Raw genomic sequence first — 56,040 nt, forward strand, 5'->3', positions numbered from 1 at the left:
CGCCAAGTTCCTTGGCTTCCGACTCGACCATCAGCACGGCGTCGGCGGTGCCGGCGACAACGAGGTCGAGCTTGGATTCCTGCATCTCATCGACATGCGGGTTCAGCACATATTCGCCGTTGATGTAACCGACGCGGGCGCCGCCGACCGGGCCCATGAACGGAACGCCGGAGAGCGTCAGGGCCGCCGAGGTGGCGACGATCGACAGGATGTCCGGATCATTTTCGAGATCGTGCTGCACGACGGTGACGACGATCTGCGTGTCGTTCTTGTAGCCGTCGGCGAAGAGCGGGCGGATCGGGCGGTCGATGAGGCGGGAAACCAGCGTTTCCTTTTCGCTCGGACGGCCTTCACGCTTGAAATAGCCGCCCGGGATCTTGCCGGCGGCATAGGTCTTTTCCTGGTAGTTGACGGTCAGCGGAAAGAAATCGAGGCCGGGCTTCGGCTCCTTCATCGAAACGACGGTGGCCAGCACCTTGGTCTCGCCATAAGTGGCGAGCACAGCGCCATCGGCCTGGCGCGCGATCTTGCCGGTTTCCAGGATGAGCGGACGGCCGCCCCATTCGATTTCCACTTTGTGGTGATTGAACATGTCTTGTCCTTAATAAGCGGAAAGGGGCGCGCCGTTTCACGGTGCGCGGATGCCCTTTCCCTGGCTTCCTTTCTCGGGCAGCCACGGGCAAGACAACGGGAAGCTCGGATGATTTAGGCGCGACGAGCGCGCACGAGCGTCCTGCAATCCTGCCCCATGACCGTCCATGGGCGGTTTCGAGTGGCCCTCTGCATGCTCGAAACCGGGTCTGGCCAGCCGATACGGCTGGCAGAATGCGTGACCGGCGGACTTTCCGAAGAAAGTCCGCCGGTCAATTCGTCAACGGCGCAGACCGAGCTTCTCGATCAGTGTCTGATAGCGCGTGTCATCCTTGCGCTTGAGATAATCAAGCAGGCTGCGGCGCTGGGACACGAGAGCGAGCAGACCACGGCGGGAATGGTTATCCTTCTTGTGGTCCTTGAAATGGTCGGTCAGGTTCTTGATGCGCTCGGAAAGGATGGCCACCTGGACTTCCGGAGACCCGGTATCGCCCTTGGCGGTTGCGAATTCACCCATCAATTCCTGTTTGCGCTCGGCAGTAATCGACATCGTGTTTTTCCTTATCTGTTTGAGGAAACGGGTCGCCCACAGCCGGGATGTCGTCCAGCAGGGGCCGTGCATGCAAAGCGTCAAGGCGCTATGCTGCGGCGCATATAGTGCAATTCCCCGAAAAACACCAGCCCAATTCACAAGCCGGCTTTGTCGCGGCTTTTGCGGCATGAAAGAAGCCTTTCGCCGTGGCTAAAGCCACTTCTTCCATCTGAAGAAGGCGATCAGCCCGACCGCGACGAGCAGCATGAAGACGAGTGCCGCCGGATAACCATAGTAGGATCGCAGCTCCGGCATGTTCCATGGCGAGGCGTCGGGACTGAAGTTCATGCCCCAGACGCCGACGAGGAAGGTGAGCGGCATGAAGATGACCGAGACGATGGTGAGGTAAGAGATGACGTCGTTGGTGCGCGCCTGGCTCAGCGACAGGTGCATCTCGATCAGCCCGGTCAGCATGTCGCGCTGGGTCTCGACCAGCTCGATCAGCCTGAGCGAATGGTCGAGCGTGTCGTTGAGGAAGACCTTGGTTTCAGCCCTGACATAGGACACGTCGTTGCGGATCAGCGTCGCCAGCGCATCGCGCATCGGCCACAGCACGCCTTTCAGGACATTGGCATCGCGCCGCAATTCGTGCAGCTGCCGCATCTGGTGCTTGTGCGTCGAATGCAGCATCTGGTCCTCGATGCTGTCGACCAGGTCGCCGGCAGCCTCGATCGGCGGGAAATAGCTGTCGACGATGGCGTCGATCAGCGCATAGGCGAGATAATCGGCGCCGCGAGTGCGCAAGCGGTTGGGCGCCGAACTCTCGATACGCTTGCGCACGGGATCGAAGGGATCGCCCTCGCGCTCCTGGAAGGTGACGACGAAGTTCTCGCCGAGGAAGAGAGCGATCTGCTCGTAACGATGCGACGTGACATCGTCGATCATGCGCACGACGACGAAGGCGTGATCCTCGAAGAAGTCGACTTTCGGCCGCTGGCCGGTGTTGACAACATCCTCCAGCGCCAGCGGATGCAGGCTGAAGATGCGGCCGATCTCCTCGATCAATTGGATGTTGGCGAGGCCGGTGCAGTCGAGCCAGATGACGGGCCATTTCCGGCAATTGGCCTTGACATCGTCGATGCTGGCATTCTCGATGGTCTTGAATTTCTGCGGCGAGATCAAGGTCAGCCGCAATTCGGAGCGCCGCGCCGCCGGATCGGCGATCAGCGTACCGGGCGAGGCGCCGACAGGCGGCCGCCTCGTCTTCACCGGCGCGCGCTTCTTGACCGTGTCAGCCTTTGCCATGGAGCCCCTCTGCCGCGATGTCGCACCGACATTAGATGAGTGGCATCACCCGGCAAAGACCCGCTTGGGCTTGAACATGCCTTGCTCGATCGCGCCGATGGCGACCAGCTTGCCGCGTGACGTCGCGCAGGCCTCTTCGGCCTCCACCGGTGCGTCACGGCCACGAATGATGACAGGATTGCCGAGGCGGATCTTTGTCGCCGCGTCATCGCTGATGGCGATCTGCGGCAGGCAGTCGAGAGCAGCCGAGGTGTCGACCAGAAGCGTGTCGATGGCGCCGAAGTCGACCGGCTTGGCCACTGCGTCTGCCGGTTCGGCGTCGTCGGCCGCTTCCGAATTCTCATCGCCCTTGGCGCCGAAGCGGGCGGCCTCGAGTTCGGCAATGGTGACGAAGTCCTCTGGCGTGAACGGCTCGACCTCGACCCGGCGCAGCTCGCTGATATGGCCGAAGCAGCCGAGGTCGCGGCCCATGTCGCGGGCCAGCGAACGCACATAGGTGCCCTTACCGCATGCGACTTCGAAAATCGTCTGGTCCGGCTTGTGCTCGACAATATCGAGCCGGCCGATCTCGATCTCACGGGGCGGTATGTCGACCATCTCGCCTTCGCGGGCGAGGTCGTAGGCGCGCTCGCCCGCAATCTTGATCGCCGAAAACTGCGGCGGCGTCTGCATGATGACGCCGGTGTATTTCGGCAGCAGCGCCCGCACCTCGGCTTCCGCCGGACGCAGGTCGGAGCTCTTCGTCACCGGCCCTTCAAGATCGTCGGTGGAGCGCTCATCGCCCCAGGCAACGGTGAAGCGGTAGGTCTTGGCGCCGTCCTGCACGTAGGGCACGGTCTTGGTGGCTTCGCCGAGCGCGATCGGCAGCATGCCGGAGGCAAGAGGGTCTAGCGTGCCGGCATGGCCGGCCTTTTCGGCCTGGAACAGCCATTTGATCTTGGAGACGGCTTCGGTCGAGCCCATGCCGACCGGCTTGTCCAGCACCACCCAACCGGAGACCGGCCGGCCCTTCTTCTTGCCGCGACGCGCCATCATTCTTCTTCCTTGTTGTCGTCGGTATCCAGATCGCGCGCCACTTCGGGCGATTTCAGCAGGTCGTTGATCCTGGCGAAATTGTCGAAGGAGGTATCGAGCCGGAAGCGGAATTCCGGCATGTATTTCATCTGCCTGAGCGCGCCGGAGACGCGGCCACGCACGAACTTGGCATGCTTGTTCAGCGCCTCGATCACCGCGTTGGCATCCTTGGCGCCGAGCGGAGAAACAAAGGCGGTGGCGATCTTGAGATCGGGCGACATGCGCACTTCCGAGACCGAAACGACCGAATTTTCAATCAACGGGTCGATGATTTCGCCGCGCTGCAAGGTTTCGGAGAGTGCATGGCGCACCTGCTCGCCGACGCGCAGCATGCGCTGGGATGGGCTTGATGTTGTGGAACGGGGCATTTTTCTCAATCCTGAAAGCGTGAGGCGCGGGATAGGACCGTGCCGCATGTCTCAAACGGTCATTCTCAATAGCACTGAGGCGGCGGTCTTTCGACCACCGCCCAATATCGACAAGCCACTCGAACTCAGAGTGTGCGGGTCACCATCTCGACGCGGAAGCACTCGATGATGTCGCCGACCCGCATGTCTTCGTAGTTCTGGAAGGCCATGCCGCATTCCTGGCCGCCCGGGACTTCCGAAACCTCGTCCTTGAAGCGCTTCAGGGTCTTCAGCGTGCCTTCGTGGATGACCACGTTGTCGCGGATCAGGCGCACGCCCGCGCCACGCTCGACCTTGCCCTCGGTGACACGGCAGCCGGCGATCTTGCCGACCTTGGTGATGTCGAAGATCTCGAGGATCTCGGCATTGCCGATGAAGGTCTCGCGACGCTCCGGCGACAGCAGGCCTGACAGAGCCGCCTTCACATCATCCACCAGGTTGTAGATGATCGAGTAGTAGCGGATCTCGATGCCCGCGGCCGCGGCCGCGGCACGCGCCTGCACATTGGCGCGCACGTTGAAGCCGATGATCGCCGCGCCGGACGTTTCCGCCAGCGAGACGTCGCTTTCGGTGATGGCGCCGGCGCCGGAATGAACGATGCGCGCACGCACTTCGTCGGTGCCGAGCTTGTCCAGGGCAGCATTGATCGCTTCGATCGAACCCTGCACGTCGCCCTTGATCACCAGCGGGAATTCCTTCAGCCCGCTCGTCTGCAACTGCGACATCATCTGTTCGAGCGAGCCACGCTGGCCGGCATGCCTGGCCACCGCCTTCTCGCGTGCCAGACGCTGGCGATATTCGGTGATCTCGCGGGCGCGGGCCTCGTTGTTGACCACCGCGAAGCGGTCGCCGGCCTGCGGGGTTCCCTGAAGGCCGAGCACCTCGACCGGCATCGCCGGCGGCGCTTCCTTGATCTGCTCGCCGCGATCGTTGACGAGCGCGCGCACACGGCCCCATTCGTTGCCGGCGACGAGGATGTCGCCCGGCATCAACGTGCCGGTCTGCACCAGCACGGTGGCGACGGGACCACGGCCCTTGTCGAGCTGCGCCTCGATGACGACGCCTTCGGCGGTGCGGTCGGGGTTGGCCTTGAGGTCGAGGATTTCGGCCTGCAGCAGGATCGCTTCGAGCAACTTGTCGAGATTGGTGCCCTTGGTCGCCGACACTTCGACGTCCAGCACCTCACCGCCCATCGATTCGACGAAGACCTCGTGGCGCAAGAGTTCCGAGCGCACTTTCTGCGGATCGGCGTCATGCTTGTCGATCTTGTTGATCGCCACGATGATCGGAACGCCGGCCGCCTTGGCATGGCTGATCGATTCGATCGTCTGCGGCATGACGCTGTCGTCGGCCGCAACCACCAGGATGGCGATGTCGGTCGCCTGGGCGCCACGGGCGCGCATGGCCGTGAAGGCGGCGTGGCCGGGCGTGTCGATGAAGGTGATCTTCTGACCGTTCTTCTCGACCTGATAGGCGCCGATATGCTGGGTGATGCCGCCGGCCTCGCCGGAAACGACATTGGCGTTGCGGATGGCATCGAGCAGCGACGTCTTGCCGTGGTCGACGTGGCCCATGATGGTGACGACCGGCGGACGCGACACGAGGTCTTCCGGGCGGTCGGCGATGTTGAACAGGCCTTCCTCGATGTCGGACTCGGCGACGCGGCGAACCGTGTGGCCGAATTCGGTGGCCACCAGCTCGGCCGTGTCGGCGTCGATGACGTCGCCCGGCTTCAGGATCTGGCCCTGCTTCATGAAGTACTTGACCAGGTCGACAGCACGCTCGGACATGCGCTGCGCCAGTTCCTGGATGGTGATGGTCTCGGGCAGGATCACTTCGCGCATGACCTTTTCGCGCGGCTCATTGTGCATCGCGCGCTTGAATTTTTCCTGGCGGCGACGCATCGACGACAGCGAACGGGCCCGCGCATCCTCGTCGGACAACGCGGAATTCAGTGTCAGCTTGCCACGGCGGCGGTCTTCCTCGCTCTTGGTCGGCTTGGCCGGGCGCGCCACTTCGGGCGTGACCAGGCGGCGCACCGGCGCACCAGCGATCGCCCGCTTCGGCTTGACCTCTTCCTCCTCGTCGGCGGTCGCCAACTCAGCGGCTTGCGGTGCGCGGCGGCGAGCCTCTTCCTCGGCGCGACGGCGCGATTCGGCCTCGGTCTGCAGCCGTGCCTCTTCCTCGGCCTGGCGGCGCGCGGAGTCCTCGCGTTCGCGCTTGCGGCGCTCTTCGTCCTCGGCGCGGCGCTTGGCCTCTTCGGCCGCGCGCTGACGGTCTTCGACCTCGCGGACCTTCGAGCCCTCGAGCGCCCTGCGGCGCGCGTCCATTTCGCTGCGCGACAATTCGTTCAGCACCATGCCGCTGCGCTCGACCGGAGGCCGCGGCGGGGGCGGCGCCTTGGGCGCTTCCTGCACGACAGGTGCCGCCACGACCGCCGGCTTCGGCGTGAAGACGGGCGCAGCCGGAGCGGCAACCGGCTCCGGCTTATCGCCGGGCAGCGAGAACTTGCGCTTCTTGGTCTCGACCACGACCGACTTGGTACGGCCGTGCGAGAAGTTCTGGCGCACAGTGCCTTGTTCCATGCCGGGGCGCTTCAGCGTCAAGGTCTTCTTCGGTGTAACACTCAACGTCTTGTCGTCGCCCGATTTCGTATCGTTCATTCCATATCCTCTGCAGCATCATCTTCGTCAGCAACGGCCGCAAGCATTGCAAGATCGTCCGGGGTTCCGCCCCGATATCGGTCGAGCGCAACCATGCGCTTCTGGACCGCCTTACCCGCGTCTCCCGCGAGGACGGCAGCATGTATCACATTTGTACCCCCCAATGCCAAGCTCAACTCGGCCTCGGAGAAAAGTTTGTAGGCAAGGATGGAAGGGCCGCCAATATGGACGGTCGCCCGCCGCGCCTGGCTGATCTTGCGTACGCCGTCGTCGGATGCCTCGGTCGCGTGGAGCACGAAAAGCGCCAGCCCGCCGCGCACCGCGCTCTCCACCTTGGTGGCACCCAGCGAAATCGCGCCTGCCTTGCGGGCAAGGCCCAGCATGCCTAGAGCGGATCTGGAGAGCAACCCGTCGACCATGCCGCCGAGATCGGGCGGTACGACCACCTGTGCCTTGAAGGCGCGGGCAAAAAGGTTCTTGGCCGCCGCCTTCTCGATATGTAGGCGGTCGGCACTCACCCAGCAACCACGGCCGGGCAGATTTCGCTTGAGATCGGGAACGACGGCCGAATCCGGACCGACGACGAACCGGATCAGTTCATCCGGTTCGGCCTGTTTTCGGGTGACGATGCAGGTGCGATCGTTCATCTCGTCCAAGGGCGGGTTGTGTGCGATGCGGTTTCACCTCACGCACCAACGGCTTCGTCAGCCGTTTCTTCTTCGGCCGCAAGCTCGTCCTCGGTGATCCAGCCGGCCTTGAGGCGAGCGGCCAGAACCATCTGCTCGGCATCGGCGCGCGAAACGCCGTGGTTGGCCAGCACGCCGGGATAGACCTTGGTCTCGCCGTCCTTGCGTTCCTTCCAGCCCGTGAGGTCGTCGGCGGCATAGCCGGCGAAATCCTCGATCGTCTTCACGCCGTCCTCGCCGAGCGTCACCATCATGGCGGTGGTGACGCCTGGAATTTCGCGCAGATCATCCGAAACGCCCAGCGCCTTGCGCTTCTCGTCGTGCTCGGCTTCGATCTTCTCCAGATATTCGCGGGCGCGGGTCTGGATTTCAGAGGCGGTATCCTCATCGAAGCCGTCGATGGAGGCGATTTCGCCGGCATCGACATAGGCGACTTCCTCGACGCTGGTGAAACCTTCGGAGGCCAGCACCTGACCGACCATCTCGTCGACATCGAGCGCTTCCATGAACAGCGCCGAGCGCTCGACGAATTCCTTCTGACGGCGCTCGGATTCCTCGGCCTCGGTCAGGATGTCGATATCCCAGCCAGTGAGCTGCGAGGCAAGGCGCACGTTCTGGCCGCGGCGGCCGATGGCCAGCGACAGCTGATCGTCGGGAACCACCACTTCGATGCGCTCCGCATCCTCGTCGAGCACGACCTTGGCGACTTCCGCCGGCTGCAGCGCATTGACGATGAAGGAGGCGGCCGAAGGCGACCACGGAATGATGTCGATCTTCTCGCCCTGCAATTCGCCGACGACGGCCTGGACGCGGCTGCCGCGCATACCAACGCAGGCGCCGACCGGATCGATCGAGCTATCACGCGAGATGACGGCGATCTTGGCGCGCGAGCCCGGGTCGCGGGCGACCGACTTGATCTCGATGATGCCGTCATAGATCTCAGGCACTTCCATGGTGAAGAGCTTGGCCATGAACTGCGGATGGGTGCGCGACAGGAAGATCTGCGGGCCACGCTGCTCGCGGCGCACGTCGTAGACATAGGCGCGGACGCGATCGCCATATTTGTAGTTTTCACGCGGAATCAGCTCGTCGCGACGAATGATCGCTTCGCCACGGCCGAGATCAACGATGACGTTGCCATATTCGACGCGCTTGACGGTGCCGTTGACGATCTCGCCGATACGGTCCTTGTACTCGTCGTACTGGCGGTCACGCTCGGCCTCGCGCACCTTCTGCACGATAACCTGCTTGGCGGACTGGGCGGCGATGCGGCCGAAATCCATCGGCGGCAGCTGTTCGGCGATGAAATCGCCGAGCTGGGCGTCGGGATTGCGCTCGCGGGCGGAGGAAATGGCGATCTGGGTGGCGTAATCGTCGACCTTCTCGACCACTTCCATCAGCCGCTGCAGCTTCATCTCGCCGGTGTTCGGGTTGATGTCGGCGCGGATGTTGGTCTCCTGACCATAACGCGAACGCGCCGCCTTCTGGATCGCATCGGCCATGGCGGCGATGACGATCGACTTGTCGATCGACTTTTCACGCGCGACCGCATCGGCAATCTGCAGCAGTTCAAGTCTGTTGGCGCTTACAACCATGTTCTTTCTCCCGAGCCTGTTCGCCGGACCTTTGCGTCCGGCAGCTCAATCAAATTTCCTGTTCGTGTTCTTCCGTGGCGTCCGGTTCCGCACCCTCGGACACATCGTCGTCCGGTTCACCGCGGCGTCTCTTGGCTTCCTTGCGCGCCCTGTTGTCCTTCGACAACGCTTCGCGAATGAGGTCGTCGGTCAGGATCAGCCGGACATCGGCAATGGCATCGTAGGGCACGCGCACCGTCGGCTCCTCACCATAGGCCGCCTTGTCGCGCTCGATCAGCACATCGTTCTCACCGGCCTCGGCGATCTTGCCCTTGAAACGCTTGCGATCGGCGACGACGACCGAAGTCTCCATCTTCACCAGATGACCGGTCCAGGTCACGAAATCCGATTTGCGCACCAAGGGCCGATCGATTCCGGGCGAAGAAACTTCGAGATGATAGGCCTTTTCGATCGGATCATCGACGTCGAGCGCCGGCGACACCGCGCGGCTGACCTCTTCGCAATCCTCGACGGTCATGGTGCCGTCCTCACGCTCGGCCATGATCTGCAGCGTCAGTCCGTTCTGGCCGGACAGATGCACGCGCACGAGGCGAAAGCCGATGCCGCGCAGCACCGGCTGGACGATCAGCGCAATGCGCGCATCGATGCCGCTTTCGCGGATGATGCGGTCGTCACCTTCGCTTGCCGTTGCAGTCATCAATTGCCTGTCGTTCGTTTCGAACCTATCGGCAGGTAATAAAAAAGAGCGGGACCGGGTGGACCCACTCTTCGTCATACCGACCAAGAATTTGAGGCTGATATAAACGATCCGGGCTGGTGTTTCAAGTCCGCAGTCCCGGCCGGACAAAAGCCTGTGGGTTCAGGGTTGTTCCAGGCGCATGGCCGCCATGCGGCAATCCCCCTGTGAGAGCCCGCGTCGCGCTCTTATTTGTTAGCCATCAAATGAATTGAATTGGCGCGCGCTGGCGCGCGGAAGGACAAGATCATGAGCAACCGCAGGATATTCTCCGCCTTGGGCGATCTCTTCACCACATTCGGCAGCGCCGTTGCCGCATCGCGCGCCGTGGAAGCCGGGCGTAAGCCACGAGCCGACGACCTGCGCAATCTCGGCATGGACCCGGCCATATTCAACAGGATCGGCCGTTTCTGACTGCGATGAGCATTCGATTCGGCTCCCGGTAAGTTGCCGGAGCCGTCGACGGTCGGGAGCGCCTACGTCCTGATGAAGGTAAGATAGGCCGGCCGGCGCCCCTCGCGAATGGCCTTGGCCTCATAGCGTGTACCCGGCCAACCCTCATAGGGACGATGCCAGTCGGCTGCCTCATCCGCCTGCCACGCAAAAGCGCCATGCGCCCGGCAATGCAGCAAGGTCCAGTTCACATAAGTGTCGATGTCGGACGCGAAGCGGAATTTTGAGCCCGGCTTCAGGACGCGCGCGAAACGGTCGAGATTGACCGGGCTGACGAAACGCCGCTTCCAGTGCTTCTTCTTAGGCCAGGGGTCGGGATAGAGAAGGTCGATACCGTCGAGCGAGGACGGCGGCAGCCAGTCAAGCAACTGGGTGGCGTCGTCGTCGTAGACCCTGAGATTGGCCAGCGGCGCTGCCCGCACCGCCATCATCATCTTGGCCATGCCGTTGACGAAGGGCTCCACGCCGATGAAGCCGATCGTCGGCGCCTCGGTCGCGCGATGCAGAAGATGTTCACCGCCGCCAAAGCCGATCTCGAGCCGAACCGCCGAAACCTCGGTTTTGAACAGGGTCCGCGGATCCGACGGGGCTTCAGCCGTCAGATCGAGCCGATAGGCGCCAAGCCCGCTTTCCAGCGCGGCCGCTTGCTGCGGGCGAACGGGTTTGCCGCGCCGACGGCCGAAGAAGGCTTCGGTCGTGCGGCTTGGCCTGTCCCCGTCACGCATCGATTGGCGCAAGTCCTGCCGCCGCCCTCAGGCCGCGACAGCATCCTTGAGCGCCTTGGCCAGATCGGTCTTTTCCCAGGAGAAAGACCCGTCACGGCCAGCCTTGCGGCCAAAATGGCCGTAAGACGACGTCTTGGCGTAGATCGGCTTGTTGAGATCGAGATGACGGCGAATGCCGGAAGGCGACAGGTCCATCACGGTGCGCAGGGCATCCTCGAGTTTGGCCTCGTCGACCTTGCCGGTGCCGTGCAGGTCGACATAGACCGACAGCGGCTGCGCGACGCCGATGGCGTAGGACAGCTGGATGGTGCAGCGGTCGGCAAGCTTCGCCGCCACGACGTTCTTGGCCAGGTAGCGCGCCGCATAGGCGGCCGACCGGTCGACCTTGGTGGTGTCCTTGCCGGAGAAGGCGCCGCCGCCATGCGGGGCCGCGCCGCCATAGGTGTCGACGATGATCTTGCGGCCCGTCAGGCCGGCATCGCCGTCCGGACCGCCGATGACGAACTTGCCGGTCGGGTTGATGTACCACATGCAGTCGTCAGCGATCTTGAGGTCGCCCAATGCCTCGCGGATATAGGGTTCCACGACCTTGCGGACCTTCTTGGAATCCCAGCTCGAATCGAGATGCTGGGTCGACAGCACGATCTGCGTCGCCTCCGCGGCCTTGCCGTCGACATAGCGAACGGTGACCTGGCTCTTGGCATCGGGGCCAAGCTTGCCGGCCTCGCCATTGTTCTCGTGACGGGCGGCGGCCAGGAGTTCGAGGATCTTGTGGCTGTAGTAGATCGGCGCCGGCATCAGGTCAGGCGTCTCGCGGCAGGCATAGCCGAACATGATGCCCTGGTCGCCGGCACCTTCCTCGCCCTGACGGTCGGCCGCGTTGTCCACGCCCTGGCCGATGTCGGGCGACTGGCCATGCAGCAGGACCTCGATCTTGGCCGTCTTCCAGTGGAAGCCGGCCTGCTCGTAGCCGATCTCGCGGATCGCCTTGCGGGCGACGGATTTGAACTTCGCCGGATTGACGATCGGGTGGCCCGCGGCATCCTTGAGGATGTTGCCGGCCTTGTCCTTCTTCAAGAGCGTCTCGGGGACGCGCACCTCGCCGGCGATGACGACGCGGTTGGTGGTCGCCAGCGTCTCGCAGGCCACACGGACTTTCCACGGGTCCATGCCGGTCTTCTTGGCTTCACGATAGACCAGATCGACGATTTCGTCGGAGATCCGGTCACAGACTTTGTCGGGATGGCCCTCGGCAACGGATTCCGAGGTAAAGAAGTAGTTCTGCCGCGTCACGGGTGTCCCCTCTTGAAAAACGATCGGCAGGCTGCCGATTTTGGCGCGCCACGTGTTAGCGGGGCAAAGCGCTGCTCGTCAAGCGTTGCCGCCGGTCTGGCCTGAATGTCGGAGACGATATCTTGTGCCACCGGCGGCGCACGCCGCCGGTGCGAAGCGCATCGCGGATCAGTCGAGATCGTCCTCGGCGAGCGATTTCACCAGGTCTATGATCCTGCGGCGCACCTTGACGTCGGCGATCTTGACAAAGGCCCGGTTGAGCTGAAGCCCTTCGGGACTGCCGCAGAATTCGACGGCGAAAGCCATCGAGCTATCCTCGGCAAAACCACGGTTGGCCGTCAGCTCCTGGCCCGGCGCATCCTCGAAAAAGAAGGCGACGGGCACGCCGAGTATGGAGGCTATCGCCTGCAGACGGCTGGCGCCGACGCGATTGGTGCCCTTTTCATATTTCTGGATTTGTTGAAACGTGATGCCGAGATTCTCGCCCAGCTTTTCCTGGCTCATTCCGAGCATATTGCGGCGAAGCCGGACCCGGCTTCCAACGTGGATGTCGATGGGATTCGGTTTCTTCTTGTTTTCTTCTGTCATTTTTTCCTCGCCGAATTTTTTCGGCTTTGTGATTTTTTTCCTGCCCAAAGAAAACCGGAGGCGACTGCCCCAACAGAACGATCCACCGGCTTCGAGAAATTTTCAGGCGGTACAGTATGAGTTTCTAATGTGCCAACTGTCAATTCACCCGTAGCCTTTGCCTTACGTTCAACAGCACCCCTCCCAGCGCAAACAGCAACATGATCAGCGTTCCGTTAATGCGCCGCTGACGGGACGAAATCACCGTCTGTTCGGAAACAGGAACCTTCACATCGATGGCCCCGCGCGCGTCGATGGCCAGCGCATCGACGACGCGGCCACGGGGGTCGACAACGGCCGAGATGCCGTTGTTGGCAGCACGCAACAGGGGCAATCCGTTCTCCACCGCGCGAATCTGGGCCTGCCTGAAATGCTGATACGGTCCCGGCGTGTCGCCGAACCATGCATCATTGGTAACGTTCACAATAAGCTGCGCTGACGTTGCGTCAACTGCCACCAGATCGGGAAAGATCACCTCATAACAGATAAATGGCAGGGCACGAATGCCACCCGGCAGCGTGATGGGATGACGCTCGTTGCCAGCCGTGAACGTCATCGGCCCAGCGACGAGCTGTTCGATGCCGAAACGGCCGAGCAGGTCGGCAAAAGGCAGGTACTCGCCGAACGGCACCAGATGAACCTTGTCCACGGCATCGGCGATCTCGCCCTTGTCGTTGATCGCCACGACGGAGTTGTAGTAGCGGCTGTCGGGGCTTGCCGCCGAGCCGCCCTCTTCGCGCACGACGCCAGCGATCAGCATCTGGCCGTCGCCCAGCATGTCGCCCAGCGCCGTCAAGGCATCGGGGCGCTCGGTGAAAAGGAACGGCACCGAGGTTTCCGGCCAGAGAATCAGTTGCGGTCTTTCGTGACCTGGATCCGGCGCCTTGGAAGACAGGCCCAGCAAGGTGGCGAAGATGCGGTCACGCACCGAGGCATCCCACTTTTCCGACAGGTCGACGGCCGGCTGGACGATACGGACATCGAGACTGCGCGCCGCCGGCTTTTCGGGGGCCGCGATCCTGACATAGCCAAAGCCGGCATGGGCGGCGACGAGCAGGACAAACAGGGCGGCGCCCAGCCGAAGATGCCGGCGCGCCGCCAGCAGCGCCGGCAGTGCGAAAAGGAAAACCGCGAGCGCGTTCATGCCGATCATGCCGGTCACCGAGACGCTTTGCATCAAAAGGGGGACCGGCATCGCCGCGTAGCCGATGGCATTCCAGGGAAATCCGGTGAACAGGAAGCCGCGCAGCCACTCCGCCAGCGCAAAACCGAAGGCAAGGGCAGCGATACGGCCGATATCGCTGCTCCACAGGAGCCGGGCGACCATCGTTGCGAAGCCATAGAAAAATGCGAGCGCGAAAGGAATGCCGACCACGGCGAAGGGAAGCGCCCAGGCAAAATCGTCGGCCTCGACCAGCAGCGCCGAGCCGATCCACCAGAGGCCGGCGAGGAAATAACCGAAGCCAAACCACCAGCCGACGGCGAAAGCCGGCCGCAGGCGCCGGACCAGGCTGCCGGAGGCTTCGCCGGTCGCGCCGTCGAGCAGCCAGACCAGCACCGGAAACGAAATGAAACAGGCGGCGAAGAAATCGTAAGGCGCCTGGCCCAGCACCGCCAGCGCTCCGGCGAGAAAGGCCACCAGCGCGCGGCGCCAGCCCCAGAGCAGAATTATCCGGCCGGCAAGGCGCACCATGAATACTTCCGAGTCGCGCGAATCAGGAGCCAAGATTTATCAGGCCGCGGCCTGCACTCCAAACGCCGGCCGCATGACCGACCATGGCTCTACCGGTGCCAACCCTCGATGCGCAAGCCACCCAGGCGCTCGGCCTCTTCACGGGAAACAGAACGGATTGGCTGCGTGAACGTCCAGATATGGCCTTCGGGATCGCGCGCCCGATACTGGCGTTCGCCGTAGAACTGGTCCGCCGGTTCCTGGATTATGGCGGCACCGGCCGCGCGGGCCTGCTCGCAATGCGCATCGAGGCCGTCTTTCAGCCTGATATAGACCGACTGCGTGTTCTTGCCACCGACCGATGCGGGGCTCGCGACATGATCGGCCCATTCGGAATCGACGATGATACAACCATCCCCGAACCGCATCTCGGCATGGATCAGTTTCCCGCCGGTATCGCGGACCACCATGCTGGGCTCGAAGCCGAAGGCCTCTTCGAGCCAATCCAGCGCCGCACGCGGGTCGCGGTAGAACACGCCAGAACCGAGGACCGGATGCTTGAACGGATCCTCGATTGTCATTGCGCGGCAGCTTTTCAGGCCTGTTCGGTGCGCGCCGTGGCGCGCCGGCGGCGCTCGCCCTTCTGGCTCTGCACGATGCGCACGCGCTTGACGCGGCGCGGATCGGCATCGAGCACATGGAACTCGAAGCCAGGGATGGCCTGCACCACCTCGCCACGCGCCGGCACGCGGCCGAGCGTGTTGAAGATCATGCCGCCAATGGTGTCGACATATTCGCCATGTTCACCCGCGGCGAAATCCTCGCCGATCATCTTGGCGACCTCGTCGATCTCGGCCTTGCCGTCGACGATGAACACGCCGTCGCCGGTCTGGGTGATCATCGGCTCATCGTCGTCGTGCTCGTCCTCGATGTCGCCGACCACCATCTCGACGATGTCCTCGAGCGAGACGAGGCCGTCCGTGCCACCATATTCATCGATGACCAGGGCCATTTGCGTGCGCGTCGTCTGCATGCGGCCCATCAAGTCGGAAGCAAGCATCGACGGCGGCACGAACAGGACCTGGCGGATCAGATTGAGCTCGCCGATGGTGCGCGCGAGGTCGACCTGGGCAAGATCAAGAACCGTGGCGACGGGCGTTTTGCGGCTCGTGCGGCCTTTCCTGACGCGCGCCAGCTTGGTGATATGGGCCAGCACGTCTCGGATATGGACCATGCCGCGCGGGTCGTCGAGCGTCTCGGAATAGACCGGCATGCGGGAATGGCCGGATTGTTCGAACATGCCAAGCAAGTCACCAAGCGTCGTGGCGATCTCGACCGCCTCGATATCGGCGCGCGGAACCATGACGTCCTCGACGCGCACTTCGCGCAGGCGCAGGATGTTGTTGAGCATGGCGCGCTCGCCAGGCGAGAAGGATTCGACATCGCTCGTCGTCTCGGCGAGCGCGCCGGCGATCTCCTCGCGCAGGCTGGTGCCATTGCGTTGCCGGAACAGGCCCAGCACGCGGTTGAACAGGGAGGGACCGGCAGGCGACGGCTCGATGGCGGCGCTGCCAGTGATGGTACTCGGACTTGATCCCTCTTCCGACGTATCGGAAGCCTTGGTCGCACTGCCGGCGTCGGGGCGGGCGGCAGTCTCTGGTTTGTCGTTCATCGTCGTCCGGTCAATTGGTCTTTTTTAGTTACGCGTAGGGATCGGGAATGGCAAGCCTTGCAAGCGCGGCGCGCTCGATGGCTTCCATCTCCTCGGCCTCGGCGTCGGTCTCGTGATCATGGCCCATGAGGTGCAGCAGGCCATGGATGACGAGATGGCAGATATGGTTCTCCAGCGGCTTGTCTTCCAGTGCCGCTTCGCGCGCCACGGTTTCGGCGGCAAGCACGATGTCGCCGAGCATCGGCGGCAGTGGGCCACCATTCACATGCGGAAAAGCCGGGAAAGACAAGACGTTGGTGGGCTTGTCCTTGCCGCGCCAGTCCGCATTCAAGGTACGGATATGGGCATCGTCGGAAAAAACAATGCTGAGTTCGGAATGACCCGTCACACCGGTCTCGGCAAAGGCGGCATCAACCGCGCGATCGACCAGCCGCGTCAGGCTTGCTTCATCGGGCCAGTCGCCCGCTTCAATCGATATGTCGATCTCGACGGGAACCGGAAGGCTCCCGCCGCCGGATGTGTTGTCCTCAGGCATGAGGCCGCATCGTCACATCAATTCTCGGCACCGAGGCCGCGCGCCAGCTTGGCGTCCCGGTCATAGGCCCTGACGATTTCAGCCACCAGCGGATGGCGAACGACGTCGACATCGTTGAAGCGCACGGTTACCGCGCCTGCCACACCGTCGAGGACACGCAAAGCTTCGACCAGGCCCGATTTGGTGCTCGGAGGAAGATCGATCTGGGTCGGATCGCCGGTGACGATCATGCGCGAGTTCTCGCCGAGACGGGTGAGAAACATCTTCATCTGCATCGGCGTGGTGTTCTGCGCCTCGTCGAGGATCACCGCGGCGTGCGCCAGCGTGCGGCCGCGCATGAAGGCAAGCGGCGCGATCTCGATCACTTCGGCCGCAATGGCGCGCTCGACCTTGTCGGCCGGCATCATGTCGTAGAGCGCGTCGTAGAGCGGACGCAGATACGGATCGACCTTCTCCTTCATATCGCCCGGCAGGAAGCCCAGCCGTTCGCCGGCTTCGACTGCCGGCCGCGACAGGATGATGCGCTCGACCATGCCACGCTCGAGCAGCATCGCCGCATGCGCCACCGCCAGGTAGGTCTTGCCGGTGCCGGCCGGACCGATGCCGAACACCAGCTCCGAACGCTCCAGCGCCCGCATATAGGCGTCCTGGTTGAGCGAACGGGCATAGATCGTCTTCTTGCGGGTGGCGATCTGGGCGGCGGAAACCTTGCCCTTGCGCTCCAGTGTCGGCAGCGTGAGCTGGTCGTCGGCGGCGATAGCCATGCGAACGGCACCGTCGACATCGGACTGGCCGATATCGACGCCCTTCTGCAGGATGCCGTAGAGATTGTCCAAGGCACGGCGCGCCTGTTCGGCGGCGGACGCCGATCCTTTGATGGTCAGCTGATTGCCGCGCGAACGGATATCGACGCCGAGCTTCTGCTCGAGCCGGGCGAGGTTTTCGTCGAACTGGCCGTAAAGGGCGCTGGCAAGCTTGTTGTTGTCGAAAGTCAGAACGATGTGCGCCATGTCAGAAGCCCCGGATGCCGGTACCGGGGGCAGATTCTTCAGCTCCGCTGCGCTCAACCGTCTCTCCTCATCTGCCGAGACCATCAGGCCAATTCGGCGAACAGGCTGTTGTAGCCCGTCTTCGTGATTCGCACCTTGATAATGTCACCGATTTCGCCGGCCTTTTCATCAACAATAACCGGCTGCAGCCAAGGCGAGCGGCCGACCTTCTGGCCGGCCTGACGGCCGGGCTTCTCGATCAGCGTATCGATGGTGCTGCCGACCAGGCTCGAGCCGAAATCCTGCTGTTGTTTCAGCAGCAATGCCTGCAGGCGCTGCAAGCGCTCGTCCTTGACCGTTTCCGGCACGTGGTCGGGCATGTCGGCCCCCGGCGTGCCGGGACGCGGCGAATATTTGAACGAGAAGGCCGAGGCGTAGTTCACCTGGCGCACCAGTTCCATGGTCGCCTCGAAATCGGCCTCGGTCTCGCCGGGGAAACCGACGATGAAGTCGCCCGACAGCGCGATATCGGGGCGCGCGGCGCGGATGCGGTCGAGCAGCGCCAGATAATCCTTGGCAGTATGCCTGCGGTTCATCGCCTTCAGAATGCGGTTTGAGCCCGATTGCACCGGCAGATGCAGATAGGGCATCAGCGACGGCAGGTCGCGGTGCGCGGCGATCAATTCGTTGTCCATGTCGCGCGGATGGCTGGTGGTGTAGCGCAACCGCGCCAGGCCGGGGATTTCAGACAACCGGAACAGCAGGCGGCCGAGACCCCATTCCGCGCCATTATCGCCCTCGCCATGCCAGGCGTTGACGTTCTGGCCGAGCAGCGTCACCTCGCGCACCCCGGCCTCGGCCAGGCGCTCGGCCTCGGCAACGATCTGCGCCACCGGCCGTGACACTTCCGAGCCTCTCGTATAGGGCACGACGCAGAAGGTGCAGAACTTGTCGCAGCCTTCCTGGACGGTGAGGAAGGCGGTGACGCCGCGCTTGATCAACTCGGCGCGCTTGGGCTGCGGCAGATGTTCGAACTTGTCCTCGATGGCGTATTCGGTCTCGACGATCTTCTCGCCGCCGCGCACCCGCGCCAGCACATCGGGCAGACGGTGATAAGTCTGCGGACCGATGACCAGGTCGACGGCCGGCGACCGGCGGATGATCTCGGCGCCCTCGGCCTGTGCCACGCAGCCGGCGACGCCGATCAGCATCTCGAGGCCGGCACCGGCGCGCTCGGCCTTCATGTCGCGGATGCGGCCGAGTTCGGAATAGACCTTTTCGGCGGCTTTCTCCCTGATGTGGCAGGTGTTGAGCAACACCAGATCGGCTTCGCCGATGGCATCGGTCGCGGTATAGCCGTCGGCGGCCAGCGCGTCGGTCATGCGCTGAGAATCATAGACGTTCATCTGGCAGCCATAGGTCTTGATGAAGACCTTCTTTGCTGCCGTGGCGCGCACCGCCGGCTGTCCGGCCGCAGTGCCGATGTCGTCGCTTTCAATCGTGTTCAAGTCCATCCGGCGGCTTCTAACGCCTTTCCGTGACAAAAAACAGACGATTCTCGGCATGCGCCGGCTGGCGCCTGCCGGCGGCTAACGGCTCGGGAGGGGATCGGCGAGCGCCGCCTGCATCATCTCGCGCACCCGGCCTTCCATCAGCTTGGCCGTTTCCTTGCGGTTGGAGCCCTTGGCAAAAGCGATCGGTTCGCCGAAATGCACCTCGACGTCGAGCGCGCCCTCGGCCATCAGCACCTTGAGATGCGGCATCAGGTCCTCGTCGCCGATCCAGGCCGCGATCGGGCGGTGGCGGCGGCCAAGCGGCACGCCGTGCAGGCGCGTGTAGACGATCGCCACCGGCTGGATGAACACTTCCTGCGCGGCCCCTTCCGAGATCGCCATCGAGGCCGCGCCGAACAGCGTGCTCTTGAAAGGCAGGACGATATTGCCGTCACCGGTCGACCCCTCCGCGAACAGCACCATGGCGTCGCCCTTGGCCATGCGGCTGGCGATCTCGCTGGCCTGATCGCCCGAGGAGCGCTTGCGCTCACGCTCGATAAAGACGGTGCGTTGCAGCTTCGACAGCATGCCGATCAGCGGCCAGCCTTCCATGTCGGCCCGGGCGATGAATTTCACATCGGCAAAAGAGCCCAGCACCATGATGTCGGTCCAGGAGATGTGGTTGGAGGCAACCAGCAACGGACGCTTGTCGGAGAGCGTCCCCTTGACATGGATACGCATGCCGAGCGCCCGGATGATCAGCCTGTGCCAGATCTTGAGGATGACGGTTTCCGGCCACCAGCCGGTTTTCATCGACAGGATCTGCAGCGGCACGAAAACCAGCGACCCGGCGACGACGAGGCCCAGCGCCAGGAAAATCCTGATTTTTCCGATCATATGTCCTGGCCCTACCCGATCCCTCGCTAGCGAAGATCGCGGCGCATGACAAGCGCGCCGGTCGGGCCGCGATCGGGCGACTTGTAGTAATCCGGACGCTTGCCGACTTCCCGAAAACCCAGCCGACGATAGAGGGCGATCGCGGCGGCATTGGTCTCGTCGACCTCGAGGAACAGCGCCTCGGCGCGCTGCGAATGCAGTTCGCGCAGCACGGCGTCCATCAACTGCCAGCCCAGGCCTTGGCGGCGATGCGACCGCGCCACCGCGACGGTCAGGATTTCACCTTCGCCCGCGGCCAGCCGAGCGAGGACGAAGCCAACAGGCGGCTTGGCGCCTTGCCCCGTTTCGCGGGCGGCATAACCGAACACGGTGTCCTGTTCGAGCAAGGCGGCGAACTCACCGTCGGTCCATGGGCGGACAAAATCCTCGCGGTGCAGTACCGATATAGCGGGGCTGTCGGTGATCCTGAGCGGCTCGAGCGCGTAGTCCCGGCGACGCGATTGGAGAAAAGGTATGCGCATCAACTCTCGTTTTCTCGTCTGACCATGATCTCTGGACAAACGGGGCCGTTTGTCCGCGAAAACCGGCTTCCACTTTTCGGGATCATGGTCTTTGCCTCGAAAGTATAAACCCGGCCTGCGGCTTGGCATCGGCGCCGCGCAGATAAAGCGGTTTCGGCCTTTCGCCCTGCCCCTTCGCGACAGCAAGCCGGGCGTAGGTGAGAATGTCGGCGGTGGCCGTCCGAGGCCCGATGTCGAAGGGTCGGCCGGCCGCTTCAGCGATCGGCGTCGCGGCCGTGCCGGCAAGCACCGCGGAACGTTCCGACGCCATGGCCGCCGCATCCGCAAGCGTGGCCACGGCCGGACCGTAAGTCAAAACTGACATTTCATCGTAGAGAGCGGCATGGATTTCCTCCCGTCCGGCATCGAGCGCCGCCAGCACGGCACGGCCTGGAAATGCGGTCGCCGCCTCGGCGGCCAGCGCTTCGAGGGTCGTTACCCCGATTGCCGGCACCTTGAGCGCCAGGGCCAGGCCGCGCGCGGTCGACACGCCGACACGCAGGCCGGTGAAGGAACCGGGGCCGACGGAGACGGCAATGGCGCCCAGGCCGGCGTAGTCGGTCGCGCCTGCCTTCAGCGCCCCTGCGATTACGGCCATCAGGTGCTCGGCATGGCCTTTGCCCAGATCAAGAACCGAACGGCCGAGTTCCTGCCCGCCCGCCGCGTCGTAGACGCAGGCGGCGCAGAGGCTGGCGGCACAGTCGATGGCGAGTACCTTCATGAAACGACCGGTTCCTAGAAACAATTCCCTGTGCCCGCCACAGCGCGCAACCGCAAGGGTATAGTGCACAATTTGTTAAGCGGCTTCGGTTTGGGCTGGCAGAAGAGCTTATGCCGCCTGCTCTATGCGCAGCATGTGATTGTCCCAGACATAGTCCGGTTCCGACCGCGTGGCACCACTGTCCTCGATGATCTCGCCGGCGCCCGTTGTGGCCATGAACCCGGCCCCGTCAGGGGCCACGCCGCAGACCTCGACCAGCGTATTGGAGGAGACGACCCCGCCGCTGCCCGCATCGATGACGACCAGCGAATTGCCCTCCGGCGAGGATACGGCAACGGTACCGGCAACAGGATTGGCGGCGACCGAGCCGATATAGTTGCGGAAGCCGGATAGCAAAGTCTGCGGCATGTCGAGCAAAGCCAGATCCTTGCCACGCGCGGCGCGGCCGACCAGCAACGGACGATCGGTGCCCGGCCCCCGGTACTGGCAACCGAACCAGACGGTGCCGGACCGGTCTGCATCCATGTGGCGGATCGACAGCTGGTGCAGTGCGGCCGGCAATTCATGTTTTTCGATCAGATCCCCGGTGACGCGGTCGACCAGCACATAGGACGGTTTCATGGTGGCGATGTTGAGCTCGGCGCGGCCAAAGTCAGGATGGGTCTCGATGCCGCCATTGGCGACCGCGATCGTCCTGCCGTCGCCCAAGAGCAGAAGTTCGTGCGGACCCATGCCGTAGGTGGGGAATTCGCCGATGCGATTGAATTTCGCCCGCGCGTCATAGACGCCGACCACGCCGGCCGCGTTGTCGAAATCGTTCTCGGTGGCGTAGAGCAACGCGCCGTCGGGCGAGAACACGCCATGGCCGAAGAAATGCCGGCCGGCGATGCTGGCGATGGTCAGCGGAGCGTCGCGCCCGGAGTGATCGAACACGACGGCGAAGGTGCCGGGCTGGCGGGCGAAAACCACCGAACGCCTCGATACGGGATCGAAGGTGACGTCGTGGCCGCGATCGGGCAGGTCGATCGCATGCAGCACCTTGCCGGCCTCGGACAGGACGGCGGCGCCAAAACTGCCATCGCGCTTGACGAAGGCGGTGGCAAAGACGGCATCCGCAGCAAGCGTGGTTGCCCAGGCTGAGGGCGTCACCGCGGCGGCAAAGCCGATGCCGGCGGCCCTGAGGAAATCGCGGCGATCGATGAGCAATCTCTTCATGCTCAGTCCCCATCCAGCGACGAGAAGCCGGCGGTCAGGCCGAATTCGGCGGTCAGCCTGGTGCCGATCAGGGTCGACAGGCTGGAGGTGATCAGGACGAGATGCTCGAGTTTTTCGCGCAGCGCCGGATCGGCGAGCGCCCTGTCGATCGGGCCTTGGACGGCCTTGGCAGCCGCAACGCCGTTGACCAGCTGGATGTGGATCGATTCCGCCATCCAACGCGCATCCGGCGGCAGCGCGTCGCCAAGCTTCGACACCTGAAACAGCGCATCGATGCCGGCCAGATTTCCAGCCAGCGCATTGCCGGTGTTTTGCGAACGCCAGTAGATCGCCTGTTTTGGCTTGTCGGCGTCGGGCGTAGCGCCCAGAAAGCCTTTGAGGCGGACATCCCGGACCATTTCCAGCTCGTTGATGAAGACGCCGACCAGTTCGGTGACCGTTTCGTTGCCATCGCGATAGAGCGCATTCCGTGGCCCCGGATTGGCCCAGAGTGCCGCGAAGCCGTCCGGTTTGCTCCAGGCCGCGCTGACATCGGCGGCGATGGTTTCGATGTTGCCGGCAACGGACGCGCCATAAGCGCAGCGATAGGGTTCGTCCTTGCCCGTCAAGGCATCGGCGCCGTCGCCGTAAAGCACGAATTCCAGCGCGCCGAGCCCCTGCACGGCAACGCTCTTGTCGGCAAGCTGCGCAGGATCGGGGGCGGTGGGATCCTTGCCCGACAGCGCCGCCTGCACCTGTTTCAGACCGATGCTCTTGCGGTCCGGCCAGAACAGCATGCGCTCCGCCCTGTTGTTCTCCTTGATCGGCCCGAAACCGATGATCTCGGCCGATGACCAGGCATAGACGGTAGCCGAGAACGCCGCGCGCGCCGCATCAAGCTCCCCTTGCGAGGGCGCCTCGCAGAGCTTGTGCATCGCCTTGGCGAGGGCTTCCGTATGCTGGTGCAGATCGGCATAGGCCGGGCGGACAAAACCGTCGATCGCGCGCTGGACGACGTCCGAGGCTTTGACCGCGGCCGATGCGGGCAATGCGGCCAGTAGAACCAGCGGAAGAACGAGAACCAGCGCGAAACGCTTCAGCATCACAGTGACTCCAGGAATTTGACCAGCGCATCGCGCTCGGTGGCGTTTGCGGCGGCAAAGCGGTCGCGCGCCTTTTGCGCCTCGCCACCATGCCACAGGATAGCCTCGACCAAAGACCGCGCACGGCCGTCGTGCAGATAGAAGGAATTGCCGTTGACCGTTTCGGTGAGGCCGATCCCCCATAGCGGCGGGGTGCGCCACTCATTGCCTGTCGCCTCGCCCACGGCCTGGCCGTCGGCAAGGTCCGGCCCCATGTCGTGCAGCAGGAAATCGGAATAAGGCCAGATCAGCTGGAACGCCTGCGCCCTGTCGGGCGCATCGCGACGGGTGACGAATTTCGGCGTGTGGCAGGCAACGCAGCCGATTTCGTAAAAGACCTTCTTGCCGGCGAGCACATCGGGCGAGGCGAGATCGCGCCGCGCCGGCACCGCCAGGTTCCGCGAATAGAAGGTGACGAGATCCATCACCGGCGCCGGCGCCTCGGCCGGGCCGAGGCGCGCCTGCACGCCGTTGGGCATGGCGAGGCATTTCTCCTGCGCGGCGGTGCAATCCCCCCAGTGTTTCGGCTCCTCGGGTGTCGAGATGCCGATGTCGCCGGCAAAGGCGTCCGCGGCCTGCCGGCGGATCGACGCGGCCTGCGCCTTCCAGCCGAAGCGGCCAAGCGTCAGTTCACCGCTCAGGCCATCACGCACGATGTTCGGCTTGCCGGAGATGCCATCGCCGTCCCTGTCGTCCGGGTCGGCATGGGCCAGAATGTCCGCCGGCGCGATCTGTTCGATCAGGCCAAGGCCGATCATGGGCGGCGTCAGGCGCGGCGACAGCGTGGTGCGCGGATCGAGCGGCCCATAGCCAAGATCGTCTACCGCGTAGGCGGGTTTGCGCAGGGAAATGACGGTGCCGTCCGTCAGCTCCACCTTACGTTCCTGATAGTCGACACGCATGCTGCCCTCGCCCTTGAGGCCAGGGACGGCTAGTTCCTGCAACTGCGTGCCATAGACCGGGTCCGGGAGATTGAGCAGCCTGTGGTCGGCAAGCGCCGCCTTCTCTTCCGCGCTGCTTGCGTCGCGCGCCAGCCGCAGGAACATCGAGGTGGTGCCGGCATCGCCTTGTGGCGGCCGGCCACGGCCATCCTTCAGATGGCAGTTCTGGCAGGCCCGTTCGTTGAACAGGGGCCCGAGTCCGTCCGAGGCCTGCGTCGAGGATGGCGACGACACCCAATTCTTGCGGAAAAGCGCGTTGCCGAGCTTGAAGGTGCCTTCTTCCTCGAAGGTGAGGTTGACTGACGATTGCGAGAAGGAATCACGGCTGACGTCCTTCCGCGAGGTGCCGGCGCCACCTTGCATCAGTTCGAAGGGCTCGGGTTTGGAGAAATCCGTGGTCGGCCTGCTGACGGCGGTGACGCGCGCCTGATCCTTGGCATTGAGGTCGGTGCGCGAAGTGGCGAGGCCGGCGGGTTGAAGGTCGCCGGCGATGGCGGAGGATGTCAGCGCCAGCATGAAAATGATGCCGCGCCGACCAGCCGATATGGCTGGTGTTTTCCGGAGGGGCAGCGGGGCTTTTGCCCGCCGCAAGCGGCGCGGGAAGTCTAAGAGGCGCCGCATTCCCGCATATCCTTAGTCCGCCTCGTCCGCCGATGCGGCGTTGAGCTGGCCGTATTTTTCCTCGCCGATCGAGGCCAGCAGGTCGAGCTGCGTCTCGAGGAAGTCGATATGGCTTTCCTCATCGGTCAGCAGTTCCTCGAACAGTTTCATCGTCACGTAGTCGCCCGCTTCCTCGCAGATTTCGCGCGAGCGCTTGTAAGCAGTGCGCGCGTCATACTCACCGGCAAGGTCGGATTCGAGTACTTCCTTGACGTTCTGGCCGATGCGCAGCGGCGCCAGGGACTGCAGGTTGGGGTGGCCTTCAAGGAAGATGATGCGGGCGACCAGCTTGTCGGCGTGGTGCATCTCCTCGATCGATTCCGCCCGCTCCTTCTTGGCCAGCTTGGCGTATCCCCAATCCTCGAGCAGACGGAAATGCACCCAATACTGGTTGACGGCGCCGAGCTCCAGAAAAAGAGCCTCGTTAAGCCGCTCGATGATCTGTGGTTCGCCTTTCATGGGCTCTGCTCCCGTATTGGACGCGCAGGCCTCTGACGCGATCCAGATGTGAAACGATGTCCACGCCGCTCGCCTGCGAGCGGGCGTGGTAGTTCTCGGTGACCCGAATGATCGTTTCGACCACATTTGGGAAGCAGCCGCAACAGCGGCCACGTTTGTGCATGGCGTGATAGACCTTTGCCGGCACGATGAGCTGCCAGGGATCCTGATCCAGCAGGCCGATGATCGTCTGCTCGATCTCCTTTTCGGTGATGATGTTGCAATGGCAGATCAGCATTTCGTCGCTCTGGCTGACGGCGCCCGTGCGGCGCCGTTTGGCTGCGGATGGCAGGCTTACTTGAACACCTTGTCGGGTGCGTCGAGGCTGTCGGAGCCTTCGAAGGCGATGGCATTGAGCTTCAGCACGCCAACGGCGCGTTCGATCGACTTGGTCTGGTCGATCAATGCGTCGATTGCCGCCTGAACGGTGGCATTGCCCGCGGTATTGCCCTCGGCGATCTGCTGGTCGTAGGCCTCGCCGGCCTCGGCTCGCGCCTTGATCGCTTCCATCTTGGCGACGGTGACATCGAGCTTGTCGGACAGCTCCTTGTCGATTGCCGGATCGGCCGCTTTCACCATGTCGTGCACCGAGGAACCCGAAACGACGGTGCCGTCCAGGCGCGTGTAGCTGGCGAGATAGGCGGCGCGGATGCCGACGGCATCATAGAGATGAGAGTTGTAGGTGTTGTCGGAGAAGCAGTCATGCTCCTCTTCCGGATCGTGCAGCAGCAGGCCGAGCTTCATGCGCTCGCCGGCCAGTTCGCCGTAGGAGAGCGAACCCATGCCGGTGAAGATCACCGAGATGGCGGTGTTCGGCTCGCCATCGACCAGGTTCTTGCGCGCCGCACCGTCTTCCTTCCAGTCGTTGACCATCTTCTGGAGGTCCGAGACCAGAAGGCCGGTCGCCGACTTCAGGTACTCTGCGCGACGGTCGCAATTGCCTCCGGTGCAGTTCTTCAGGTCGTAATCCGTATAGGGACGCTCGCCGGCGCCCGGACCGGTGCCGTGCAGGTCCTGGCCCCAGAGCAGGAATTCGATGGCGTGATAGCCAGTGGCGACGTTGGCCTCGACGCCGCCGGCCTGCTGCAGCGTGCCGGAGAGGAATTCCGGCGAAAGCTTCGAGGCATCGACCTGCTTGCCGTTGATCTCGATCTCCTTGTTGGCGATCACATTGGCCGTATAGAGCGAATTCGCGTCCGACTCGGTGCCGTAGCTCTTGGCGACATAGTCGATCAGGCCTTCGTCCAGCGGCCAGGAATTCACCTCACCTTCCCAGTCATCGACGATCTTGTTGCCGAAGCGGTAGACCTCGGTCTGCTGGTAGGGCACGCGCGATGCCTTCCAGGCGTCGCGGGCGGCATTGAGCGTTTCCGCCGACGGGTTGGCAAGCAGCGCGTCGACCGCCTTGTCGAGCGCCTGCGCCGTGGTCAGCGAATCCTCATATTTGGCAAGCCCGATGTCGGCATAGGTCTTGATGACCGCCTTGGCATCGGTTTCCGCCTTGGCAGGCAGCACGAACACCGCTGCCGTCAGCAGCGCCGTGGCGCCGATCGCCGCCAGCCTGCCGCCATATCGTGCTGTCATTATCGCTCTCCAGTTCCTCGGAAATTTTCTAAGCGGCGCACGCGCCAACCCGCGCCAGGCCACATTCATGCCGTTGGGCGCAAGACATGCCGCGCGATCGCGCGGCTCAGGGAAAAAAGACACCAAAATGCCTCCAATCGAACGGGTTCAAGGCCCAGACATCAAAGGGATGCGCCAATGCGCGGCTTCCTTAAAGCTTCGAGTGCGATGGAAGTCAATGAAAATTACTGGAAAAGCCAATTGAAACAATAGTTTAGAATTATTCTAAACTACGATGGTCAACTTTACGCGCCCGCTGCATCGGCTTTGCGGCCGAACTGTACGATTGACAGTCGCCGTCCCGGGTGCGACCCGCAAACCCTCTCTTGCGGCGGCGTCAGACAATTGCCCCTTGGCGAGACGTCCTAGGATCGATCGGGATCGGAATGCGATGAAGAACGGCGTGGTAATTGTCGGTGCGGGTCATGCGGGCGTGCAGGCGGCCGCCAGTCTGCGCGAGGATGGCTATGATGGCCCGGTGATCCTGGTCGGCGACGAGAACGAACTGCCCTACCACAAGCCGCCGCTCTCGAAGACCTTCATCAAGGATGCCGAAGCCAAGCCTCAACCGCTTCGGGGCGAGGCCTTCTACACCGGCAGCGCCATCGACTACCGGCCTGGGATCCGGATCGAGCGCATCGATGCCGGCCGCCACGGTCTCGACATTGCCGGCGGCGGCGCACTTGCCTTCGACAATCTGATCCTGGCGACCGGATCGCGCCCGCGCGCCCTGCCGCTGCCAGGCTCCGATCTATCGGGCGTGGTGTCGCTGCGCTCGCTGGCCGACGCGCGGCTGATCCGGGAGCTGAGCGCTGAGAGCGAAGATATCGTCATCCTCGGCGGCGGCTTTATCGGGCTGGAAATCGCCGCGACGCTGCGGGCGGCCGGTCGCACCGTGACGGTTGTTGAAGCAGTCGACCGGCTGCTCGGCCGCGCCGTGGCGCCGGTGGTGGCGAGCCATGTCCGGCAAAGGCTGGAAGCGACCGGCGTGCGCATCCTGACCGGAACCTCGATCTCAAGGCTCGAAGGCGAAGACGGCAAGGTCACGGCCGCGATCACCTCGTCTGGCGAAAGGCTGCCGGCGCGCATGGTCGTGGTCGGCATCGGCGCCGTGCCGAATGTCGAACTGGCGCAAGCCGCGGGCCTTGCTGTCGCCAACGGCATCCGCGTCGATCATCAGATGCGCAGTTCGGTGCCGGAGATTCTGGCCATCGGCGACGCCGCCTCGTATCGGCACTGGTTCACCGGCGGCGATGTCAGGCTGGAATCGGTGCAGAACGCCACCGACCAGGCGCGGCTCGCCGCCCGGACAATTACCGGTCACACCGACGCCTATTCAGCGGTGCCATGGTTCTGGTCCGACATTGGCGACATGAAGCTGCAAATGGTAGGCCTGACCGCCGGCGGCGACAGCCATGTCGTGCTCGGCGACCTGCGCGACAACAAATTCTCGATCTACCACTATGCCGGTGACCGGCTGCTCGGCATCGAATCCGTCAACCGCCCCGGCGACCACATGCTTGGCCGCAAGATGCTCAGTGCCGGTTTTTCGCCAACGCCGCAGATGGTGGCCGCAGGCCCGGACGGGCTGAAGGCGGCACTGGCGACATTCCAGAACATGGAGCCAGCCCGTGACGAGCGAATATTTCGGTGAGTTGATCCGCCGCGATCAAGACCGTCAACGGCTTCTGCATCTGCTCCTTGAGGGCGCGTCATCCGAACCGGGTCCCTCGGTTGATGATGGCGATTTCGAAGCACTGCGAAAACGAGCGCAGGTCAAATAGGCACAATCTGCTGGCCGAGACGAGGCGGTATTGGCGACAGGAGTCAATTCAGACGTCCGCGCCGCCCCTCATCCGCCTGCCGGCACCTTCTCCCCGTGTAGTGACAGGGAGAAGGTAAGCGCCGTTCAGGCGGCGCAGACCTCGCGGATCGAGCTTTCCAGAATGTCGAGCGCTTCGTTCATGACCTCGTCCTGGATGGTGATCGGCGCCAGGAAGCGGATGACGTTGCCGTAGACGCCGCAGGTCAGCAGGATCAGGTCCTTGTCGAGCGCTTTCAGGCGGATCGCGTTGGCGATCTCGGCCGACGGCAGGCCCTTCTTGACGTCGTTGAACTCCACCGCGTTCATGAAGCCCAAACCCCTGATGTCGACAATCTCGGGCACGTCGTCACGGATCGACTGCAGACGCTGCTTCAACCGCGCACCCAGCGTGTTGGCGCGATCGCAGAGCTTTTCGTCCTCGATCACATCGAGCACGGCGTGCGCGGCGGCGACGCCGATCGGGCTGCCGCCATAGGTGCCGCCCAGTCCACCGGGGCTGGGCGCGTCCATGATCTCGGCGCGGCCGGTGACGGCCGACAGCGGGAAGCCGCCAGCCAGGCTCTTGGCCATGGTGGTGATGTCGGCGGCCACCTCGTGATGGTCCATGGCGAACATCTTGCCGGTGCGGGCAAAGCCGGTCTGCACTTCGTCGGCGATCAACAGCATGCCGTGCTGGTCGCAGAGCTTGCGCAGCGCCGTCAGCAGTTCACGCGGCGCGTCGTAGAAGCCGCCCTCGCCCTGAACCGGCTCGATGATGATCGCGGCGACGCGGGCCGGATCGACATCCGCCTTGAACAGCTTGTCGAGCGCGGCAAGCGAATCGGCGACCGAGACACCATGCAGTTGCACGGGGAACGGCACGTGGTAGACGTCGCCCGGCATGGCTCCGAAGCCAACCTTGTAGGGCACGACCTTGCCGGTCAGCGCCATGCCCATGAAGGTGCGGCCATGGAAGCCGCCGCCGAAGGCGATGACGGCCTGGCGGCCGGTGGCGTTGCGAGCGATCTTGATGGCGTTCTCCACCGCCTCGGCGCCGGTGGTGACGAAGATGGTCTTCTTCTCGAACTTGCCGGGCAGCATGGCGTTCAACCGTTCGGCCAGCCGCACATAGCTCTCATAGGGCACAACCTGGTGGCAGGTGTGGGTGAAACGGTCGAGCTGCGCCTTGACCGCCTCGATCACCCTGGGATGGCGATGGCCGGTATTGACGACGGCGATGCCCGAGGAGAAGTCGATATAGCGGCGGCCCTCGACATCCCAGATCTCCGAGTTCTCGGCCCGGTCGGCATAGATCTGCGTGGTCATGCCGACGCCGCGCGAAATCGACTGGTTCTTGCGTTCGGAAATGGCGGAGTTCTTCATGATATCCCTCACCGGGTCATCCCTCATCGAGATGGGGCCCGTTCTGTTTGATGCCGTTGAATTCCCTTCTGACCTTATTTCAGATTTTCCTCAAGCCGGCACCATCACAGGGTCGATTGGGCCTGCCTTAACCAGTCCGGCGATAGGCGTACGAGGCCGGTTTCCTTTTTTCCGGGATCGATTATCTTCTGATATCCGCGAGGGGATCGCGATCAGCGACCGGCGCGCGGCCGAGGGGAGCCATGAGCAGCAACGCGACATCGTCCGTCTCGCCGCCATCCGCTAAAACTCCCAACCTTTTGTCTTGTCCAGCCGCTTCGATTCTCGCCTGCACGGCCCTGGCGCTGCTCGCCGGTTGCCAGAAGCAGGAGGCGGCGGAAAAGAAGCTGCCGGTCATGGTGCGCACCGAAACGGTGGCGATGGCCGATTATGCGCCGAGAACCTCGCTGACCGGGGTGATCGCGGCGCGTACGTTGAACAATCTTTCGTTCCGGGTTGGCGGACGCGTCGCGGAGCGGCTTGTCGATGTCGGCCAGCATATCGATCAGGGGACGGTGCTTGCGCGTATCGATCCGCAGGAGCAGGAGTCCGATTTGCGCTCCGCGCAGGCCGATCTCGATGCCGCGCAGGCACAATTGACACAGGCCGCGGCCACGTTCGAGCGGCAAAAGACGCTGCTTGCCCAGGGCTTCACCACCAGGCGCGATTATGACGCGGCCGACCAGGCGCTGAAAGTCGCGCAAGGCAGCGTCGACGCCGCGCGGAGCGCATTCGCCAATGCCCAGCAGAATCTGTCCTTCACCGAACTCAAGGCCGGTGCGGCAGGCGTTATTACCGCACGCCAGGTCGAAACCGGCCAGGTGGTGCAGGCGGCGCAGACCGTCTTCACCGTCGCCGAGGACGGCGACCGCGACGCGGTGTTCAACGTGCAGGAGACGCTGGTCGCCAAAACGCCGGCTTCACCGGCGGTAACGATCACGCTGTTGTCCGACCCGCAGGTCCGCGCGACGGGCAAGGTGCGCGAAATCTCGCCGGCAGTCGACCCGGCTTCGGGCTCGATCAGGGTCAAGGTCGCCATTCCCGACACGCCGGCCGGGATGCCGCTGGGGGCGGCCGTCATCGGCTCGGTCGGCGCCAAGCCGGCGAAGGCGATCCTGTTGCCCTGGCAGGCCTTGACATCGAGCGCTGGTAAGCCGGCGGTCTGGATCGTCGATCCCGCGACCAAGGCGGTGACGGCGGCGCCGGTCGAGGTACTGGCGTTCGATTCGGGTACCGTCGTCATCGCCGAGGGCCTGAACGAAGGCCAGAGCGTCGTTACATCAGGCGGGCAATTGCTCAGCCCCGGCCAGACGGTCGAGATATCGGGAGCAGGGCAATGAAGCGGCTGCTACCCGTCCTGCTTGGCCTTGCCGCGCTTTCCGCCTGTTCGAAATCGGACGAAAAACCGCCGCAAATCGTCCGACCGGTGCTGTCGGTCGTGGTCGAGCCGCGCACCACGCAGACTTTCGGTTTCGCCGGCTCGGTCGAGCCACAGGTCAGCGCCGATCTTGCCTTCCGCCTGCTCGGCCGCGTCGTCTCGCGCGACGTCAAGGTCGGCGACACCGTCAGCAAGGGCACGACGATCGCCGCACTCGACCCAACCGCGCTGGAGCTGGCAGTCCAGGCTGCCAAGGCCGAACTCTCCAATGCCGAGGCGCAATTCGCCAATGCCGCCGCCAGCGAGGAACGCCAGCGCCAGTTGCTGACCTCTGCCAATACGCCGCAGTCGGTCTTCGACGCAGCGCAGCAGGCACGCAAAGCCGCGGAAGCCAGTGTCGAGCGGGCCAAGGCTTCGCTGGCGAAATCGCAGGAGCAGCTCGGTTATGCCAGGCTGTTTTCTGATTTCGACGGCGTCGTCACCGCCGTCGGCGCCGAAGTTGGCCAGACGGTTTCGCCCGGGCAGACCATCGTCACCGTGGCGCGTTCGGACCTGCGCGAGGCAGTGGTCGACATTCCCGACCGGTTGACCGGCGATCTTTCGGCCGGCACGCCGTTCCAGGTCATCCTGCAGTCGCTGCCGACGATCCAGACCGAGGCCAAGCTGCGCGAGATCGCCCCCCAATCCGAGGGCTCGACCCGCACACGGCGCGTCAAGCTGACGCTCACCGATCCGCCGCAAGCCTTCAGGCTCGGCTCGACGGTGACGGCGACCCGGATGACCAAGGTCGTGCCGACGATCGAACTGCCCATTTCGGCGCTGCTAGAAAAGAACGGCTCCGAAAAAGTGTGGATCGTCGATCCAAAGACGTCGAGCGTGAGCGCGCACGACATCAAGGTCGCGTCGAAGAATGGCGGCACCTTTACCGTGGCGGATGGACTGGACGCCGGCATGCGCGTCGTCACCGCCGGCGTTCACAGCCTCGTCGACGGCCAGAAAGTGAAAGTGCTCGAGGGAGGGGCCTCATGAAGGGCTTCAACCTCTCCGACTGGGCGCTCAACCACCGCTCGCTGGTCTGGTATTTCATGCTGGTCTTCGTGGTGGCCGGCATCTTCTCCTACCTCAATCTCGGCCGCGAGGAAGATCCCAACTTCACCATCAAGACGATGATCATCCAGGCCAACTGGCCGGGCGCTTCGGTCAAGGAGACCGTGCAGCAGGTGACCGATCGCATCGAGAAAAAGCTCGAGGAACTCGACAGCCTCGACTACACCAAGTCGGTGACGACAGCCGGCCAGACTGTCATCTTCGTCAACCTGAAGGACACCACCAAGGCGCGCGACGTCGCGCCGAACTGGCTTCAGGTGCGCAACATGGTCAACGACATCAAGGCGCAGTTTCCGCAAGGCGTGCAGGGACCGTTCTTCAACGACCGCTTCGGTGACGTCTACGGCAACATCTATGCCTTCACCGCCGACGGGCTGACGCCACGCCAATTGCGCGACTATGTGGAGGATGTGCGAACCAAGATCCTGACCGTGCCCAATGCCGGCAAGGTCGATCTGGTCGGTGCGCAGGACGAGGCGATCTATCTCGAATTCTCGACCCGCCAGATCGCCGCGCTTGGCCTCAACCAGCAGCAAATCGTGGCCAGCCTGCAAGCGCAGAACGCGATCACGCCGTCCGGCGTCATCCAGTCCGGGCCGGAGCGCATCAGCGTGCGCGTCGGCGGCCAGTTCGCCTCCGAGGAGAGCCTGCGCGCCATCAATCTGCGCGTCAACGACCGGTTCTTCCGGCTGAGCGACGTGGCGACGATCACGCGCGGTTATGCCGACCCCCCGACAGCCCTGTTCCGCTTCAACGGCCAGGATGCGATCGGGCTTGCCATCGGCATGAAGCCCAACGCCAATCTGCTCAAGTTCGGCGAAGCGCTGCATGAGGAGATGGACAAGGTGCTGGCCGACCTTCCGGTCGGCGTCGGCGTGCATCTGGTCGCCGACCAGCCCGTCATCGTCGAGGAGGCCGTCTCAGGCTTCACGCGTGCGCTGTTCGAGGCGGTGGCGATCGTGCTTGCCGTCTCCTTCATCAGCCTCGGCATGCGCGCCGGCTTCGTCGTCGCGCTGTCGATCCCGCTGGTGCTGGCCATCACCTTCACCGTCATGGAGTATCTGGGCATATCGCTGCAGCGCATTTCACTCGGCGCGCTGATCATCGCGCTCGGGCTGCTGGTCGACGATGCGATGATCGCGGTCGAAATGATGGTGGCGCGGCTGGAGGTTGGCGACACCCTGCGCAGGGCGGCGACCTATGTCTACACCTCGACCGCCTTCCCGATGCTGACCGGCACGCTGGTGACGGTCGCCGGCTTCATCCCGATCGGCCTCAACTCGAGCGCGGCAGGCGAGTACACCTTCACGCTGTTCGTCGTCATCGCGGTGTCGCTCTTGGTGTCATGGATCGTGGCGGTGCTGTTCGCGCCGCTGCTTGGCGTCACCATCCTGCCCGCGACGATGAAGGAGAAGCACCACGACCAGCCGGGCCGCTTCACGTCGCTGTTCCGGCGCGTGCTTGTCGGCTCGGTGCGACATCATTGGCTGACGATCATCGTGACCGTGCTGCTGTTCGCTGGCTCGATCGCCGGCTTCGGGCTCGTCCAGCAACAGTTCTTCCCGCCTTCCGACCGGCCGGAACTGATCGTCGACTGGAACCTGCCGCAGAACTCCTCGATCACCGAGACGCGCGACCAGATGGACCGCTTCGAACAGCGGGCGCTGGTCGGCAATCCCGACATCGACCACTTCTCCTCCTATATCGGCCAGGGCGCGGTGCGCTTCGTGCTGGCCTATGACGTGCAGCCCGCCAATCCCTATTTCGGCCAGACCGTGATCGTCACCAAGAGCATCGAGGCGCGCAACCGGGTGAAGCCGGCGCTCGAGAAGCTGCTGCGCGCCGAATTCGTCGGCACCGACGCCTTCGTCAAGCCGCTCGAGCTTGGGCCACCGGTCGGGCGCCCGGTGCAATATCGCGTCGGCGGCCCTGACATCCAGACGGTGCGGGAACTGGCGCAGCAATTCGCCGGCATCATCTCGGCCAATCCGAAACTTGCCGCACCCACCTTCGACTGGAACGAACCACAGCGCGTGCTGAGGGTCGATGTGCTGCAGGACAAGGCGCGCCAGCTCGGCATCACCTCCTCCGATATCGCCAGCACGCTGAACAGCACGGTGGGCGGATCGACGATCACCCAGGTGCGTGACGCGACCTACCTGATCAATGTCGTGGCCCGTTCGCGCGGGGCCGAGCGCGGCTCGATCGAGACGCTGCAGAACATCCAGCTGCCGACGGGCAATGGCGAGGCTATCCCGCTCGCGGCGGTTGCCAATTTCCGCTACGATCTGGAGCAGCCGACGGTGTGGCGGCGTGACCGCATCCCGACCATCACCGTGCGCGCCGGCCTGGTTGGCGACGTGCTGCCGGCGACCGTCGTCAACGAGCTGAAACCGTCGGTCGACGCCTTCATCACCAAGCTGCCGCCCGGCTATTCGGTCGAGACCGCCGGCTCCGTCGAGGAAAGCGCCAAGAGCCAGGGGCCGATCGCCGCCGTCGTGCCGCTGATGCTGTTCGTGATGGCGACCATCCTGATGGTGCAGTTGCAGAGCTTCCAGCGCCTGTTCCTGGTGGTGGCGGTGGCGCCGCTCGGGCTGATCGGCGTGGTGGCGGCACTGGTGCCGAGCGGCGCGCCGCTCGGCTTCGTCGCCATCCTCGGCGTGCTGGCGCTGATCGGCATCCTGATCCGCAACTCGGTCATCCTGATCGTGCAGATCGAGGATCTTGTCGTCGAAGGCAAGGATCGCTGGGCCGCCGTGATCGAGGCCACCGAGCACCGCATGCGGCCGATCGCACTGACCGCCGCCGCCGCCAGCCTGGCGCTGATCCCGATCGCCCGCGAAGTGTTCTGGGGGCCGATGGCCTATGCCATGATGGGCGGCATCATCGCCGGCACGGCGATCACGCTGCTGTTCCTGCCGGCGCTTTATGTGACATGGTTCAGGATCAAGGAGCCGAAGCAAGGGGACAACCCATCCGTTCCGGAGAACGGCGAACTGGCGCAAGGTTCGACTTAAGATCCTGCAGTATCACTCGTTATCGTTGGACGGCACGGGGAGTGATTTGGCGCGCTGCCAAGGCGCCGATTTGGAACTGCGCCAAGCATGCCAACCTTTCGGCAAATCGGCCAACGCCAAGATGCTTTCATCCCGCCGAACCACCTCCTGCAGGCCGACGAGCATTATCTCACGTTCGTTCCGATCTCGAGTGTCGCTGCTGTGAAACTGCCAGCTGCCACCTTCTTCGTTGTAGATGTCGTCGTCGTCAGCTTCATGCACGACGTATGCGATCCAATCGTCAGATTTGAATATACTCTTGTCCGATAGCACCGCGACATTGGGTGGATCTGCAAACTTCCATTCCCCCATGGAATTGCCCGGTTGGTCTGTGCACAGGAAGAGCGAATTCAGGCGGTTCTTACAAACCCGTCGCTGGCTCGCAGCAGGTTGCGCGTATAATCCTTGGTCACACGGCGCTCGACCAGATCGTTCGCCACCAGATTTTCCACTGCCTCGCCGCCCTGCATCACCATCAGCCGCTCGCACATATGGGTGATGATGGCGAGGTCGTGGCTGACCATCAGGAAGGTCAGCTTGCGCCGCCGCCGGACTTCCTCCAGCAGGTTGAGCACTTCCGCCTGCACGGAGGCGTCGAGCGCCGAGGTCGGCTCGTCTAGCAGCAGGATCGAGGGCTCGAGGATCAGCGCGCGGGCGATCGCGACACGCTGGCGCTGGCCGCCCGAGAGCTGGTGCGCGTAACGGAAGCGAAAACCGTTGCCGAGGCCGACCTCGTCGAGCGCGCGCTCGATGCGCTTTTCGCCGTCGGCAAAGCCGTGGATGGCGAGCGGCTCCTGCAGCAGGCGGTCGACCGTCTGGCGCGGGTGCAGCGACCCATACGGATCCTGGAAGACCATCTGCACTTCGCGGTAAAAGGCCTTATCGCGGCGCGCGCCGAGCGTCTTGCCGTTGACGGCGATGCTGCCCGAGGCGACCGGCGCGAGACCGGCGATGGCTCGCAGCAATGTCGATTTGCCGGAACCGGATTCACCGACCAGGCCGAAGGATTCGCCCGGCTGCACGTCGAGACTGACGCCCTTCAGCGCGCGAAAGCGGTCGAAGATCACCTCCAGCGTGTCGACGGCGATCGCTGATGTCATGCCGCCCACTCCGGCTTGCGGTCGAGCACCGGCAGGGGATGGCGGTCGGCGCCGATCTTGGGCATGCAGTTGAGCAGGCCGCGCGTATAGGGATGCTGGGCCTGGCTGAGTTCCGAGGCCCTGAGCTGCTCGACCACCTTGCCGGCATACATGACGATGACGCGGTCGCAGAAGGAGGAAACCAGGCGCAGATCGTGCGAGATGAAGACCAGTCCCATGCCCCGCTCCGCGACCAGCCGGTCGAGGATACCGAGCACATCGAGCTGCACGGTGACGTCGAGCGCCGAGGTCGGCTCGTCGGCGATCATCATTTCCGGCCCGGCGATCAGCATCATGGCGATCATGGCGCGCTGGCCCATGCCGCCCGACACTTCGTGCGGGTGCAGGTCGAAGACGCGTTTGGGATCGCGGATCTGCACCGCCTCGAGCATGGCCAGCGCGCGCTCGCGCGCCTCGGCCTTGCCGACCTTTTCGTGCGTGCGCAGCGTCTCGACGATCTGGCGGCCGATGCTCATCACCGGGTCGAGCGAATATTTCGGATCCTGCAGGATCATGGCGATGCGGTTGCCTCGCAACGCGCGGCGTTGGCGTGGCGAGATGCCGAGCAGGTCGATGCCGTCGAAGGTCAATTTGTTGGCCGATATCCGGGCCTGCGGCGGCGTCAGACCCATGATGGCGCGGCCCGTCTGCGACTTGCCCGAGCCGGACTCGCCGACGATGCCGAGCCGTTCGCGGCCAAGCGAAAAGGAAACGCCGCGCACCGCCTCGATCATGCCCGTGCGGGTCGGAAAGGTGACCCGCAGATCATCCACCTCAAGCAGTGTCCCAGTTCGGCCGTTCATTGGTCACCACTACGGGGATCGAGCGCGTCACGCAGGCCGTCGCCGAGCAGGTTGAAACCGAGGCTGACGATCAGGATGGCGAAGCCCGGCGCACCGGCCACCCACCATTGGTCGAGGATGAACCGGCGGCCCGAAGCGATCATGGTGCCCCATTCCGGCAGCGGCGGCTGCGCGCCAAGGCCGAGGAAGCCGAGGCCCGCGGCCGTCAGGATGATGCCGGCCATGTCGAGCGTCACGCGGATGATCAGCGAGGAGATGCACAGCGGCATGATGTGGCGCAACACGATGCGGAAGGGAGAGGCGCCCATCAGTTGCACCGCCTTGATGTAGTCCGAGTTGCGCACGGTGAGCGTCTCGGCACGCGCGATGCGGGCATAGGGCGGCCAGGAGGTGATGGCGATCGCCAGCACGGCATTCTCGATGCCGGGGCCAAGGGCGGCGACGAAGGCCAGCGCCAGCACCAGCTTGGGGAAGGCAAGGAAAATGTCGGTGATGCGCATCAGGATCGCGTCGGTCCAGCCGCCGGCATAGCCGGCGACGGTGCCGACCAGAAGCCCGATGGGTGCGGCGATGATGGCGACCAGGACGACGACATAAAGCGTCCAGCGCGAGCCGTAGAGGATGCGCGAATAGATGTCGCGGCCGAGGTCGTCGGTGCCGAACCAGTGCTGCGCACTCGGCGCCAGCAGCCGCGCGTTCTTCAGGTCGCCGAAGGTCGGCGAATACGGCGCCAGCACACCGGCAAGGGCGGCGACGAGCAGCAAGGCGATGATGATCAGCAGGCCGACAAAGGCCAGACGATTGGCGGAAAAGCGCCGCCAGGCGACATAGGCGCGACCGAGCCTTGCCTGCATGCGCGATGCCGGCCGCTCCGACAACAACCATTCGCGACGGGAGAAGGGGCGGGCATCGGAGACGGTCATGACGATGCCTCTTGAAGCCGTCGACCCCCACTCCGGTCTGCTTCGCAGACCACCTCTGCGCCGCTCGACGGGGGAGAGGAAAGGCGCCAGGCGTGGGGCTGCCTTTTCCTCTCCCCCGGACAGGGGGAGAGGTGGCCCGAAGGGCCGGAGTGGGGGTGATTTGCCGCAGCCAAGCCCGAAAGCGCGATACCTCTGCTCATCCTGTCTTCGTCCTCGGGTCGAGCACGCGGTAGAGAAGATCGGACAGGAGGTTGATGCCGATGAACACCGAGCCGATGACGATGGTGCCGCCGAGCACGGCGTTCATGTCGGCGTTCTGCAGCGAGTTGGTGATGTAGAGGCCGATGCCCGGCCAGGAGAAGACGGTCTCGGTCAGCACCGAGCCCTCGAGCAGCCCGGCATAGGAGAGCGCGATCACGGTGACCATCGGCACGGCGGCATTGCGCAGCGCGTGGCCCCAGATGATGCGGGTTCCCGACAGGCCCTTGGCGCGCGCCGCGACGACATATTCCTGGGCGAGTTCATTGAGCATGAACGAGCGCGTCATGCGGCTGATATAGGCGAGCGAGAAATAGCCGAGCAGCGAGGCCGGCAGGATGATGTGCCGGAAGGCGTCGTAGAAGACATCCCACTGTCCCTGCATCGCGGAGTCGAGCAGGTAGAAACCGGTGACCGGCGTGAAAGTGTATTCGTAGACCACGTCGAGCCGTGCCGGGAAGGCCACCCATTGCAGCTTGGCGTAGAACAGCACCAGGGCCAGCAGGCCCAGCCAGAAGATGGGCACGGAATAGCCGATCAGGCCGATGATGCGCACAATCTGATCGACGAGGCTGCCGCGTTTGACCGCGGCCAGCACTCCGAGCGGCACACCGAACAGCGCGCCGATCAGTGTCCCCAATGTCGCCAGTTCCGTCGTTGCGGGAAGAGCGCGGCGGATGTCGGTCATGACGGGATTGGTGGTCAGCACGGAGATGCCGAAATCGCCGCTCAGCGCATGTTTCACATAGATGTAGAACTGCTCGATCAACGGCAGGTCGAGGCCCATCTCGCGGCGCGTTCGCTCCACGACATTGGCGGGTGCCCGGTCGCCGAGCACGGCCAGCACCGGGTCGATCGGGATGACGCGGCCAATGAAGAAAGTGACCGCGAGAAGACCGAGATAGGTCGTCACCGCAATGACCAGGAAGCGGCCAAGCGATGATGCAAGGGCGACGGCGCGGGCGCTGCCGCGCCCGCTTTCGTTTTCAATCGTGCTCATGCGGCGTGTCCGCGAACACTATTCCTTGGAGACCGGCCCGACGAAGTTGGTGTCGAAGCTCGGACCGAGCGCGAAGCCCTTGAGGTTCTTGCGCAGACCGGCAACTTCCAGCTGCTGGTGGATGATGACGAACGGGCTGGTGTCGAGAATCTTCTTCTCGAGATCCTTGTACATATCGGCGCGCTTGCCCGAGTCCTTCTCGAGCAGGGCTGCTTCCGTTTGCTTGGTCAGATCCGGAATGTCCCAGCTGTTGCGCCAGGCGAGCGTGTGGGACTTGCCGGCATCCGAATTGTCCGGGTTCGAGGCAAAGGTTTGCGCGTTGGAGTTCGGATCGAAATAATCCTGGCCCCAATTGCCGATATAGATGTCGTGGTTGCGGGCGCGGTATTTGGTCAGCGTCTGCTTGCCGTCGCCAGGGATGATCTCCAGCTTGATGCCGGCCTGTCCGAGCGTCTGCTGGATGGATTCCGCCATGCCGGTGGTCGGCTGGCCGGTGCGCACGTCCATGGTGACGCTGAAGCCGTCCGCCAAGCCAGCCTTGGCCAGCAATTCCTTGGCCTTGGCGACGTCGAGCTTGAAGGGGTTTTCGTCGAGTTCGCCCAGCACGCCCTTGGGCAGGAAGGTCTGGTGGATCTCGCCGATGCCCTTGAGGATGGTCGAACCCAGCGCATCATAGTCGACCAGATATTTGAAGGCCTGACGCACCTCGGGTTTGGCGAGGTTCGGGTTCTTCTGGTTGAGGCTGATGTAGTAGACGGTGCCCTTGGGCGCGCTGGTCGAGGTGAGGTCGGCGTTCTTGGCGATGGCGTCGAGGTCGTTCGGTTCGAGGTTGCGGGCAACGTCGATATCGCCGGCCTCGAGCGCCAGGCGTTGCGCCGAGCTTTCCTTCATGTTGCGGTAGATGACGCGGGCAAGCTTGGCCTTCTCGCCGTAGTAATTGTCGTTGCGTTCCAGGACGACGGCCTCGTTGGCACGCCATTCGCGCAGCTTGAAGGCGCCCGAGCCGGCATAGCCTGTCTTCAGCCAGGCGTTGCCGAAGTCGTTGTCCCATTTGTAGTCGGCGCTCGGCGTGACCGCCGCGACATGTTCCTTGACCAGCTTGGCGTCGACAACGGAGGCAACGGTGGCCGACAGGCAGTTCAACACGAAACTTGGCGCATAGGCCTTGTCGACGGTGAACTGGAAGGTGGTGTCGTCGACCGCCTTGGCCTTTTCGGTGACGTTGTCGCCGCTAATGCCGAACTGGCCGATGATGAAGGCGGGGCTCTTGTCCAGCTTGACGGCGCGCTCGAACGACCAGGCGACGTCGGCGGCGGTGATCGGGTTGCCTGAGGCGAATTTCAGGCCCGGCTTGAGCTTGAACGTATAGGTCAGGCCATCGTCGGAGACGGTCCAGCTTGCGGCGAGATCTGGCTTGACCTTGGAGGTGTCGCTGAGGTCGAGGCGGACAAGAAGATCATAGGTGTTGCCGGTGACCTCGGCGGTCGACAGCTCGAACGCCTCGCCCGGATCCATCGAGATGATGTCGTCGATGGCAAAACCTTCGACAAGCGTGTCGGCGGGGGTGACCGCGCCAGCCGGCGCTCCGGCCAGAAGCAGCGCCGACATGGCGGCGCCCGCCAGCAAGATGCGGGATCGTAGAGCAAGCTTTTCCATCATCATGATGATTGTTCCCTGTTTTGTTGTTTGTTGACCTGAGTTCCCGGCTCAGGGTTGAGGTGTTCTTTCAGGGCTCCAATGAAAGCCCTTGACCCGCTACCGTCGTGGTTTTTGTCCAGTTGGTCAACACCTTATCCGGCGACTCCCGGCCCGGCAACGAGGATTTGCGAGACGGCCTCAGTGGATCAGAATACACAGCGGCGTGTCCACGCATGCGCCGGCCAAATGATGCCGGGGATCGGGAAAAATCTGCTAAAATTCGAAGCTATTTCAGCGCGGCGACCAGGCCGGCATCGGGAAAACAGGTGGCGGCCTGACCATTCTTTTCCTGCCATCTGCCGATCGAGCGGCGGGTCTTGAAGCCGGGCAGGCCGTCGGCGCTGCCAACATCATAGCCCTTGGCTTCCAGTGCCCCTTGCAAGGCGGCGATGTCGGAGCGGTGGAGATCGCCGACCGGACCCCAGCTACCGGAAAAATTCTGATCGCCATGGGCGATGCGGTCGGCGCCATGGCCGATGAACAGCGCGTAGAGGTCGCTGGTGTTGTATTGTTTCAGCACGTAGAAATTGGGAGTCGCGATGAAGGCTGGGCCGCTGCGCCCGGCCGGCATCAGCAGGAAACCTTCCGCCTTCAGCTCGCTCGCCGGGAAGGCTTTACCGCCGACGCGCTCAATGCCCATGGCGGCCCATTGCGAGATCTTTTTGCCCTGGTCCGGGCCCTCCAGCGAACAGGAGACGCTCTGAGGCACGGTCACCTCGAAACCCCAGCCGCGTCCCCTCACCCAGCCATAATGGACAAGATAATTGGCGATCGAGGCCAGCACGTCGGGCGTCGAATTCCAGATGTCGACGCGGCCGTCGCCGTCGAAATCGACGGCATGCTTGAGGAAAGAGGTCGGCATGAATTGCGGCTGGCCGAGCGCCCCGGCCCAGGACGATTTCATCGCGCCGACCGGGGCCAGCCCGCGCTGGACGATTTCCAGCGCCGCCAGCAGTTCCGTGCGGAAGAAATCCTTTTTCGTCGACATGAACGCCTTGGTGCCCAGCACTTCGAAGGCGTCGTAGGGCATCTTCGCCGCGCCGAAGCCGGTCTCGCGGCCCCAGATCGCCAGAAGGATTTCGCCCGGCACGCCATAGCGCTTTTCGATCGCGGCAAGCGTGCGGGCATTGGCGGCCTCGCGGGTGCGTCCGCCCGACGTCACCGCACGAACCGTCTTCTCGGCAAAATAGGCGCCGGGCGAACCGAACTCGGCCTGGTGCTGCTTCTGCGGCGTCTTCGGCTTCTCGCCTGGCATGAGAAGGTCGGGGAGATTGACATTGGGCTTGATGCCGTTGAACGCGGCGTCGAACGTGTTTTTGGAAATGCCTTTCGCCTTGGCGTCGGGCCAGAGATCGGTTTGGAGCCAGGCGCTGAACTGGTCGTCGATCTTGGCTGCGGAGGCGGGGGCGGCGAAGAGCAACGCGGACAGGGTCACCAGCAAGAACACAAAACAGATCTTGCGAAAGCAACGCTCCGTGGCGTGCAGCACCAGCTTCGAAAGATGCGTGACAATCATCGTGCGCATCCTCCCCGCAATCGTGTCAAAACGCCGTTCGCGAGCGCAGCGCCGCGGCCAGCGTGCCTTCGTCGAGATAGTCGAGTTCACCGCCGACCGGTACGCCGTGCGCCAGCCGCGTTATCTTGACCTCGAAGCCGGAGAGCTGATCGGTGAGGTAGTGCGCGGTGGTCTGGCCCTCGACCGTCGCGTTGACCGCGAGGATGAGTTCCTTGACCTCGCCGCCAGCTATGCGGTCGATCAGCGAGCGGATGTTGAGCTGATCGGGGCCGATGCCGTCGAGCGGCGACAGCGTGCCGCCAAGCACGTGGTAACGCACATTCATCGCCGCCGCCCGCTCCAGTGCCCAGAGATCCGAGACGTCCTCGACGACGATCAAGGTGGCGGCATCGCGGCGTGGATCGGTACAGATCATGCAAGGATCCGAGGTGTCAACATTGCCGCAGGTGGAGCAGATGCGCACCTTGTCGGCGGCCTCGCCCATGGCGGCAGCGAGCGGCGACAGCAACTGTTCCTTCTTCTTGATCAGGTGCAGTGCCGCGCGCCTGGCCGAACGGGGGCCAAGCCCCGGCACCTTGGCCAGGAGTTGGATCAGGCGTTCGATCTCGGGACCGGCGATTCGCTTGGACATCGCCCTGATCTAGGATTTTTCAGAGCGCTTTGAAACATCCGGCGTCCGCGAATGTCCCGCCATCCTGCCATTGCGGGTTTGCGACACGCATCAGTTGGTTTCGAGCGGGCGGCCCTGGCTGACGATCATCGCGCCGATCGCGTCGGTGTTTTCAGGCGTCGACTGGAACCCCATCGACGCTTCCTGCGGCTCGCCCTCAACCGAGGAGATCACCCTCTTGTTCGAGGTTCCGCCGGTCAAGGTTCCGCCGAAACGGGCGACATCCGGCTCCTCCATCGGCTCCTGCATGGCGACCAGTGTCGGCTTCGCCGAGACGCGTGCGGACTTTGCCGTCGGCGCCGCGGACGCAGTGACATAGGTCTCCTGGGCCGCAGCGGTGCGGGCGGTTGCCGTCTTCCCGGGGCGTGCCGGCTCCGCCGCGGCGGTCATGTAGACCTGCTGGACTGGAGCGATGCGAGCGGATGTCTTGGCCGCAGGTACGGGCTCGGCGGAAGCGACGCGCACCGCAGGCACGCCTGGCAAGGCGGCTGGCTGCTCGGCCGAGGCAATGGCAACCGTCGGTTCATCCGGCAGCGGCTGCCAGTTGCGGCCGCGCTTTTCGTAGAAGGCATTGCCGCCGGCAACCATGGTGTAGTGCATGTTCTTGTAGGGGAAGCGCAGACCGGCGGTGTGGAAATACATCGTGTTCTTGAGCTTGGCCTTGCGCTCGCCCTTGAGCACGGCGTCGGCGGCCTCCTCGACATCGGGCATTGCGCGCGAATTCATCGGCCTGGTCATGACGCCCGGCGCGAACTGCCCGGGTTCACCCACCACTTGGCAGATGGTGCTGCCGTGGTTGCCCGAGCGCAGCCGGTTCATCACCACCGTGCCGACGGCGATCATGCCATCGCGGCTCGACCGGTTGGATTCGAAGAACATCGCCCGTTCGAGGCATTCCCTGTCCTTCGGCGTGTGACTGTAGGCGCGCGAACTTAGGAAACTCGGCGTGATGGCGTCGGTCAGGCTCGCAACCGACATGCCGTGCGAGGTGGTCTGGCTGCAAGCGGCCAAGAAAAGGGGAGACGTGACGACGCCGAGCAACAGCGGCGTCTTCCATCGCGTGGCGATCAACAGGTAACCCTCTCACTTCAATGCCCGCCCCCAGGCTGCGGCAAGAATGAGACACTTTCGGGCAAAATGATGGCCAAAACGTTATTAACGGCAGACTGTTGCCGAATTGACACAAATTGAGGCTTTCCAGATAGATCGAGCCGTCGTTTCACACAGACGATGACCGCTCTCTCTTCGTTTCGCCGCAATTCCCTTGGGGAAACGCTATGCGCCTTTCGCGGGAAAGCCTATCGCCCGGCGGCGATTGCCGCCGACCGACCGGGTTCGACCTCTTCGACCTTCTCTGAAAACAGGCCCCGTCCGAGAAACAGCGCCCGCGCCTCCCTGGCCGCCGGCGCGATCTTGCCTGGCCAGTCGCTGTCGATGAACTCGGCCTTGGTGAAATCAGGATTCGTTTCGGAGGCCGCCTCCAGGAATTCGGCGATTTCCAGCAGGATCGCGCGTTCGTCCTTCGAAAGCGCCGACGTGCCGGCCTCGATCGACGGGCGGTGCACGAAATCCTCGAAGAGATTGAAGTAGCCCTTGATGCCGACGAGATCGACGCCGGCATCGCAATCGGCGAGGATTTCCAGAATCTCGTAGATCCTGTTGCGGATACGCTGCTCGATCAGTCTTTCGGACGGCTCATCGATCATGGCGCACCGAGCGCTAGAAAGGCAGTTTCATTCCTGGCGGGATGGGCAGGCCAGCGGTCAGCGCCTTGGTCTTTTCCTGCATGATCTGCTCGACCTTGGCCTTGGCGTCATTGTGCGCGGCAAGAATCAGATCCTCGAGGATTTCGACCTCGTCTTCCTTGAATAAGGACGGGTCGATCTTCAGCGACTTGATGTCGAACTTTCCGCTCAAAATGATGCTGACCAGGCCGCCGCCAGCCTGACCGACGGCTTCGACCGTGGCGATCTCATCCTGCATGGCCTGGAACTTGGCCTGCATTTCCTTCGCCTTGCCCATCAGGCCGAGAAGATCTTTCATGGTCCGATCCTTTGCGGATTAGTGCTGGATATCAGGGTTCGTCGTCATCGGCCGGCGGCTCGACCGGCATTTCGGCCTCGCTCGCTTCGGCGTCCGGCGTGTCGGGAATGCGCACATCGATGATCTTGGCGCCGGGAAAGCGGCTCAGGAAGGCGGCGACTGTCGGGTCGTTCCTGGCATCGAGGAAAGCGTTTTCACGCTTCGTCGATTCCATTTCGGCCAGCGTCTGGCCGCCCTCCTCCTTAGACAGCGACACCAGCCAGCTGCGGCCGGTCCAGGCGCGCAGTTTCGTCGTCAGTTCGTTGAGCAGCATCTTGGGCGCATCGTCGGTCAGGCCGACGTCGATGCGGCCAGGTTCGATGCGCACCAGACGGATGCAGCGCTTGACCAGCACCTTGAAGGCGACGTCGCGCTGAGCGTCGGCAAGGGCAACGATGTCGGCCAGCGATTTCAGCGGTACGGCTTGCGTCTCCGGCGCCGGCTGCGGGGGCGCGACGAAGGCGGCCGGAGCGGGCGTGGCCTCGACCAGCCGCATGGTCTGTGCGCCGCCCGAGCCGCCAGGCATGCGCGCCTGCGCCACGGCGCTGGCGCCATTGCCGCCAGCACCGCCATTGCCGGGGTTCACGGGCGCGCCGTTCGGGCGTGGCGCGGCGCCGGTTGCCGAGGCGCCGCTCTCCAGCGATCTCAGCGCCTCGTCCAATGTCGGCAGATCGGCGGCGTGCGCCAGCCGGATCAGCACCATTTCGGCGGCACTGACCGGCCGGTTGGAGGACTGTACCTCGGGAATGCCCTTGAGCAGCATCTGCCAGGTCCGCGACAGCACGCGCACCGACAGCGCCCTGGCGAAATCGGCGCCGCGCTGGCGCTCGTCCTGCGACAGCGAGGCATCGTCCATCGCGGTCGGCACGAAGCGCAGCCGGGTGACGAGATGGTTGAACTCGGCCAGATCGGTGAGTACGGCGGCCGGATCGGCGCCGGTGTCGTATTGCGCGCGGAATTCGCCGAGCGCCGCCGCCACATCGCCTTTCATCACATGTTCGAACAGATCGACGATGCGGGCGCGGTCGGCCAGGCCCAGCATGGCGCGCACGGCCTCGGCGCTGACCGAGCCGGCGCCATGGGCGATCGCCTGGTCGAGAATGGAGAGCGAATCGCGGGCGGAACCTTCCGCCGCGCGCGCGATCATCGCCAGAGCGTCGTCGTCGACCGAAATGCCTTCCTTGCCGGCGATCGAGGAGAGATGCGCGACCAGCGCACCGGCGTCGATGCGCCTGAGATCAAAACGCTGGCAGCGCGACAGGACGGTAATCGGAACCTTGCGGATCTCGGTGGTGGCGAAGATGAATTTGACGTGCGGCGGCGGTTCTTCCAGCGTCTTCAGCAGGCCGTTGAAGGCCTGCGTGGACAGCATGTGCACTTCGTCGATGATGTAGACCTTGTAGCGGGCCGAGACGGGCGCATAGCGCACGCGCTCGATGATGTCCCTGATGTCGTCGATGCCGGTGTGCGAGGCGGCGTCCATCTCGATGACGTCGACATGGCGGCCTTCCATGATCGCCTGGCAATGCTCGCCAAGCACGGCGAGGTCGACCGAGGGCTGATCAACGGTGGCGGTTTTATAATTCAGGGCCCGCGCCAGGATACGCGCGGTGGTGGTCTTGCCGACGCCGCGCACGCCGGTCAGCATCCAGGCCTGGGCAATGCGGCCGGTGGCAAAGGCGTTGGTGAGGGTGCGCACCATCGGCTCCTGGCCGACCAGCTCGGAGAAATTCGACGGACGGTATTTGCGCGCCAGCACACGGTAGGCCGCGGCCTTGCCTGTCGCCAAACTATCGGGCCCCGAATTTCCGGCTTCGCTCATTCGCCGTTAAGCTCCAAAAGGCCGCGCCCAAAGCGCCGATTCCTGCGCATAGTCTCGCCCGCGCTGCAATGCGTCGTCAATGTCGCGAGGAGGGCCGATGAGGTGGGAGGCTGGAACAATGACCCGTTCCGGGCTCGTTAGGGCTGCTTCCTTCCGGACCTGACCCGGTTGGCGAGTGGATCGTCCACCACCAACCTCCCGCTGTCCATATCGGCAATTGCGCGACGAAATGCAAGTGCGCAGGCAAATCGGCACCGCGAACCGCGAGATTCGCTTGCAGCCCCGATGCAGCCGCTTTAGCGTTCAAGGTTTGAGGAAGCCAAGAAAAGCAAGGGAAACGCCGATGCTGCCGGGCCTGAAGGCCGGATTCACGCTGGATGCCCGGCTGGAGGCTGACAGCGAGCAGTTGATGTGGCTTGGGCTGTGCGAATTGCGGGTGATGAACGACCGCCGCTGGCCGTGGCTGCTCCTGGTGCCGCAGCGGCCGGGCGCGGAGGAGATCCACGACATGACGCCGCTCGACCAGGCGATGCTGACCTTCGAGACCAATATGGTGGCGCAGGCGCTGAAGAAGGTGAGCGGCTGCACCAAGATCAACACCGGCGCGCTCGGCAACATCGTGCGCCAACTGCATATCCATATCGTCGCACGATCCGAGGGGGATCCCGGCTGGCCCGGCCCGGTGTGGGGGTATGGCCTGCGCGAGCCCTATCAGCGCTCCGACCTGCGCCGGTTTGCCGAAACGATAAGGGCAGCGCTATAAGCCTTCCCTGTGTCTATCCCAAGCATGTCCATCCCAAAGCACCAGAGTCCATATGAGCTTTCGCCTGTTTGACGCGCCCGTGCGCGAGCCGAGCCAGTTCGTCGGCTTTGCCGGCAACACGATCGACCGGCAATCCGAGAACCGCGCCGACGATTCGGTCGACAAGGCGCTGGCCGATCCGACGACACGGCTGCTTTTGATGAATGGCGGCCGGCTCTACCTGAAACTCGCCGATGGCGGTTTCGACCCTTGGTACCGCATCGCCGAGAGCGATCCCTTCAGCCCTTCCTTCGACCAGGGCGTCCTGCTCGGGTTTTCCGAACAGGGGCCGGTGCTGGCGGTGCTGGCCGGCATCGATGCCGAACAGTTGCCCGAAACCGTCAAGGCGATCGATTACCGCTCGGTCTATATGCAAGGACTGATCGACGAGGCCGCCGCCGGCGCGATGGCACAAGGGGCGGCCCTGCTCGCCTGGCACGCCAGCCACCGCTTCTGCAGCAAATGCGGCACGCAATCGCAGATGCGGGCGGGCGGCTACAAGCGCCATTGCCCGAATTGCGGCACCGAGCATTTTCCGCGCACCGACCCGGTGGCGATCATGCTGACGGCGACGCGGGACAAATGCCTGCTCGGGCGTGGCCGGCACTTCGCGCCGGGCATGTATTCGGCACTTGCCGGCTTCATCGAGCCCGGCGAGACGATCGAGGCGGCGGTGCGCCGCGAGACGCTGGAGGAGGCCGGGATCCGGCTCGGCCGCGTCGTCTACCACGCGAGCCAGCCCTGGCCGTTCCCCTATTCGCTGATGATCGGATGCTTCGGCGAGCCGCTCAACGAAGACATCCAGGCCGACCTCAACGAACTGGAGGATTGCCGCTGGTTTTTGCGCGACGAGGTTCGCCTGATGCTGGACCGCACGCATCCCGACACGCTGGTCACCCCGCCGAAAGGCGCCATCGCGCATCACCTCATCCGCGCCTGGGTCGACAGCGAATAGTCATCGAAGTCATTGCAGGAGAGACAAATGATCCGTCACACCGTCGTCTTCACGCTGAAGCATCCGCCGCACTCGCTGGAGGAAAAGCGGTTTCTCGTCGACGCCAGGAAAATCCTCTCGGCGATCCGGGGCGTCACGCATTTCGAGCAATTGCGGCAGGTCAGCCCCATGAACGACTATCAGTTCGGCTTCTCGATGGAGTTCGCCGACCAGGCCGCCTACACCAGGTACAACGACCATCCCGACCATGTCGCCTTCGTGCGCGACCGCTGGGTGCCGGAGGTCGAGACCTTCATGGAAATCGACTACGTGCCGCTGGGCTGGTAGCTCAATCCGCCACCTTCCACTGCTCGCGCGACTCGCTGGCCGGATAGACGCCGAGAATCCGCACCTCGCGCGAGAAGAAGCGAAGCTCGTCCAGCGCCAGCTTGACCAGCGGATCGTCGGGATGGCCCTCGATGTCGGCGTAGAACAGCGTCGCCGTGAAGGCGCCGAGCTGGTAGCTCTCGAGCTTGGTCATGTTGATGCCGTTGGTGGCGAAGCCGCCCATGGCCTTGTAGAGCGCGGCCGGCACGTTGCGGACGCGGAAGATGAAGGTCGTCATCATCTTGACGTCGGGTGACGTGCGCTCGGCCCATTGCTTGCTCTTGGTCAGGACGACGAAGCGGGTGACGTTGCTGTCGGTGTCCTCGACGTTCTCCTCGATGATGTCGAGCCCGTAGAGCGTCGCGGCCAGCGCCGGCGACAGCGCGGCCATAGTGCGATCCTTGACCTCGGAGACCATTTTGGCTGCACCCGCCGTGTCGCCGGCGACTACTCCCTTCCAGCCGTTCTTGCGGATGTATTTGCGGCATTGGCCGAGCGCGTGGATATGTGTGTGTACGGTCTTGATCTCGTCGCGCTTGACCCCGGGCAGCACCATCAGCTGGAAATGGATCGGCAGGAAATATTCGCCGACGATGTGCATCCTGGATTCCGGCAGGAGGTGGTGGATGTCGGCGACGCGTCCGGCGATGGTGTTCTCGATCGGAATCATGGCGAGATCGGCCTTGCCGGTCTCGACGGCATTGAAGGCGTCCTCGAAGGTCGGGCACGGCAACGGCTCCATCGAGGGATAGACGTTGCGGCAGGCGGTGTCGGAATTGGCGCCGGGCTCGCCCTGGAAGGATATTCTGTTGGTCTTTTCAGGCATGCCGATATCTCAGTTTGAAAGGATTTCCCTGGCGCGGTCCAGGTCTACAGGCGTGTCGACGCCGAGCGGCAGCGACTGCACGATCTCGGCGTCGATGCGCATGCCGGCTTCCAGTGCCCGCAACTGCTCAAGCCGCTCGCGGCGCTCCAGCGGCGACGGCTTCAGCGCGACGAAGCGTTCCAGCGCCGCGCGCCGATAGGCGTAGAGACCGACATGGTGATAGAGCGGCCCCTCGCCCCAAGGTGCCGTGGCGCGCGTGAAATAGAGCGCCCTCAGCCGCGTGGCCGACAGCGGCGACCCGACGATCTTGACGACGTTGGGATTGGTCTTTTCCTCCTCGCGGACGATCTCGACGCCGAGCGTGGCGATATCCACCGCGGCGTCCTCGAACGGCCTGAGCGACGCGGCGATGATGCCGGGATCGATGGTCGGCAGGTCGCCCTGCACATTGACGATCGTTTCGACCTCGCCTCGGGAATCGAGCGCCAACAGAGCTTCGTGGATGCGGTCGGAACCCGATTCATGGTCGATGCGCGTCATGACCGCCTCGAAACCATGCGCGCGCACCGCTTCGGCCACGCCTTGCGTGTCGGTCGCCACCACCACCCGGCCAAGCCCGGCTTCGGCCGCGCGGCGCGCGACATGGACGATCATCGGGGCGCCGGCAATGTCGGCCAGCGGCTTGCCCGGCAGGCGGGTCGAGGCCATGCGGGCCGGGATCAGGATCAAGGTGGACATCGGTCTGGCGAGGCGTTCGAAAAGAGGACAAGGAAAAGTGGCAAAAGGTCTCACTGGCAGCGCCCTTATAGGTGTTGCAACGCTGGAGCAAAAGACCTAGTTTCCGCCCGATTTGACCGGCCCTGGAGGGCAGGTCTCGATACCGACGGACGGAGTGGACGGTTCGGTCCGCCGGAAAAGGGAGCAAGGGGCGTATGGATTCCAACGAAGTCAACAAGCTGCTCGCCGGATTGCTCGGAACCGTTTTCGTCGTCTTCTCGGTCGGCATTGTGTCGGACGCGCTGTTTGCCTCGCCGGCGCCGGAAAAGCCCGGCTTCGCCATCGAGGCTGCGGAGCCCGCCGAAGGCGGCGCTGCCGCTCCAGCCGCCGAAGCCAAGCCGATCGCCGACCTCTTGGCGACCGCCAATGTCGAGGCCGGTGCTGCCGTCTTCAAGAAGTGCCAGGCCTGCCATTCAGGCGAAAAGGGCGGCCCCAACAAGGTCGGCCCGGATCTGTGGGATCTCGTCGATCGCCCTGTCGCCGAGCATGAAGGCTTCGCCTATTCGGCCGGCATGAAGGAATTCTCCAAGGGCGGCACAGAGAAGTGGACCTACGACAACATCAACCACTTCATCACTTCGCCGAAGAAATTCGTGAAGGGGACGGCCATGGGCTTTGCCGGCCTGCCCAAGGACGAGGACCGCGCCAACGTCATCGCTTATCTGCGCACACTGTCGGACAATCCCAAGCCGCTGCCGGCACCGGGCGCCGCTGCTGACGCCTCCGCGCCCGCCAAGCCGGCTGACGGCGCCGCACCGGCCAAGCCCGCGGCGCCGGCCGCTCCGGCAGCGCCGGCAAAATAACCGGATTGTCATCTCGACGTCCTTGAAAAAGCCGGGTTCAGCCCGGCTTTTTTGTTGGGAAAATGCGCGGTGCGGCGACAAAGCCGGCGCATTGCGGTTTTCACGAGCGTCAAATCATCTAGGATCGCCCTTCTGGATGATCTGGCACGCATCGCGAAAGGGAGAGTGCATGACGGTTGGCCGAACGCTTCTCAAGTCGCTGCTGGCGGCGGCCCTGCTGGTAGCAGGGTTGCAGACGACCCGGGCCGACGAGTGGCGGACAACCTCATCGCTGATCGGCCAATCCAAATATGGCGACAATTTCCAGCACTATGACTACGTCAATCCGAACGCGCCCAAGGGCGGCACGCTGAATTCGGTGCTGCTCGGCACTTATGACAGCTTCAACCCCTATGTCGTCCAGGGATCGCCTGCCGCGGGTCTTGTCGGCTTCGGCGGCGGCCTGCTCTACGACACGCTGATGGAACAGGCGACCGATGAGGGCAGCGTCAGCCATCCCCTGATCGCCGACGCCTACAAATACCCGGCTGACTATTCCTCGGCGACTTACCGGCTCGACCCGCGCGCCAAATGGCATGATGGCCAGCCGATTACCGTCGACGATGTGATTTGGTCGTTCCAGGTGCTGAAGGCCAACAGCCCGCAATACAGCCGCTATTTCGAGAACGTCACCGATGCGGTCGCCATCTCCGATCGCGAGGTCGAATTCCATTTCAACCAGAAGGGCAACCGGGAACTGCCCAAGATCATGGGCGACCTTGCCGTGCTGCCGAAACACTGGTGGGAGGGCACCGATGCCAGCGGCAAGAAGCGCGATGTCACCAAGCCGACGCTGGAAATCCCGCTCGGCTCGGCCGCCTACAAGATCGCCAGCTTCAAACCCGGTTCGGAAATCGTCTGGCAGCGCGTGCCGGACTATTGGGCGGCTAAGCTGCCGGTAAAGATCGGCCGCGAGAATTTCGACACGCGCCGATACACCTACATCCTCGACGACAATGCCGCCTGGCTTGCCTTCACCAAAGGTGGGCTGGAAGACATCAACCGCGAATACAGTTCTCGCAAATGGGCGACGGCCTATAATTTCCCGGCCATCCAGGCAGGCGACGTCGTCAAGAAGGACTTCCAGACACAGTCGCCACAGCCGATGCAAGGCTTTGTTCTCAACCAGAGGCGGCCGCTGTTCCAGGATCGGCTGGTCCGCGAAGCACTGACCATACCATTCGATTTCGAGAGCATGAATCGCACGCTGTTCTTCGGCTTCAATACCCGCACATCGAGCTATTTCCAGGGTACCGAACTGGCGTCCAGCGGATTGCCGCAGGGCCAGGAGCTGGAGATCCTGGAAAAATACCGCGACAAGCTGCCGCCGGAACTCTTCACTCAGGAGTTCAAGCTGCCTGTCTACGATTCGCCGCAAGCGGAACGGAAGTATCTGAAGCAGGCCGTCGATCTCTTCGCCAAGGCCGGATGGGTCATCAAGGGCGGCAAGATGGTCAACGCCAAGACAGGCGCACCGTTCAAGTTCGAGATCCTCGGCTGGAACGACACAGACCAGGTGATCGCCAGCCCCTACATTGCCAACCTGCGCAAGATCGGCGTCGACGCTACCCTGCGCATCATCGATCAGACGCAGTACATCAACCGCGTGAACCATTTCGATTTCGATGTCGTGACGGGTCTGTTCGGCCAGTCGGAGTCGCCTGGCAACGAGCAGCGCGATTTCTGGAGTTCCAAGGCCGCCGACGCGCCCGGTTCGCGCAACCTGATGGGCATTAAGGATCCTATCGTCGATGCGCTGGTCGATCGCATCATCTTCGCCACCGATCGCGATGATCTCGTCGCCGCCACCCACGCACTCGACCGCATCCTGCTGTGGAACTTCTACGTGGTGCCGCAATATTACCGTTCCGCCGTCTGGCTGGCCTATTGGAACAAGTTCAAGTTCCCCGACAAGCAGCCTGCCTATGTCGGCGCCGATATCGATTCCTGGTGGGTCGATCTCGACAAGGAAAAAGCGCTGGCGGCCAAATACAAAGGCGGTAATTGATGGGGCGGCAATCGATGACGGCCCTGCCCCGCCGCGACTTTCTCGCTCTTGGCGCAGCTGCCACTGCCGCCGCCTTGTTGCCGGGCAAGGCTTTCGCAAACATTGCCACCGGGATCAAGCTGCACGGCCTGTCGGCCTTCGGCGACCTCAAATACAGACCGGATTTTGCGCATTTCGACTATGTCAATCCGGACGCTCCCAAGGGCGGCCAGATGAATTTCACGCCGCCCAGCGCAACCCTCAATCAGAGCTTCCTGACTTTCAACACACTGAATTTCCTGGTGTTGAAAGGAGAGGCGCCGCCGCGCGCCGAACTCTGCTTCGATTCCCTGATGGCAAGCGCGCTCGATGAGCCGGATGCGGTCTACGGCCTGCTTGCCGAGTCCGTCACGCTGTCGCAAGACCGCAACGGCTTCCGCTTCGCGCTTCGGCCGCAAGCGCGTTTCCATGACGGCTCGCCGCTGACCGCCGAAGACGTTGCCTTCGCGCTGAAGCTTTACAAGGACCAAGGCCACCCGAACCTTTCCAAGGCGCTGCGGCATATGACGGAGGCGGCCGCGGTCGATCCCGTCACCCTTGCCCTGACCTTCAATGGCGAACAGTCGGCGCAAAACATCCTGGCGGTCGTCGGAATGCCGATCGTGTCCAAGGCCTTTTATTCGGCCAACAATTTCGATGCCTCAACGATGGCACCGCCGCTTGGCTCGGGGCCCTACAGGATCGGACGCGTCGCGGCCGGACAGACTGTCGAATATGACCGCGTGGCCGACTATTGGGGCCGCGATCTCCCGGTGAACCGCGGTCTGTACAATTTCGACCGTATCCGCATCGACTTCTATCTCGACCGGCAGGCGGCATTCGAGGCCTTCAAAAAGGGCGATACGCATTTTCGCGAGGAATTCACCGCGCGTGTCTGGGCGACCGGATACGACTTTCCAGCGTTGAAGGACGGCAAGGTCGTCAAACGGGAATTTCCCGGCGAAAAGACGCCGGACATGCAGGGCGTCGCGCTTAACCAGCGTCGCCCGCAATTTCGCGACGAACGGGTGCGACGAGCGATCGCCAGATGCTTCGATTTCGAGTGGATGAAGCGGGCGTTGTTTTACGGCTCTTACGAACGCGCTCAATCGAATTTCGAACGGTCGGATTACAAAGCCGAAGGCCTGCCCTCACCTGAGGAATTGGCCCTGCTGGAGCCGTTCCGAGCCGAGTTGCCGCCAGAGGTCTTTGGTGAAGCCGTAACGCAGCCCCTCTCCGACGGTTCGGGCCATGACCGCAAGCAGCTGGGCGAGGCTTCGCGGTTGCTTGCGCAAGCCGGCTGGAAGCGCGCGGGCAGTTTCCTCGTCAACGACAAGGGTGAGCGGCTGCGGGTTGAAATGCTGGCGGAGGATGACGGCATCGTTCGCATCTACACTCCGTGGTCCGAGAATATGAAGGCGATCGGAATCGACGCATCGATCAGGCAAGTCGATTCAGCGCAATATGAACAGCGGCAGAGCGAT

54 protein-coding genes and 1 other RNA gene (2 of these 55 running past the window's edge) are annotated in these 56,040 nt (G+C 63.6%); 12 read left to right on the forward strand and 43 right to left on the reverse strand.

Annotated features, from left to right (window positions below):
* The 9 genes from pnp to rimP all read right to left on the reverse strand — a co-directional run.
* Positions 1–592, reverse strand: the 5' end (the start) of a protein-coding gene (gene pnp, locus EN804_RS20385) for a polyribonucleotide nucleotidyltransferase (protein ID WP_127276880.1). Its footprint begins 1,556 nt before the window's first position; the window shows 592 of its 2,148 coding nt (coding positions 1–592); the start codon lies at positions 590–592; its stop codon lies off the left edge, out of view.
* Positions 593–871: 279 nt separating this feature from the next.
* Positions 872–1,141 carry a 30S ribosomal protein S15 gene (rpsO, locus tag EN804_RS20390; protein WP_027142030.1) on the reverse strand — a complete coding sequence of 90 codons (270 nt, stop codon included), beginning with the start codon at positions 1,139–1,141 and terminating at the stop codon, positions 872–874.
* 192 nt (positions 1,142–1,333) lie between these two features.
* Positions 1,334–2,428 (reverse strand): magnesium/cobalt transporter CorA, encoded by a 1,095-nt coding sequence (gene corA, locus EN804_RS20395; RefSeq protein ID WP_135862091.1) that lies wholly within the window; start codon positions 2,426–2,428, stop codon positions 1,334–1,336.
* A 45-nt stretch (positions 2,429–2,473) separates the two neighbouring features.
* Positions 2,474–3,460 (reverse strand): tRNA pseudouridine(55) synthase TruB, encoded by a 987-nt coding sequence (truB, locus tag EN804_RS20400; protein WP_135921193.1) that lies wholly within the window; start codon positions 3,458–3,460, stop codon positions 2,474–2,476.
* Entirely contained in the window at positions 3,460–3,870 is a 411-nt protein-coding gene (gene rbfA / locus EN804_RS20405) for a 30S ribosome-binding factor RbfA (protein ID WP_127870742.1), read from the reverse strand. Before rbfA ends, truB begins: the two co-directional genes overlap by 1 nt.
* A gap of 125 nt (positions 3,871–3,995) precedes the next feature.
* A complete protein-coding gene (gene infB, locus EN804_RS20410; RefSeq protein WP_127279032.1) occupies positions 3,996–6,572 on the reverse strand; it encodes a translation initiation factor IF-2 in 2,577 nt (858 codons plus the stop codon).
* Entirely contained in the window at positions 6,569–7,219 is a 651-nt protein-coding gene (locus EN804_RS20415) for an RNA-binding protein (RefSeq protein ID WP_013891268.1), read from the reverse strand. Before EN804_RS20415 ends, infB begins: the two co-directional genes overlap by 4 nt.
* Before the next feature lie 38 nt (positions 7,220–7,257).
* The gene (gene nusA, locus EN804_RS20420; protein WP_027142036.1) at positions 7,258–8,853 is read right to left on the reverse strand and encodes a transcription termination factor NusA; all 1,596 of its coding nucleotides are present in this window, start codon (positions 8,851–8,853) and stop codon (positions 7,258–7,260) included.
* 49 nt (positions 8,854–8,902) lie between these two features.
* Positions 8,903–9,550: a ribosome maturation factor RimP gene (rimP, locus tag EN804_RS20425; RefSeq protein ID WP_135921055.1), complete on the reverse strand. Its 648-nt coding sequence runs from the start codon at positions 9,548–9,550 to the stop codon at positions 8,903–8,905.
* A 288-nt stretch (positions 9,551–9,838) separates the two neighbouring features.
* Here rimP and EN804_RS20430 point away from each other — a divergent pair, with 288 nt between their 5' ends.
* On the forward strand, positions 9,839–10,003 hold the full coding sequence (locus tag EN804_RS20430; protein ID WP_127279034.1) for a hypothetical protein: 165 nt from the start codon (positions 9,839–9,841) through the stop codon (positions 10,001–10,003).
* A 62-nt stretch (positions 10,004–10,065) separates the two neighbouring features.
* Here EN804_RS20430 and EN804_RS20435 read toward each other — a convergent pair whose 3' ends face one another.
* The 18 genes from EN804_RS20435 to EN804_RS20520 all read right to left on the reverse strand — a co-directional run bounded on the left by EN804_RS20435 (position 10,066) and on the right by EN804_RS20520 (position 27,245).
* On the reverse strand, positions 10,066–10,767 hold the full coding sequence (locus tag EN804_RS20435; protein WP_127870741.1) for a tRNA (guanosine(46)-N(7))-methyltransferase TrmB: 702 nt from the start codon (positions 10,765–10,767) through the stop codon (positions 10,066–10,068).
* A 27-nt stretch (positions 10,768–10,794) separates the two neighbouring features.
* The gene (gene metK / locus EN804_RS20440; RefSeq protein ID WP_127279030.1) at positions 10,795–12,060 is read right to left on the reverse strand and encodes a methionine adenosyltransferase; all 1,266 of its coding nucleotides are present in this window, start codon (positions 12,058–12,060) and stop codon (positions 10,795–10,797) included.
* A gap of 168 nt (positions 12,061–12,228) precedes the next feature.
* Positions 12,229–12,648, reverse strand: coding sequence for a helix-turn-helix transcriptional regulator (locus EN804_RS20445; RefSeq protein WP_127279029.1), 420 nt, complete (start codon positions 12,646–12,648; stop codon positions 12,229–12,231).
* A gap of 139 nt (positions 12,649–12,787) precedes the next feature.
* Complete coding sequence (gene lnt / locus EN804_RS20450) at positions 12,788–14,380, reverse strand: apolipoprotein N-acyltransferase (protein ID WP_127279028.1); 1,593 nt, start codon at positions 14,378–14,380, stop codon at positions 12,788–12,790.
* An 89-nt stretch (positions 14,381–14,469) separates the two neighbouring features.
* Positions 14,470–14,940, reverse strand: coding sequence for a VOC family protein (locus tag EN804_RS20455; RefSeq protein ID WP_135921057.1), 471 nt, complete (start codon positions 14,938–14,940; stop codon positions 14,470–14,472).
* A gap of 14 nt (positions 14,941–14,954) precedes the next feature.
* Entirely contained in the window at positions 14,955–16,031 is a 1,077-nt protein-coding gene (locus EN804_RS20460) for a hemolysin family protein (RefSeq protein ID WP_127279026.1), read from the reverse strand.
* 28 nt (positions 16,032–16,059) lie between these two features.
* A complete protein-coding gene (gene ybeY, locus EN804_RS20465) occupies positions 16,060–16,566 on the reverse strand; it encodes an rRNA maturation RNase YbeY (protein WP_127279025.1) in 507 nt (168 codons plus the stop codon).
* 17 nt (positions 16,567–16,583) lie between these two features.
* On the reverse strand, positions 16,584–17,576 hold the full coding sequence (locus tag EN804_RS20470; RefSeq protein WP_224536181.1) for a PhoH family protein: 993 nt from the start codon (positions 17,574–17,576) through the stop codon (positions 16,584–16,586).
* Between the two features lie 83 nt (positions 17,577–17,659).
* Positions 17,660–19,069 (reverse strand): tRNA (N6-isopentenyl adenosine(37)-C2)-methylthiotransferase MiaB, encoded by a 1,410-nt coding sequence (miaB, locus tag EN804_RS20475; RefSeq protein WP_135921059.1) that lies wholly within the window; start codon positions 19,067–19,069, stop codon positions 17,660–17,662.
* Positions 19,070–19,144: 75 nt separating this feature from the next.
* The gene (locus tag EN804_RS20480; protein ID WP_127280631.1) at positions 19,145–19,945 is read right to left on the reverse strand and encodes a 1-acyl-sn-glycerol-3-phosphate acyltransferase; all 801 of its coding nucleotides are present in this window, start codon (positions 19,943–19,945) and stop codon (positions 19,145–19,147) included.
* Positions 19,946–19,971: 26 nt separating this feature from the next.
* On the reverse strand, positions 19,972–20,466 hold the full coding sequence (gene rimI / locus EN804_RS20485) for a ribosomal protein S18-alanine N-acetyltransferase (RefSeq protein WP_127870736.1): 495 nt from the start codon (positions 20,464–20,466) through the stop codon (positions 19,972–19,974).
* An 82-nt stretch (positions 20,467–20,548) separates the two neighbouring features.
* Entirely contained in the window at positions 20,549–21,226 is a 678-nt protein-coding gene (gene tsaB, locus EN804_RS20490; protein WP_135921061.1) for a tRNA (adenosine(37)-N6)-threonylcarbamoyltransferase complex dimerization subunit type 1 TsaB, read from the reverse strand.
* A 108-nt stretch (positions 21,227–21,334) separates the two neighbouring features.
* Entirely contained in the window at positions 21,335–22,441 is a 1,107-nt protein-coding gene (locus EN804_RS20495) for a DUF1513 domain-containing protein (RefSeq protein ID WP_135921063.1), read from the reverse strand.
* Positions 22,442–22,443: 2 nt separating this feature from the next.
* Positions 22,444–23,523, reverse strand: coding sequence for an imelysin family protein (locus EN804_RS20500; protein WP_135921064.1), 1,080 nt, complete (start codon positions 23,521–23,523; stop codon positions 22,444–22,446).
* Complete coding sequence (locus EN804_RS20505) at positions 23,523–25,124, reverse strand: di-heme oxidoredictase family protein (RefSeq protein WP_135921066.1); 1,602 nt, start codon at positions 25,122–25,124, stop codon at positions 23,523–23,525. Before EN804_RS20505 ends, EN804_RS20500 begins: the two co-directional genes overlap by 1 nt.
* A 12-nt stretch (positions 25,125–25,136) precedes the next feature.
* On the reverse strand, positions 25,137–25,622 hold the full coding sequence (bfr, locus tag EN804_RS20510) for a bacterioferritin (RefSeq protein ID WP_127870732.1): 486 nt from the start codon (positions 25,620–25,622) through the stop codon (positions 25,137–25,139).
* The gene (locus EN804_RS20515) at positions 25,588–25,899 is read right to left on the reverse strand and encodes a (2Fe-2S)-binding protein (RefSeq protein WP_127279217.1); all 312 of its coding nucleotides are present in this window, start codon (positions 25,897–25,899) and stop codon (positions 25,588–25,590) included. Before EN804_RS20515 ends, bfr begins: the two co-directional genes overlap by 35 nt.
* Positions 25,900–25,955: 56 nt before the next feature.
* On the reverse strand, positions 25,956–27,245 hold the full coding sequence (locus EN804_RS20520) for an imelysin family protein (protein ID WP_127870731.1): 1,290 nt from the start codon (positions 27,243–27,245) through the stop codon (positions 25,956–25,958).
* A gap of 430 nt (positions 27,246–27,675) precedes the next feature.
* On the opposite strand from EN804_RS20520, the gene EN804_RS20525 reads away from it, so the two are divergent.
* The gene (locus tag EN804_RS20525; protein WP_135882887.1) at positions 27,676–28,938 is read left to right on the forward strand and encodes an FAD-dependent oxidoreductase; all 1,263 of its coding nucleotides are present in this window, start codon (positions 27,676–27,678) and stop codon (positions 28,936–28,938) included.
* Between the two features lie 255 nt (positions 28,939–29,193).
* Here the strand turns inward: EN804_RS20525 and EN804_RS20535 are convergent, their stop codons facing one another.
* On the reverse strand, positions 29,194–30,471 hold the full coding sequence (locus tag EN804_RS20535) for a 4-aminobutyrate--2-oxoglutarate transaminase (protein WP_135921068.1): 1,278 nt from the start codon (positions 30,469–30,471) through the stop codon (positions 29,194–29,196).
* On the opposite strand from EN804_RS20535, the gene EN804_RS20540 reads away from it, so the two are divergent.
* From EN804_RS20540 to EN804_RS20555, 4 genes are read left to right on the forward strand one after another with little or no spacing between them, the layout of a single operon-like run.
* Positions 30,470–30,757: a hypothetical protein gene (locus tag EN804_RS20540; protein ID WP_135882888.1), complete on the forward strand. Its 288-nt coding sequence runs from the start codon at positions 30,470–30,472 to the stop codon at positions 30,755–30,757. The genes EN804_RS20535 and EN804_RS20540 overlap by 2 nt on opposite strands.
* Positions 30,714–31,850 carry an efflux RND transporter periplasmic adaptor subunit gene (locus EN804_RS20545; protein WP_135882889.1) on the forward strand — a complete coding sequence of 379 codons (1,137 nt, stop codon included), beginning with the start codon at positions 30,714–30,716 and terminating at the stop codon, positions 31,848–31,850. Before EN804_RS20540 ends, EN804_RS20545 begins: the two co-directional genes overlap by 44 nt.
* A complete protein-coding gene (locus EN804_RS20550; RefSeq protein ID WP_135882890.1) occupies positions 31,847–32,917 on the forward strand; it encodes an efflux RND transporter periplasmic adaptor subunit in 1,071 nt (356 codons plus the stop codon). The genes EN804_RS20545 and EN804_RS20550 overlap by 4 nt, the downstream gene beginning before the upstream one ends.
* Positions 32,914–36,012 (forward strand): efflux RND transporter permease subunit, encoded by a 3,099-nt coding sequence (locus EN804_RS20555; RefSeq protein WP_135921070.1) that lies wholly within the window; start codon positions 32,914–32,916, stop codon positions 36,010–36,012. Before EN804_RS20550 ends, EN804_RS20555 begins: the two co-directional genes overlap by 4 nt.
* A gap of 12 nt (positions 36,013–36,024) precedes the next feature.
* Here the strand turns inward: EN804_RS20555 and EN804_RS20560 are convergent, their stop codons facing one another.
* The 13 genes from EN804_RS20560 to ffs form a co-directional block, all read right to left on the reverse strand.
* Positions 36,025–36,363, reverse strand: a complete 339-nt coding sequence (locus EN804_RS20560) for a hypothetical protein (protein ID WP_135921072.1) — start codon at positions 36,361–36,363, stop codon at positions 36,025–36,027.
* A 38-nt stretch (positions 36,364–36,401) separates the two neighbouring features.
* Positions 36,402–37,151 carry an ABC transporter ATP-binding protein gene (locus EN804_RS20565; RefSeq protein ID WP_127870724.1) on the reverse strand — a complete coding sequence of 250 codons (750 nt, stop codon included), beginning with the start codon at positions 37,149–37,151 and terminating at the stop codon, positions 36,402–36,404.
* Entirely contained in the window at positions 37,148–37,993 is an 846-nt protein-coding gene (locus EN804_RS20570) for an ABC transporter ATP-binding protein (RefSeq protein WP_135921074.1), read from the reverse strand. The genes EN804_RS20565 and EN804_RS20570 overlap by 4 nt, the downstream gene beginning before the upstream one ends.
* On the reverse strand, positions 37,990–38,916 hold the full coding sequence (nikC, locus tag EN804_RS20575; RefSeq protein ID WP_135882894.1) for a nickel transporter permease: 927 nt from the start codon (positions 38,914–38,916) through the stop codon (positions 37,990–37,992). Before nikC ends, EN804_RS20570 begins: the two co-directional genes overlap by 4 nt.
* Before the next feature lie 196 nt (positions 38,917–39,112).
* Complete coding sequence (locus EN804_RS20580; RefSeq protein WP_135921077.1) at positions 39,113–40,174, reverse strand: ABC transporter permease; 1,062 nt, start codon at positions 40,172–40,174, stop codon at positions 39,113–39,115.
* 18 nt (positions 40,175–40,192) lie between these two features.
* Positions 40,193–41,836 carry an ABC transporter substrate-binding protein gene (locus tag EN804_RS20585; RefSeq protein WP_135882896.1) on the reverse strand — a complete coding sequence of 548 codons (1,644 nt, stop codon included), beginning with the start codon at positions 41,834–41,836 and terminating at the stop codon, positions 40,193–40,195.
* A gap of 262 nt (positions 41,837–42,098) precedes the next feature.
* Positions 42,099–43,388, reverse strand: a complete 1,290-nt coding sequence (locus EN804_RS20590) for a lytic murein transglycosylase (protein WP_246693457.1) — start codon at positions 43,386–43,388, stop codon at positions 42,099–42,101.
* 25 nt (positions 43,389–43,413) lie between these two features.
* A complete protein-coding gene (gene recR / locus EN804_RS20595; protein WP_127280959.1) occupies positions 43,414–44,019 on the reverse strand; it encodes a recombination mediator RecR in 606 nt (201 codons plus the stop codon).
* Between the two features lie 90 nt (positions 44,020–44,109).
* On the reverse strand, positions 44,110–45,129 hold the full coding sequence (locus tag EN804_RS20600) for a cell wall hydrolase (protein ID WP_135921079.1): 1,020 nt from the start codon (positions 45,127–45,129) through the stop codon (positions 44,110–44,112).
* Positions 45,130–45,356: 227 nt separating this feature from the next.
* Positions 45,357–45,764 (reverse strand): hypothetical protein, encoded by a 408-nt coding sequence (locus EN804_RS20605; protein WP_135921081.1) that lies wholly within the window; start codon positions 45,762–45,764, stop codon positions 45,357–45,359.
* A 13-nt stretch (positions 45,765–45,777) separates the two neighbouring features.
* Positions 45,778–46,101, reverse strand: a complete 324-nt coding sequence (locus EN804_RS20610) for a YbaB/EbfC family nucleoid-associated protein (protein WP_127280300.1) — start codon at positions 46,099–46,101, stop codon at positions 45,778–45,780.
* A gap of 31 nt (positions 46,102–46,132) precedes the next feature.
* Entirely contained in the window at positions 46,133–47,962 is a 1,830-nt protein-coding gene (locus EN804_RS20615) for a DNA polymerase III subunit gamma/tau (protein ID WP_135921083.1), read from the reverse strand.
* A 102-nt stretch (positions 47,963–48,064) separates the two neighbouring features.
* Positions 48,065–48,161: signal recognition particle sRNA small type (gene ffs, locus EN804_RS20620), an RNA gene on the reverse strand.
* 144 nt (positions 48,162–48,305) lie between these two features.
* Here ffs and EN804_RS20625 point away from each other — a divergent pair.
* The 3 genes from EN804_RS20625 to EN804_RS20635 are packed head-to-tail and all read left to right on the forward strand — an operon-like array spanning position 48,306 to position 50,046.
* Complete coding sequence (locus EN804_RS20625; protein ID WP_135921085.1) at positions 48,306–48,725, forward strand: HIT family protein; 420 nt, start codon at positions 48,306–48,308, stop codon at positions 48,723–48,725.
* Positions 48,726–48,777: 52 nt separating this feature from the next.
* Complete coding sequence (gene nudC, locus EN804_RS20630) at positions 48,778–49,719, forward strand: NAD(+) diphosphatase (protein ID WP_127870717.1); 942 nt, start codon at positions 48,778–48,780, stop codon at positions 49,717–49,719.
* Positions 49,720–49,746: 27 nt separating this feature from the next.
* Positions 49,747–50,046 carry a Dabb family protein gene (locus EN804_RS20635; protein ID WP_135916849.1) on the forward strand — a complete coding sequence of 100 codons (300 nt, stop codon included), beginning with the start codon at positions 49,747–49,749 and terminating at the stop codon, positions 50,044–50,046.
* Between the two features lies 1 nt (position 50,047).
* Here EN804_RS20635 and EN804_RS20640 read toward each other — a convergent pair whose 3' ends face one another.
* Entirely contained in the window at positions 50,048–50,911 is an 864-nt protein-coding gene (locus tag EN804_RS20640) for a prephenate dehydratase (RefSeq protein ID WP_135921087.1), read from the reverse strand.
* Between the two features lie 9 nt (positions 50,912–50,920).
* On the reverse strand, positions 50,921–51,649 hold the full coding sequence (locus EN804_RS20645) for a 3-deoxy-manno-octulosonate cytidylyltransferase (protein ID WP_135921089.1): 729 nt from the start codon (positions 51,647–51,649) through the stop codon (positions 50,921–50,923).
* A gap of 194 nt (positions 51,650–51,843) precedes the next feature.
* Between EN804_RS20645 and EN804_RS20650 the strand changes: the two genes are divergently transcribed.
* The 3 genes from EN804_RS20650 to EN804_RS20660 form a co-directional block, all read left to right on the forward strand.
* Positions 51,844–52,491, forward strand: a complete 648-nt coding sequence (locus tag EN804_RS20650; protein WP_127870715.1) for a cytochrome c family protein — start codon at positions 51,844–51,846, stop codon at positions 52,489–52,491.
* 169 nt (positions 52,492–52,660) lie between these two features.
* Complete coding sequence (locus EN804_RS20655; RefSeq protein ID WP_135921091.1) at positions 52,661–54,538, forward strand: extracellular solute-binding protein; 1,878 nt, start codon at positions 52,661–52,663, stop codon at positions 54,536–54,538.
* Positions 54,539–54,552: 14 nt separating this feature from the next.
* Positions 54,553–56,040, forward strand: partial view of an extracellular solute-binding protein gene (locus tag EN804_RS20660; protein WP_135921093.1) — the 5' portion only. Its footprint extends 381 nt past the window's final position; 1,488 of the gene's 1,869 nt are visible here — the first part of the coding sequence; it begins with the start codon at positions 54,553–54,555; its stop codon lies off the right edge, out of view.

Source organism: Mesorhizobium sp. M8A.F.Ca.ET.161.01.1.1, assembly GCF_004792105.1.
Classification (GTDB): Bacteria; Pseudomonadota; Alphaproteobacteria; order Rhizobiales; family Rhizobiaceae; genus Mesorhizobium.

Coding starts and splice junctions, on each gene's coding strand:
- EN804_RS20535 (WP_135921068.1), bottom strand. CDS start 30,471: ATGAAGAACTCCGCCATTTCCGAACGCAAGAACCAGTCGATTTCGCGC.
- EN804_RS20435 (WP_127870741.1), bottom strand. CDS start 10,767: ATGCGTGACGGGGACAGGCCAAGCCGCACGACCGAAGCCTTCTTCGGC.
- EN804_RS20625 (WP_135921085.1), top strand. CDS start 48,306: ATGCTGCCGGGCCTGAAGGCCGGATTCACGCTGGATGCCCGGCTGGAG.
- EN804_RS20655 (WP_135921091.1), top strand. CDS start 52,661: ATGACGGTTGGCCGAACGCTTCTCAAGTCGCTGCTGGCGGCGGCCCTG.
- EN804_RS20430 (WP_127279034.1), top strand. CDS start 9,839: ATGAGCAACCGCAGGATATTCTCCGCCTTGGGCGATCTCTTCACCACA.
- EN804_RS20605 (WP_135921081.1), bottom strand. CDS start 45,764: ATGATCGATGAGCCGTCCGAAAGACTGATCGAGCAGCGTATCCGCAAC.
- EN804_RS20615 (WP_135921083.1), bottom strand. CDS start 47,962: ATGAGCGAAGCCGGAAATTCGGGGCCCGATAGTTTGGCGACAGGCAAG.
- EN804_RS20565 (WP_127870724.1), bottom strand. CDS start 37,151: ATGACATCAGCGATCGCCGTCGACACGCTGGAGGTGATCTTCGACCGC.
- EN804_RS20585 (WP_135882896.1), bottom strand. CDS start 41,836: ATGATGATGGAAAAGCTTGCTCTACGATCCCGCATCTTGCTGGCGGGC.
- EN804_RS20545 (WP_135882889.1), top strand. CDS start 30,714: ATGAGCAGCAACGCGACATCGTCCGTCTCGCCGCCATCCGCTAAAACT.
- rbfA (WP_127870742.1), bottom strand. CDS start 3,870: ATGCCCCGTTCCACAACATCAAGCCCATCCCAGCGCATGCTGCGCGTC.
- EN804_RS20635 (WP_135916849.1), top strand. CDS start 49,747: ATGATCCGTCACACCGTCGTCTTCACGCTGAAGCATCCGCCGCACTCG.
- EN804_RS20520 (WP_127870731.1), bottom strand. CDS start 27,245: ATGACAGCACGATATGGCGGCAGGCTGGCGGCGATCGGCGCCACGGCG.
- rpsO (WP_027142030.1), bottom strand. CDS start 1,141: ATGTCGATTACTGCCGAGCGCAAACAGGAATTGATGGGTGAATTCGCA.
- corA (WP_135862091.1), bottom strand. CDS start 2,428: ATGGCAAAGGCTGACACGGTCAAGAAGCGCGCGCCGGTGAAGACGAGG.
- EN804_RS20570 (WP_135921074.1), bottom strand. CDS start 37,993: ATGAACGGCCGAACTGGGACACTGCTTGAGGTGGATGATCTGCGGGTC.
- nusA (WP_027142036.1), bottom strand. CDS start 8,853: ATGGTTGTAAGCGCCAACAGACTTGAACTGCTGCAGATTGCCGATGCG.
- EN804_RS20495 (WP_135921063.1), bottom strand. CDS start 22,441: ATGAAGAGATTGCTCATCGATCGCCGCGATTTCCTCAGGGCCGCCGGC.
- EN804_RS20455 (WP_135921057.1), bottom strand. CDS start 14,940: ATGACAATCGAGGATCCGTTCAAGCATCCGGTCCTCGGTTCTGGCGTG.
- rimI (WP_127870736.1), bottom strand. CDS start 20,466: ATGCGCATACCTTTTCTCCAATCGCGTCGCCGGGACTACGCGCTCGAG.
- EN804_RS20550 (WP_135882890.1), top strand. CDS start 31,847: ATGAAGCGGCTGCTACCCGTCCTGCTTGGCCTTGCCGCGCTTTCCGCC.
- infB (WP_127279032.1), bottom strand. CDS start 6,572: ATGAACGATACGAAATCGGGCGACGACAAGACGTTGAGTGTTACACCG.
- tsaB (WP_135921061.1), bottom strand. CDS start 21,226: ATGAAGGTACTCGCCATCGACTGTGCCGCCAGCCTCTGCGCCGCCTGC.
- EN804_RS20640 (WP_135921087.1), bottom strand. CDS start 50,911: ATGCCTGAAAAGACCAACAGAATATCCTTCCAGGGCGAGCCCGGCGCC.
- EN804_RS20515 (WP_127279217.1), bottom strand. CDS start 25,899: ATGCTGATCTGCCATTGCAACATCATCACCGAAAAGGAGATCGAGCAG.
- EN804_RS20480 (WP_127280631.1), bottom strand. CDS start 19,945: ATGATCGGAAAAATCAGGATTTTCCTGGCGCTGGGCCTCGTCGTCGCC.
- EN804_RS20540 (WP_135882888.1), top strand. CDS start 30,470: ATGATATCCCTCACCGGGTCATCCCTCATCGAGATGGGGCCCGTTCTG.
- EN804_RS20560 (WP_135921072.1), bottom strand. CDS start 36,363: ATGGGGGAATGGAAGTTTGCAGATCCACCCAATGTCGCGGTGCTATCG.
- EN804_RS20505 (WP_135921066.1), bottom strand. CDS start 25,124: ATGCGGCGCCTCTTAGACTTCCCGCGCCGCTTGCGGCGGGCAAAAGCC.
- ybeY (WP_127279025.1), bottom strand. CDS start 16,566: ATGCCTGAGGACAACACATCCGGCGGCGGGAGCCTTCCGGTTCCCGTC.
- miaB (WP_135921059.1), bottom strand. CDS start 19,069: ATGGACTTGAACACGATTGAAAGCGACGACATCGGCACTGCGGCCGGA.
- EN804_RS20500 (WP_135921064.1), bottom strand. CDS start 23,523: ATGCTGAAGCGTTTCGCGCTGGTTCTCGTTCTTCCGCTGGTTCTACTG.
- rimP (WP_135921055.1), bottom strand. CDS start 9,550: ATGACTGCAACGGCAAGCGAAGGTGACGACCGCATCATCCGCGAAAGC.
- EN804_RS20590 (WP_246693457.1), bottom strand. CDS start 43,388: ATGATTGTCACGCATCTTTCGAAGCTGGTGCTGCACGCCACGGAGCGT.
- EN804_RS20460 (WP_127279026.1), bottom strand. CDS start 16,031: ATGAACGACAAACCAGAGACTGCCGCCCGCCCCGACGCCGGCAGTGCG.
- EN804_RS20645 (WP_135921089.1), bottom strand. CDS start 51,649: ATGTCCACCTTGATCCTGATCCCGGCCCGCATGGCCTCGACCCGCCTG.
- lnt (WP_127279028.1), bottom strand. CDS start 14,380: ATGGTGCGCCTTGCCGGCCGGATAATTCTGCTCTGGGGCTGGCGCCGC.
- EN804_RS20650 (WP_127870715.1), top strand. CDS start 51,844: ATGGATTCCAACGAAGTCAACAAGCTGCTCGCCGGATTGCTCGGAACC.
- nudC (WP_127870717.1), top strand. CDS start 48,778: ATGAGCTTTCGCCTGTTTGACGCGCCCGTGCGCGAGCCGAGCCAGTTC.
- EN804_RS20415 (WP_013891268.1), bottom strand. CDS start 7,219: ATGAACGATCGCACCTGCATCGTCACCCGAAAACAGGCCGAACCGGAT.
- truB (WP_135921193.1), bottom strand. CDS start 3,460: ATGGCGCGTCGCGGCAAGAAGAAGGGCCGGCCGGTCTCCGGTTGGGTG.
- EN804_RS20580 (WP_135921077.1), bottom strand. CDS start 40,174: ATGAGCACGATTGAAAACGAAAGCGGGCGCGGCAGCGCCCGCGCCGTC.
- nikC (WP_135882894.1), bottom strand. CDS start 38,916: ATGACCGTCTCCGATGCCCGCCCCTTCTCCCGTCGCGAATGGTTGTTG.
- EN804_RS20555 (WP_135921070.1), top strand. CDS start 32,914: ATGAAGGGCTTCAACCTCTCCGACTGGGCGCTCAACCACCGCTCGCTG.
- bfr (WP_127870732.1), bottom strand. CDS start 25,622: ATGAAAGGCGAACCACAGATCATCGAGCGGCTTAACGAGGCTCTTTTT.
- EN804_RS20445 (WP_127279029.1), bottom strand. CDS start 12,648: ATGACAGAAGAAAACAAGAAGAAACCGAATCCCATCGACATCCACGTT.
- recR (WP_127280959.1), bottom strand. CDS start 44,019: ATGTCCAAGCGAATCGCCGGTCCCGAGATCGAACGCCTGATCCAACTC.
- EN804_RS20525 (WP_135882887.1), top strand. CDS start 27,676: ATGAAGAACGGCGTGGTAATTGTCGGTGCGGGTCATGCGGGCGTGCAG.
- EN804_RS20470 (WP_224536181.1), bottom strand. CDS start 17,576: ATGGCGCACATCGTTCTGACTTTCGACAACAACAAGCTTGCCAGCGCC.
- EN804_RS20610 (WP_127280300.1), bottom strand. CDS start 46,101: ATGAAAGATCTTCTCGGCCTGATGGGCAAGGCGAAGGAAATGCAGGCC.